Below are 57671 nucleotides of genomic sequence, written 5' to 3'. Positions count from 1 at the left end.
GTCGCATAAAAAACAGGTTTTCGGGCTTATCAACATGCTCACGCATTGAAACTATATTGAGTTGATGCTGGGCCAGTATAGCAGATATAGAAGCAACCAGGCCAACCTGGTCTTTACATTGAATAACAATAATCATGATTTAATGATACAAAGAATTTGGGTGTAATTTACAAACAGGTATCAGTAATGCAAATAGCCGCAGTTTTTTAAATTATTATTCAACACTGTATCAAAGCACACATCACCTGCGTAAAGGCCTATATATAAACCTTATAGTATGAAATATTTTGTTTTGATGGTAGCTGTACTTGCTTTGTGCGGTGTTAGCTCCTGCAATAAAGAAAAGCTGTCGCCTTCAACTTCAATTGTTGGCAAATGGCGCTGGGTAAAATCAGTTGGCGGCATAGGTGGCTTTACGCTTACCCCAAAAAGTGAAGGGATTTCTTTAAGAGAGGAATTTTACGCCGATAGCACATTTAAAACCTTTAGAAACGATTCGATAACAATGCAGGGTAAATTTTCTATCGTAAGAAACTATAAATATTCATCAACAGAAACCATTGATATTTTAAAAATGGGCACTCCAGTTAACGACTCATTCATCATAAGGAATGATACCCTGTATACCGATAATTATAGGTTCGTGAGTGATGGTTTTAGCGCTACATACGTAAGGATAAAATAACGTTAACTCACCGGTGGCTCATCGGGGATAAAGTTTATCTGGTTGTCGTGGTCAAATGTCACATAAACCCGGCGCCAGGGCTCATCATTAACAAGGCGCCATTTATGGGCAGTACCTGTTGTGTCCGTGGCAATCAATATTTCGCCCGGTTTTAAAATAAAAGTTTCGCCGGCGCGTGTTTCAAATTCAAGCACGCCCGCCAGGGTGATCACATATTGATCGGCAGGGGCGTTGTGCCAATCGAAAAACGAATGCGGCGGCGATTCCTGGAACCTGATAGATGATGCCTGGTTAAGCTGTCCTTCGGCTACGCTGCCGGTTTGCACATGCGAGTTACCGTCGGCACCTGTATATAATTTATAAGCTTTTATCATTTGTTTAGCATGTTGGCAATGCAGCTAAGCTAAGATATTTAAACAGTTCAAAGGAGCGGGCCGCATAATGGTATTGTAAATTAATAAAACAGCTTATCGCGGTACTTCCATCAAATTGCAGTTAAAGTAACGCAAATAACCGGCCGGTGATTGGGTTTAAAACTTACGGGCGTTTAATTGGTTCATTAAACTATGAGTTCAACTGCGTCAATCAAAAAATTTCAGTTTTTCCCATTTGTCATAAGTTTGTCGATCACGTTAGGTATAGGTTTTACAGCCGCACTTTTTACCCGGCCACAGATAGCCGGATGGTACAGTACTCTTAAAAAGCCATCGTTTAACCCGCCCCCACAGGCCTTTGCGCCGGTATGGACAGTTATTTATATACTGATAGCCACAGCAGCTTACCTGGTTTGGAAACACCGTAGCCATAAACCTGTTTATAAAGTTACGCGCGCCGTTTACTTTATACAATTGTTCTTAAACTTATTATGGTCGGCTGTGTTTTTTGGCATGCATCAAATAATGGGTGCTTTTTTTGTCATTATACTACTATGGATAAGTATAGATGTAACCATTAACTGGTTTAGTAAATTCAATAAAGTAGCCGGGTGGCTGCTTTGGCCTTATTTACTTTGGGTAACTTTTGCAGGGCTGCTAAATGCCAGTATATATTTCTTAAACAGATAGTGTTAAAAAATGCTATTTTTATTGCGTGTACAATGTATACGGCAATAGAACCGGTTTATAAAAAAATGAAGAAATTACTACTTGTATGCTGTTTTATTACAGCGGCTCACAACTTTGTTGTTGCTAAGTCAATAGCAATAGATCATTTTGTTGTTAAAGAAAATCCGTTCGCGGTTGATGAAGTGGCCATTGTAGCAACCGACACGGCTGGTGTGATACAGGAAAATGTAAATGGTTTGTTCACGTTTGTAATGAATGGCTTTCAGGAACAGCTGAAATTTGAAAAAGGAACTGCTTTTTACAGGCACAAGCTCGACCGTTCCAGCTTTTTGTATGCAAAACATATAAATGATACCGGTACCCACTCTATCCTGTACTATATTTATAAGCATGATAGTAAGCTAAGTCCTTTCCATATCAGCTGGGTGTTGCTAGTGGCTATACCGCTTGCCTTGGTATTGCTGGCCTATATGTTTAAGCGGTTTATCATTATTGCAGTAATTATATTCTGCATATTCCTATACTTTAATTACCATAATGGGTTAAGTATCCCCACTTTTTTTGAGAGCATTATTGATGGTTTAAAGGGAATGTTTTAACTCAAAAACTAAAAAGGTAACCCTATACCAAAGTTTAGCTGCATAAAATTGTAGGTGTCAAATTTGCCGGTGCCATAGCTGTTGTTCTGGCTGTAAGCCTTTTTGAAGGGGCCGTCGCTAAATAGCTCGCCGGCGTGTTTAATCAGTACCCATTGATCTGATCCGTTAAACTGCGGATCTTTAAATTTAAACGCGGCATCAAGCCTGAAAACAAAGAAGCTCAGATCAAAGCGCAGCCCGGTACCTATCCCTATAGCTGTTGACTGTAAAAAGTTATTGAGCCTGAATTCGCCGTTTGGATTATCCGCTTTTTTACCCAGGCGCCACACGTTGCCGGCATCAATAAATACCGCGCCTTTTAGCTTGGCGCCAAAAAAGTTATCTGCCAGTTTATACCGGTACTCGGCGTTGGCCACAATTTTTATTTCACCAAACTGATCAAGATACTTTAAACGGGCACGGTTAGTGGTATCAGAGCCGTAAAAGGTGCCCCGGTTAAATTGCCCGGGCCCCAGGGTGCGCGGCAGCCATGCCCTTATATCGTTAGCCCCGCCGGTATAAAAGTTTTTTTCAAAAATAAGCTGGTTGCTATTACCATAAGGTATGCCAATGCCCGGGTTGAGACGAAATACAAACTGCCGCTCGCCGCCCAAAGAACGATAAATGCGCCAGTCGAGTTCGGTTTTGGTGTATTGCGAAAAGGTATAACCAAAAATTTTACGCTGGCCAAGGGTGTCTTTAGGTGTATTAAAAATATTGCCCGCCAGGTTAAGGAAATTACCGCCTATATCTAAACTCCCCCTAAAATAGGTGAAGTTTTTATAAGAATTCAACTCAATTGCGTTGTATTGAAAGGTGTATTGACTACCAGTTGTAAACGTTGTACGGCCAATAAGATAAATATAGGAATATCTGTTTTGAGAAAGCAGGGTAGCTTTAGCCACCGGGTCAATAACACCTCTTGAAAACTCAATATCAATTGGCGTTACCGTATGCTGCTTGCGGCCGGTTTCAAAAAAATCATAGCTTATAGAGTTTATAAAACTTTCGCGTTTAACCAGTCCCTTTTGAAAGAACAGGGAGTAGTTGCTGGAAAAAGTAGTATGCGGAACACCAAACTTACCCAACAGCGGAAAATTAAAAGGTGTTATAATACGCGGATAAATAAGGTTTACCCCGGCCCTGAACTCCTGATTTTGGATACCCTCGCCGGTGCCGTTATCAAACAAAATACTCCAGTTGAGTTTAACCTGTAGTATGGCGGCTTGTTTAAATACATTCCGATTGGTAAAGGTGTTGCCCACATTATAACCATAGCGGCCGTTACTGAACAATACTTCGCCTTCAACCCGATCAGACATTTTTTTAAGCGGAACAATGTCAATTTTAGTGTTCAGTCGGTTACTGCTGTCGGGCAGTTTTTCATAAGTAGGGTTGGGAACGTTGCGGAATACATTTAATTCCGAAAGACGCGTAGTAGTTAGCGTTTGCTGGTCAACATTATATATCTGTCCTTTTTTCTGAAAAGTATAGTCGATCACAGCTCTCGGTTTAAACCTGCCCGAAAAATCAACAAACCTGAATTGCGAATCTACCTGAAGGGTATCGGCCTTGCCTGTCGTTCGCCCACTGCTGCGCGATATGGTTATCAGGGTGTTATTAATGGTATAAACAGGATGCTGGGTTTTATTAGGCGGATTGTCGATGATCATTTTAACATCAACCACACTGTTATTAAATGTGGAATCATAATTAAAATTGATGTACTGCCTGTAAAAATCAAAATAGCCATTGCGTTTCATCAACAGGTAAAGCTCATCCCGGTCATGTGCCAAACTATCCGTATCAAAACGGCCACCCGGCGAAATATGCGTTAATTTATTACGGTTTAAATCATACAGCTTTTTAATATTCTTATCGGCAATGCTGTCTTCAATTTTGCGTATGCGAAACATGGGCCCTTCCTGCGCGGTAAAAACCAATTCGGCCTTTTGTTTTTTTATGATGATACTATCGGTTATTTTGGCCTTCAGGTATCCGCGGTTTTGGATATATCTTTCCATCTGTACGCGGGAGTATTCAACCAGGTTGCTGTCCAGAATGGCAGGTGCTTCGCCAATGTTTTTTTTGCCGTTTTTGCTAAATGTATAGTAAAATTGCAGGTTGAGCCAGTTATTGGGCTGCTGCTCCTTATCTACATAATTAAGCGCGGCTTCGGCAAATTGCTCGTCTATCCCCTTGATAGTAATTTTGCGCACCAGGGCCTGGTCTTTTCTAATACCACGGGTAATACTACAGCCCGACCCTATAATGAGCAGCAAAATACTTAATATTGTAAGGCGGTAAACAGCAGGTATACTATATGCTTTCAAAATCACAGATCAGTTTATTAACATCCTTACAATATAAAAAGTTCCGCAGGGAACACGGTTTTTTTCTGGTTGAGGGTTATAAATCAGTTGTTGAATTTATAAACTCCGCATACCAGGTTGATACCGTTTATCATACCCCTGCAATTGCTCCAAAATTGCTGAAATTATCCCGAAAAATAAACTTTCAGGAGATTTCATTAAATGACCTTGAAAAGATCAGCACTTTGAAAACGCCGCAGGAGGTAATTGGTTTGGTTAAGATACCAGTATGGCCGGTATTAAATTATAATAACCTCAGAAAAAAGTTTTCACTGGTGCTTGACAGCGTACAGGATCCGGGCAATATGGGTACCATTATACGCACCGCCGATTGGTTTGGCATACATGATATTATTTGCTCAGAAGACACCGTTGATGTATATAATCCAAAAGTAGTACAGGCTACCATGGGCTCATTGGCACGGGTAAATGTACATTATACTGATCTTACAAAGGTGCTGCCCCAGGTTGACCTACCCATATTTGGTGCTATGCTTAATGGCGAAAATATGTACAACACTAATTTCGGCAGTGAGGGTTTGCTGGTAATGGGTAACGAGGGTAACGGAATAAGCCCGGCCATTGAACAGCTGATAACCAGTGTGGTAACTATTCCGCGGGTTGGAAATGCAGAGTCATTGAACGTAGCGATAGCTACTGCGATATTGTGTTCTGAGATAAAAAGAAATTCAATGAAATAATTGTTGGCTTTCCAATAAATAAATTACTATTTTTGCAGTCCTTAAAAAATGGTCGGGTGGCCGAGTGGCTAGGCAGAGGTCTGCAAAACCTTTTACAGCGGTTCGAATCCGCTCCCGACCTCAAGGGTTTAAAAAATTAAAAATATCAACACCATGGGCGTTACTCGTTTAAAAAGAAAAGATAGAAAAAACAAAACTACCTCACGTTTAGAAGTACAGTTTTTGAAACTGGCTACCAACCTGGAGTACGGAAGCCGTTCTGCTGAATCAAAACACAGCCAGATAGCAAAAAACAATGCAGCTTTAGACAAAGCTATCGCAGCAAAATAAATTTTTTCTGTTTTTGAGCGCTTATGCACTCAAAATGATCTTATAAATCCTGCTGGTTTAAGAAACCGGCAGGATTTTTTTATGTGATAAATTTCTCTGAACCGAAATTTTGGGGGTTAAAGATTTTCTTGATATCTATAAACCCAGAGGGTTCCTTGATCTGTTTAATTCCCGTTCAGACAAAAACTATTCAGATAATATCCGCTTATTGATCCTGCCTATCAATCCCGGCCCTTCATAAATAAAGCCGGTATACAATTGCACCAATGCCGCACCGGCCTTCAGTTTTTCTATAGCGTCATCAGCCGAATGTATGCCACCCACACCAATGATAGGGAATGAGCCGTTCGACTTTTTGTGCAGATAGCTGATTACTTCGGTAGAGCGTTTGGTAAGCGGTTTGCCGCTGAGGCCACCTGTTTCATTTTTTAAATTTTCGGACGTGGTCAAATTTTCACGGCTAATGGTTGTATTTGTGGCAATAATGCCTGCAATGCCGGTTTGCTGTACAATGTCAACAATGTCGTCAAGTTGCGAATCGGTAAGGTCGGGCGCTATTTTTAGCAAGATGGGCCTATTGATGCCACTTTTTGAATTTCGTTGCTGCAGCGTATTCAAAATGTGCATTAAAGGTTCTTTCTCCTGCAGGGCGCGCAACCCCGGTGTATTAGGCGAACTTACATTCACAACAAAATAATCAACCACGTCAAACAGGCGGTCAAAACATTTGATATAATCGTTAACGGCATCTTCATTGGGCGTAACTTTGTTTTTACCAATATTGCCCCCTATGATCAGGTCTTTTTGCGCCCCCTTTGCATTTTTGCGGAAAGCGGCTATACGCGCTGCTGCAACATCAACGCCAAGGTTATTAAAGCCCATGCGATTAATAAGCGCCCCGTCCTGAGGTAAGCGGAACATGCGTGGTTTGGGATTGCCGGGCTGGGGCAGGGGAGTTACCGTACCGATCTCCACAAAACCAAAGCCGATGTTGGCCATTTCGCCCATCAGTTCTGCATTTTTATCAAAACCGGCAGCCAGCCCCACCGGGTTTTTAAATTGCAGCCCGAAAACTTCTTTTTGCAATCGCGGATCATTTACGTCCCAAATAGCCCTGCTCAACGCAGCGCCGCCCGGAAAACGATTAAAGCGTTTGAGGTTACGGGTTACAAAATAATGTACTTTTTCAGGATCGAACTGGAAGAGGATGGGTTTTAATAAAAAATACATGCCGCGAAGTTAGCACATTACTTAATGTATGTAAACCAGAAATTTAGGAATTTATTGAAGTACCTGTTGTACCAATTGTACAATTGATGATACAAAGGTCAACAAAATTTAAAAAAATAAATTAAAAATGTAAATTCGACAATTCCGTTTCTATAAATTATAAACCTGTATAATGTTAAATAGATTTAAACCTTCCCGTCGTAATTTTATTAAAACAGCATCGGTAGGAACGCTGGCCGCTGTTGGAATTCCTCAAATTGTATCAGCAGCCCTTGCTGCCGAAAAAAATGCCCCCAGGTTGAGATTCAACACCGGTGACGTGATATTGTTCCAGGGCGATTCCATAACCGACTGGGGCCGCGACCGTAACAAAACGGAGCCCAATACTACCAGTACCTTAGGTTCTGGTTATGCTTTGATCACCGCGTCAAAGCTACTGCTTGATCATCCTGATAAAGACCTTAAAATATACAACAAAGGCATAAGCGGTAATAAGGTTTTTCAACTGGCCGACCGCTGGGATGATGACTGCCTGGCTTTAAAACCAAACATATTGAGCATCCACATAGGAGTAAATGATTTTTGGCATACCCTGAGCAGTGGTTATAAAGGCACTATTGAAACCTACATTGCCGATTATAAAAAGCTGCTTACCCGTACAAAAGCGGCCCTGCCCGATGTTAAACTGGTAATCTGCGAGCCATTTGCATCAAAAGACGTTAAAGCGGTTGATGATAAATGGTACCCAACTTTCCCGCAGTTTGGTAAAGCGGCCCGTGATATCGCCACAGAATTTGGGGCTATATTTGTACCTTACCAGGCAGCTTTTGACAAAGCTTTAGCATTGGCCCCGGCACCTTACTGGAGTCTTGACGGCGTACACCCGAGTGTTGCTGGCGAAGCCCTGATGGCTCAAACCTGGCTTAAGGCCGTGGTGGGGTAGTTTGTGGCAAAAGGCTAAAACACTTTTAATATCGAATAATGAATTTGAAATACTGGAATATAAAAACAGTATGAATAACCTTCACTATTTATCACTCTAAATTCGTTATTCGATATTATTTTCTATTTCTCTCCATTCTTTTGTCCATGCTCTTTGCTCCTTTATCATTTCGCTCCAAAAACGTATCTTTGCGCGCAAATGATTGCTATAAATAACCTTACGTTTGAGATTGGTGCGCGGGCCCTTTACGATGAAGCCAACTGGCATATAAAACCCGGTGAAAAAATTGGTTTAATAGGTGCCAATGGAACTGGGAAAACAACCCTCTTAAAAATTATTGTAGGCGACTATAAACCTACATCGGGCACCATATCAATGGCTAAGGACCTCACCATGGGTTACCTTAACCAGGATTTGCTGTCGTACTCATCAGATAAAACTATTGTGCATGTGGCTATGGAGGCTTTTGAGCGCCAGAACCAACTGCATGACGAGATAGAAAACTTGCTTAAAAAGCTGGAAACCGATTATACCGAAGATCTTTTGCACAAGCTTAGCGACAAACAACATGAGTTTGAACTGCTTGACGGTTATAATATTGAATATAAAGCCCGCGAAATATTAGCGGGTTTAGGTTTCAGTGATGATGATTGCCAGCGCAAATTGAGCACCTTTTCGGGAGGATGGCGCATGCGGGTTATGCTTGCCAAGATATTATTGCAGGCACCTGATATTTTATTACTGGATGAGCCTACCAACCACCTCGATTTACCGTCAATACAATGGCTGGAAGATTATTTGAAAGCTTTTAATGGTGCTATTATCATCGTATCGCATGACAGGTGGTTCCTGGACAAGGTGATCAACCGTACGGTAGAATCGCGCAAGGGCAAGCTTACTGTTTATGCAGGCAACTACACTTTTTACCTGGAAGAAAAAGCGCTGCGTGAAGAAATTCAGCGTGGCGAATTCAAAAACCAGCAATCAAAAATAAAACAGGAAGAACGTTTGATCGAGCGTTTCCGCGCCAAGGCATCCAAAGCAAAAATGGCGCAATCGCGCATTAAAATGCTTGATAAGCTGGAACGTGTTGATGATGTGGATGATGATAACCCAACGGTTAACTTCGCTTTCCGTTTCTCCAAACAATCAGGCAGGCATGTGGTAACTTTAGAGGATATTACAAAAAAATATCCAGCTATTGATATACTTGACCATACCGAAGCAGTAATTGAAAAAGGTGATAAAATAGCTTTGATAGGTGCTAACGGTAAGGGTAAATCAACCTTGTTACGTATCATTGCTTCGGCCGATAAAGACTTTGAAGGCAAGGTTACTACCGGGCATAATGTAAGCACTACATTTTTTGCCCAGCACCAGTTGGAATCATTACATCTGGAAAACCAGATACTACAGGAGTTACAGACGTTTGCCCCTAAACATACAGATACCGAACTGCGTACCATATTGGGTTCGTTTTTATTTACTGGCGACGATGTATTTAAAAAGATCAAGGTACTATCAGGAGGCGAAAAATCACGCGTGGCCCTGGCCAAGGCGCTTACAGCCGATGCTAATTTCCTGATACTGGATGAGCCTACCAACCACCTGGATATGCAATCGGTAAATATCCTGATCCAGGCCCTGGAGCAGTATGAAGGTACTTTTATCGTGGTATCGCATGATAGGTATTTCCTGGACAACGTAGCCAACAAGATCTGGTTTATTGAGGATCAGAAGATAAAAATTTATCCGGGCACTTATGCAGAGTATGACGAATGGGTATCAAAACGCAAGTTGGAGTCTAAAGCGGCTATACCCGCCCCTCAGCCAAAAAAGGAAGAGAAAAAGCCAGAACCGGTTAAACAGCAGCAAGGCGAAAATAAACACCAGCAGTTAAAAAAACTAAATCAGGACCTGGCAAAAATGGAAGAGCAAATTGCTGGTCTTGAAAAAAACATAAAACAACTGGAAACCCAACTGGCCGACGATAAAATTTATACTGACAGCGCAAAGCTAAAAGAAACCAATACGGCATACAGCCAGAAACAAACCGAGCTGAAACAAATTCAGCAAAAGTGGGAAGCACTTGCTGAGCAGATATTGGAGCTGGAGGCGTAAGAAAAAACAAGTTATTGCGAGGCTATGAGCAATAACCTGCTTTGGCGATGAAGGAATTAATTAGTTATTTAAAATGAAAAAGCTTTTTTATTTACTCATTTTTACCTTCATCACCCAACAAAGCTTAGCACAAACCCCTTACAATAACAACGTTTATAACTCCGCTATAAAAAGCGTGGAGTTTTATAATACCCAAAAGCAGGGCTCATTTCCGGTTATTGCTTTAGGTAGTGACGAAAAAGTGCTTTTAGGTTTTGACGACTTGCGCGGTGGCAGCCGTAATTATTATTATACCATTGAACATTGCGACACCCGCTGGAACTCATCAAGCCTGTCGACAGCCGAATACCTGCAAAGTTTTCAGGACGACCGCCTGTATGATTATAGCTACTCATCGGGTACTTTTCAAAAATACACGCATTACCAAATAAAACTGCCCAACAATAACATCGCCCCCAAAATTTCAGGCAATTATGTACTAAAGGTGTATGAGGATGGCGACCAAACAAAACTGGTGCTTACCCGCCGTTTTTATGTGCTGGGAAAAAGAGTATCAATTGCTGCCGATGTAGTTGCGTCGCCCAATACGCAAAGCAGGCAAACCAACCAAAAAATAAATTTTACCATTGATTACACAGGTTTGCCTGTGCAAAACCCATCAGCAGATGTGCGCGCCTTTGTGATGCAGAATGCCCGTACCGAAACCGGTATTTTAAATACTCAACCTACCTATGTCCGCGGATCGGCTTTGATCTATAATGATATTGCTATTAATGATTTTCCCGGGCGAAACGAGTTCAGGCTGTTTGATACCCGTACATTAAAGCTTAATTCGCAGCATATAGCCCGTATTATTAAAGACACGGCTAATAACGTGATCCTGCTGGCCGACCCGGTACGCAACAGCCCTGATTATATTTTGCTGTATGACAATAACGGTAAATTCTTTGTGCTTAACCAGGACGGCCGGGATCCGCGTACCGATGCCGATTATGCGCATATGTATTTCAGTTTGGCAGGGAGCACCCCCGGATCAACCGGTAGTCCTTATATAATTGGCAGCTTTAATGATTATAGGCTGGATGACCAAAGCAAACTTACCTTGGGCGACGACGGAAAATACCATGCCAGTCTGTTTTTAAAGCAAGGTGTTTATGATTACGAATATGTTTGGGTGGATAATAAAACCAACAAGGCCGACGACGTACCGCTGGAAGGCAGTCATTTTGAAACCGAGAACGACTATCAGATACTTGTTTACTACCGCCCGCCCGCTGCCCGCTGGGACGAACTGGTAGGTTTCAGGGAGTTGAATTCGGTAAAGAAGTAACAAGAGGGTATCCATCCTTATGGTTGCTTCGCTGACCGCCGCTCTCTGCAGGTTGGCCGCAAAGAAGGTGAAGAGTTTCAGCTTTGCAAGGATTTTAAACCCAATCAACAACTATTCTATTTGTGCCGCTGGTGCAGCGCGGCTGAGCCACCTGCATGTGCCCAAAATGCTTATCTTTGCACAAAAATCGCCCAAAATGACAGGAAAATCGCCCAAAGAATCATACACCATCATGAACGAATTGGTATTACCCAATGATACCAATACATTAAATAACCTGATGGGTGGGCGTTTGCTGCACTGGATGGATATTGCCGCCGCCATATCGGCACAAAAACATTGCAATCGTATTGTGGTTACCGCTTCGGTTGACAATGTATCTTTCCAATCGCCGATTAAACTGGGCGATGTGATCAGTATTGAAGCTAAAGTTACCCGCGCGTTCACTACCTCGGTTGAGGTTAGAATGGATGTATGGGCACAAAACATACCCTCGGGAACTAAAGTAAAAAGCAACGAAGCTTATTATACCTTTGTGGCCCTTGACGCCGACGGGCAAAAAACTCTGGTACCGGCATTATTGCCTGAAACCGACGAGGAGATCGCGCTGTTTGAAGGGGCGCTGCGCCGCCGGCAATTACGCCTCATCCTGAGTGGTAAGATGAAACCCGATGATGCTACCGAACTGAAGGCTCTTTTTATGGGCAGCCAGCTTCCGTTAGATCTGGGGGATTGATGGTACAGTAACAAAAAGGTAATTTGATGGTCTAATTAATATGATACGTTGTATCAGCTGATTTAAATTCAACAACCATGAGATACTTTTTATGTTTTTTACTGCCGCCACTGGCCATATTAACCACCGGCAGGATAGGGGCATTTATATTGAATATATTTTTAACCTTATTTTTCTGGATCCCGGGCGTTATTCATTCCATACTGGTAACCAATGATTATTATGAGGCCAAAAGGCACCGCCAATTAATGCGGGCCACCCGCAGGGCAAGGGCCTGGTAAAACCGGTACGCCCGGCAGTTATGGAATGTAATCAACGAAATCAGCATCACCATTAAAATCAACGATCAAAATTTACCATATTTGCTGCGGTTATGACGCAAAAAGGTAAGCTATTAATTATTGACGACGAAGATCGCCTGCGTAATCTGCTGGCCCGCATCCTGCAATTAGAGGGGCACGAAGTGCTCACGGCCGCAAATGCCAAAGAGGGTTTGCGCAAACTGCAGCAGGAAAGCATCCAGGTTGTATTGAGCGATGTTAAGCTCCCGGATATCGACGGCATCACCTTATCAGAAACCATCAAGAAAAACTACCCTGCTACCGAAATTATTGTGTTAACTGCCTATGGCACCATCAACGATGGGGTAAAGGCCATCAAAGCAGGCGCATTTGATTATATTACCAAAGGAGATGACAACGAAAAGATCATCCCGCTGGTAAGTAAGGCTATGGATAAGGCCCTGCTGCAGCAAACCGTTATAGAGCTGCAAAACAAACTGAATGATAAATTTGGTTTTGACAGGCTTATCGGTAAATCAAACGCCATCAGCGATGTTATTAAACTGGCTCAAAAAGTAGCGTTAACCGATACTACAGTTTTGCTGTTAGGCGAAACTGGTACGGGTAAGGAAATTTTTGCAGAGGCCATTCACCAGGCCAGTAATCGCAGTTCAAAATCATTTGTGGCGGTAAACTGCAGTGCGTTTACTAAAGAGTTGCTGGAGAGCGAACTGTTTGGCCATAAGGCCGGTTCATTTACCGGCGCGCTTAAAGACAAAAAAGGCCTGTTTGAAGAAGCCAATGGCGGCACCATATTTTTAGATGAAATAGGCGAGCTTGACCATGACCTGCAGGCCAAGCTGTTGCGGGTGTTAGAATCACAACAATTTCTTAAAATCGGCGATACTAAACCTACACAGGTTAATGTACGCATACTGGCTGCAACCAACCGTAACCTGCAAAATGAAATAAATGACGGACAGTTCCGGTCAGACCTGTTTTACCGTTTATCCGTTTTTCAGATCACATTGCCCGCCCTGCGCGAACGTAAAAAGGATATTAAACTGCTGGCAGAGTATTTTATGCAGCACTTTGCCCTAAAAGTTAAAAAACAGATAAATGAGCTCAGCAACGAGTTTGTTAATAAGCTGGAAGCTTATAGCTGGCCCGGTAACATCCGCGAACTAAAAAATATTATTGAACGAGCCGTAATACTGGCCGATAGCAATATACTTGACGAAAGCCTGCTGCCTTATGAAATTCAGCAGCAACAGGTAAAAGCAGGGGCGCCTATATCGGCATTTGATCTCTCGTCTGTTGAAAAACTGCATATTCAGCGCGTATTGAACCACACCCGCGGCAATCGTGCCGAAGCTGCCCACCTTTTAAATATTGGTGTAGCCACGCTTTACCGTAAACTGAAAGAATATGGGTTGGAGTGATTAAACACACCCAATCAAACGTATTCTCCACGTGTTATTGCGGGGAAGTCCCACCCAACCCTCTCCAAACGAGAGAACTTAAAAGTACTTTTAAGTCTCCCCTTTTTGAGGAGATTTAGAGGGGGCGTCTTAAGTTCGCGCAGGGTCACCTGAAGGGTACCCCGAGAATTACAGAAATATTATATTATGACAGTATTTAAATTTGCGTAATTTTACCCTAAATCATATATTTTTAATATAGATTTAGCTCATTGAGAACAATATTTTAAATAACTTAAAGCAGCATTATTAATTAAACACTTTTACTCAATAATTTCGAAACCTTTCCTTATCATGAATCCAAAATTCAAAGTCCTCCTTGTGATATTAACAGGGGTGGTACTCTTTTATGCAGCATGTAAAAAAGAGAACAAAGCTGTTCCTGTACCCATACCTGTTGTTGATACAATGGGTGCTATAGCCGGCCAAATAGCACAGAATTTAGCGCAAACATTATCCGGAACTTATGGCGGTGTTAATATCAGCAAAGGACTAATTTTACCAGAGTTTACAACCCGGTCCAATTCAAAGGTATCTGTGAACGGTCTGTTTGATCTTTGTACTTTTGTCCCGGATAGTATTGTTAATTATAGTACCAATGTGGGAGATACCATTAAATCTCAAGCCAGTGGACTTTTTAAGTTTTACTTCGGTTGCGATACCGTAAAAGGACCAAGAGTAAACGGGTATGTTACTTTTTCATTCCTAAATGGTTATGCTGCTTATGACTCTTTGGCAACAATAGGTTTAGCTCCGCGGGGTGCGTTTGTTTATAATGTCAAGGCTTTTTATGAGGTAAAGGTTTTGGATTCTTTGAACAAAAACCTTACTATAAACGGAAGCACTAATAAACTCATTTCTGTTAACGGAAGTATAAAGTCATTTATTGATACTACAGCAACCAAAAAAACAGTAATGTCGTCATCCGTTCATGCATATTATACTTTAACTGACGTAGTTGTTGATTTAACAAAAAAAGGAGATATGACACGAGGGACGGCAACTTTTGGAGCCATAGGAGATGTCAATAACATCAAATGGTATTATACCGGTACTATGAAGTTTTTAGGCAACCATCAAGTTAGTATTATAATCAAAAACAAAACCTATAATTATAATATGGATCTGCTTACCGGCAAGGCAACTACCATTTAATGTTTTAAATTAAGATCGGCTTACCGTAAGCAGTGAAAGGGCTTTAAGTCTGCCCAGGATCTCCCGAAAGGGACCCGGAATTGAGTGAGTTAACCTGCCTGCGATTCCCGCTTTGATAACCACCTATCAAAATGATAGACTTATTTTAATTATAAATCTATTTTTATTTTTTTAAATCCGATTAAATAGCTGTTTTACAGCGTTTTAATCGGATTTTTATTTTTCTGGCATCCGCTTGGTAAAACCCCTGTAAAAACTTAATACAATGGACGTTTTACAAGTTGTTATTTACGTGGTGGCCTTCATAGCCATCTTCTGGCTCTTTTTCAAATCAGTTAATTATTTCGAAAAAATTTAATCACCATGATCGCATTATTCATTGTGGCCGTAGCCGTGTTCATATACATGGTGTATGTGCTGCTTAAACCCGAAAAATTTTAATTATAAAACCATGAACTCTGAAATTACAGGTGTAGTATTTACCTACCTGCTTACGCTTGCACTGGCTATACCCTTGGGGCGTTATATAGCCCGTGTTTTTAAAGGCGAAAAAACATGGCTTGACTTTATGGCCCCGCTTGAACGGTTCATTTTTCGTTTTAGCGGTATTGATACCAGAAAAGAAATGAGCTGGAAACAACATTTGTATGCCCTGCTAACTATAAATAGCGTATGGCTGCTGTATGCCTTTGTTTGTTTGATGGCCCAGGGCCATTTGCCGCTTAACCCTGATGGCAACGCCGGTCAATCGGCCGATACCGCTTTTAATACCGCTATCAGCTTTTTGGTAAACTGTAACCTGCAACATTACTCAGGCGAAAGCGGCGCTACTTATTTTACGCAGCATTTTGTGTTTATGTTCCTGCATTTTGTTTCCGCAGCTACAGGTATTGCAGCACTTGTGGTATTGTTCAGGGCGTTAAAAGATAAGGTAACGGATAAGCTGGGCAATTTCTGGGATTATTTTGTAAAAACCATTACCCGTATATTATTGCCTGTATCCTTTGTAATAGCGGTTATCCTGGCCTTTAACGGCATGACAACCAGCTATGCCGGTAAAGATACTTTTATCAGCATGCAGGGCGATACCGTTCAAGTATCGCGTGGCCCGGCTGCGGCGCTGGTAGCCATTAAACATCTGGGTACCAACGGCGGCGGCTGGTTTGGCGCTAACTCCGCGCATCCCATTGAAAATCCCAACTATTTAACCAACACTACCGAGCTGGTAGCACAGGTATTGATTCCTATAGCATTGGTGTTCGCGCTGGGGTTTTATCTTAATAAGAAAAAACTTGCTTATGTTATATTCGGAGTAATGACACTGGGGATGCTGATGCTGCTTATACCAACCATGAATGCCGAATTACACGGTAACCCGGCCATTGCCAAAATGGGTATCAGCCAGCCAACCGGCGCTATGGAGGGTAAGGAAGTGCGGTTTGGTCCGGCCAGTTCGGCTTATTGGAGCATTGTTACTACTATTATATCAACCGGATCAGTAAACTCCATGCATGACAGCGCTATGCCTGTATCAGGCACCATGATGTTGCTGGGTATGATGGTTAACTGCTTTTACGGGGGCTGCGGTGTAGGCATACTTAATTTTTACATTTTCATCATCATTGCGGTATTTATATCAGGGCTGATGGTAGGTCGTACACCTGAATTTTTCGGACGAAAAATAGAGGCACGCGAAATGAAAATAGCATCGCTGATAGCCTTGTTGCACCCTTTTATCATATTAGTTGGTTTAGCCATATCATCATACGTACTGGTACATATGCCCGGCGCTGATTGGGCTGTAAAACCATCGGCATGGTTAAATAACCCGGGCAACCACGGGTTTTCTGAAATGCTGTATGAGTATACCTCGGCAGCTGCCAATAACGGCTCGGGGTTTGAAGGCCTGGGCGATGGTAACATATTCTGGAATGTCACTACAGGTATTGTGATGATACTGGGCAGGTTCCTGCCAATTATTGGTCCGCTGGCCATTGCCGGGTTGTTAGCCAATAAAAAGTATATCCCTGAATCTGCCGGTACATTAAAGAGCGATACATCCACTTTTGGGGTGATGATCTTTGCGGTGATCATGATCATTGCCGCGTTGTCATTCTTCCCGTCATTAGCATTAGGCCCAATTGCCGAACATTTTTCATTGAAATAAGCGGCTTATAAAAATAAATCATGAACTCAAATCAAAATACATTATTTCAGGGCGATCAGATGAAAGATGCTTTTAAGCAGTCGTTCATCAAACTAAACCCGCGCATCCTGTTTCGTAACCCGGTGATGTTCACTGTGGAGATAGGCACGTTTGTGATGCTTATTGTAAGCGTATACTCCTTTGCCAACAAAGGCCAAGGCAGTTTTACCTATAACTTTACGGTGTTCATCGTGTTATTGTTAACCGTATTGTTTGCCAATTTTGCCGAAGCTATTGCCGAGGCCCGCGGCAAGGCCCAGGCCGAAAGCCTGCGCAAAACCCGCGAAGAAACACCTGCCCGTTTGCTGGTTAACGGCAAAGAGCAAATGGTAATGTCGTCCCACTTAAAAAAAGGCGATGTATTTATCTGCGAAACCGGAGATAACATCCCTACCGACGGAGAGATCATTGAAGGTATAGCAACCATTGACGAATCGGCCATTACAGGTGAATCGGCCCCGGTAATCCGTGAGGCTGGCGGTGATAAATCATCAGTGACCGGCGGCACCAAAGTATTGTCCGACAGGATCAAGGTAATGGTAACCACCCAACCGGGCGAAAGCTTCCTGGATAAAATGATAGCCCTTGTAGAGGGCGCTTCACGCCAGAAAACGCCAAATGAAATAGCTTTAACTATTTTGCTGGCAGGCTTTACCCTCATATTTGTTATTGTTTGCGTTACCCTGAAACCCTTTGGCGATTATGCTAACACGCCTATTACCATAGCGGCTTTTATATCGCTGTTTGTATGTCTTATACCAACTACTATTGGTGGCTTGCTATCAGCCATTGGCATTGCCGGGATGGACAGGGCTTTGCGCGCCAATGTGATCACCAAATCGGGCAAGGCTGTTGAAACCGCCGGCGACCTTGATACTTTACTGCTGGATAAAACCGGCACCATTACTATAGGCAACCGTAAAGCAACCAATTTTTACCCGGCTGCAGGCGTTTCGCGCGAAAATTTTATCGCGGCCTGTACCTTAAGTTCGTTGGCTGATGAAACCCCCGAAGGTAAATCAATAGTTGAGCTGGCTGCTGAGGATAAAAGCGTACCTAAAGTGGTTGCCCCTAAAGGTGCCACATTTATCAAATTCACTGCCGAAACCCGTTCAAGCGGGTTAGATACCCCTGATGGTTTAAGGATACGCAAAGGCGCGTTTGACTCTATCCGCAATATAGCGCTCAAAGCTGGTCATCCATTCCCTGCCGAGGTTGAGGATAATGTAAAAAAGATCTCGTCCAACGGTGGTACACCATTGGTAGTATCACAAAACGAAGTGATAATGGGTGTTATTGAACTGCAGGATATTATTAAAACCGGTATCGCCGAGCGTTTTGAACGCCTGCGCAAAATGGGTGTTAAAACAGTAATGGTTACCGGTGATAACCCGCTGACTGCCAAATTTATTGCCGAAAAGGCCGGTGTAGATGACTTTATTGCCGAGGCTAAGCCTGAGGATAAAATGAACTACATAAAAAAAGAACAACAGGGCGGCAAGCTGGTAGCCATGATGGGCGACGGTACCAACGATGCGCCCGCCCTTGCCCAGGCTGATGTTGGCGTAGCTATGAACAGCGGTACGCAGGCTGCTAAAGAAGCAGGTAACATGGTTGACCTTGATAATGATCCCACCAAGCTGATTGAGATCGTGGAGATTGGTAAACAACTGCTGATGACCCGTGGTACACTCACCACGTTTTCAATAGCCAATGATGTTGCCAAGTACTTTGCCATTGTTCCGGCTTTGTTTATGGTGTCTATACCCTCGTTAAGGGCCCTAAACATTATGGCTCTGCACAGCCCGGAATCGGCCATATTATCGGCAGTTATATTTAATGCCATTGTTATACCCCTGCTTATTCCGCTGGCATTAAAAGGGGTGGAGTATAAACCAATAGGCGCCAGCGCCCTTTTGCGCCGTGACCTGTTGATTTACGGCCTCGGTGGTGTGCTTATCCCGTTTGTCGGCATTAAACTGATTGACCTTGCAGTAGGCTTATTCATATAGATATGATAGATATGAGTATTGAGATTTGAGACAAAAGCAAAATCATGAATTTCAAATCTCATATCTCAAATCTCATGTCTCGAATCTAATATCTCACATTTAAAATATATAAAAATGAAAACATATTTGTTGCCCTCATTAAAGTTAACGCTCATTTTGATCGTAATAACCGCAGGCATATATCCGTTGGCTGTTGCTGGCGTAGGTAAATTAACTCCCGGACGTGGCGATGGTGAAACCATAAAATATAAAGGCCGCACGATTGGCTATGCGCTCATTGGTCAAAAGTTTACCAAAGACGAGTACTTCTGGGGTCGTCCATCAGCAATTGATTATAATGCTGCCGGATCAGGCGGTTCAAACAAAGGTCCGTCAAATCCGGAATACCTGAAGCAGGTAGAGGGGCGTATCGAGGATTTTTTAAAACATAACCCGGGTGTAACGCGCGCGCAGATCCCGGCTGAATTGGTTACCGCGTCGGGCAGTGGCCTGGATCCTGATCTTTCGCCTGCTGGCGCACAGGTACAAGTGGCCCGTATAGCCAAAACCCGCGGCTTGCCGGCAGATCTGTTAACCCAACTGGTTAATGAACATACCGAAAAACCCTTACTGGGTGTATTTGGCCCGGCTAAGGTAAATGTGCTTAAACTGAATGTGGCACTTGATGAATTAAAAAAATAGACCAGGACGTAATGAAAACCTTAATAATAATATCTGCTATATTATTGATAACCAGCCTGACAGTTAAAGCCCAGGACAGTACCAAAACAGACCCACCGTTGGTAATAACGGGATCTGTTGACGCGTACTATAAATATGACTTTTCCAAGCACGCCAATATACCCACCAGCTTTGCAACGGACCATAACTCCATGTCGATAGGTATGGTAGACCTTGGGCTGAAGAAAAAGGTGGGCAAAGCAGCCTTTGTAGGCGAGCTGTCGTTTGGTCCCAGAGGGCAGTCGCAATCAATCCCTAACGCGGGTGATAACGGCGATTCGTTCCATATCCAGAACCTGTACATGTCATACGATGTGACCGATAAGTTTGTGCTGACCGGTGGTTACATGGCAACCTTTATTGGTTATGAAGTGATAAGCCCGGTAGGTAACTTTAACTACTCTACCTCGTACCTGTTCACCAATGGCCCGTTCCAGAACGCCGGTTTTAAAGCCACCTATACCTTCTCAGACAAGGTAAGCCTGATGGCGGGGATCTTTAACGACCAGTGGAATGCGTATAAGGCCAATACAGGCTTAAATAACTTTGGCGCCCAGCTGATGATAGCCCCGGTAAAAGGCTGGACAGCATACCTGAACGTGATAACCGGCGGAACAGCGGGTACCGAGTTTGACCTGACCACCGCTTACCAGATCACCGACGCGTTTAAACTGGGACTGAACGCTGCTGATTACAAAGCTACCAATGGCACCAAGGGCGGGTTTACCGGCGTGGCGCTGTACCCTCAGCTGGCCGTATCAAAAGATGTGACCCTGGGCTTAAGGGGTGAGTATTTTAAAACCAAGAGCGGCGACTTTGTGCTGGCAGGCCCAACACCTGGCGAGCATGTAACGGCGGTAACATTTACCGCCAACATCAAGGCTGGTCCGCTGTCATTGATCCCTGAGTTCAGGTTAGATAACAACTCGGCCGAAGCGTTTACCAAGAGCTCGGGCGAGCCTTCAAAAAATGCTTCACAGTTTGTTATAGCGGCTGTATATGCGTTTTAACAGGAAAGATAAGTATGGATGGTTTTATAATTAGTTTTTGGTTGTTAATTATAATTTTGGTTTGATAAGCATCCATATGATAAAAGGGGATTTTCAGGATCTCCTTTTATTAGTTTTAATACATTTATATAAATAGATAGCAAATGAATTTGAAATACAATTCAAAACATCATGAGCGAAGAAAATAAAGAGCGGTCGGTTGAGCATTTTCTGGAGCTGATAAAGCGGTCAAGAAGAGGTAAATTCAAGGTGTACATAGGCATGAGCGCGGGCGTTGGTAAAACCTATCGGATGTTGCTTGAAGCCCAGGCCCTGTTGCGTAATGGTATTGATGTTAAGATAGGGTATATTGAAACCCATAACCGCAAGGAAACACTGGCCCAACTGGAAGGCTTGCCGGTAATACCCCGTCGTAAATTGTTTTACAAAGGCAAGGAACTGGAAGAGATGGATCTTAAAGCCATCATCAGTCTGCGCCCCGAGGTGGTTATAGTAGATGAGCTTGCACATACCAATATAGAAGGCAGCAATAATGAAAAACGCTGGCAGGATGTAATGGAGATACTGAACGCCGGCATTAATGTGATCAGCGCGGTAAACATTCAGCATATGGAAAGCCTGAACGAGGAGGTGCAGCGCATAACCGGAACTGCTATTAACGAGCGCATACCTGATAAGGTTTTGCAGATGGCCGACGAAGTAGTGAACATTGACCTTACGGCCGATGAACTGATTGATCGTTTAAAGGAGGGTAAAATATATGATGAAAAAAAGGTTCCTTTGGCGTTAAATAATTTTTTTCAGTCTGAAAGGATATTGCAGCTGCGTGAACTGGCATTGCGCGAGGTGGCCAACCAGGTGGAACGTAAAATAGATACCGAGATACCCAAGAGCATTAAACTGCGGCCCGAACTTTTTTTGGCCTGCATCAGCACAAATGATTCGTCGGCAAAAATAATTATACGCAAAACTGCACGGCTGGCTTCCTATTACCGGTCAAAATGGTTTGTGTTGTATGTGCAAACATCAAAGGAAAGCGGCGATAAAATAAACCTGGCATCGCAGCGCCATCTTATTAATAATATGAAACTGGCTACACAGCTGGGCGGCCAGGTGTTAAAAGTAAAAGGCGACCAGATAGCCAAATGTATTTGGGAAACCGCCGAAAAATATGATATCACTACCATTTGCATAGGCAAACCGCGGTTTAAGTTTTACCAGCTGATCATGAAAACAGCAGTTTTTACCCAATTATTAAATAAAATGTCGGAAACTGATATTGACCTTGTAATACTATCATAACATGACCATTAAAAATAAACTCCGTACCGGCATTGGCTTTTTGTTTGTATTGGCCTTCATCTGCTGTGGATTATCAATATACTTTTTAAACCGCCTTTCGGCTGATGCCGGGGGTATTTTAAAAAACAACTATAAAACGCTGCAATACGGCCAAAAAATGCTGTCGGCAATTGACGCCGGCAGCGGGCCGTTAAATAAGGCACAAATGCAGGTTATCGACGATAACCTTAACCGGCAAAAACATAACATCACCGAACCAGGCGAGGGAAGGCTAACCGATTCCTTAAGTGCTGTTTATGAAAAAATTAAACTGCACCAGGTTGCAGATCAGCAAGCCGGGCTGCATGCGCAGGCAAGACAATTGATTTACAGCATCATGCAGCTTAATATGGCCGCTATTGATCATAAAAATGAGGTTGCCAAAGGTACTGCAAACCGGGCCACTATATTGGTTGCTTTTTGCGGTGCGTTTTTGTTTTTGGTTGCCTTTAGTTTCGCGGTAAATTTTCCGGGCTATATAGCCAATCCGCTTAAAGAGCTAACGGGTAAGATCAGGGAAATATCCAACCGTAACTATCACCAGCAAATTGATTTTAAATCAAACGACGAGTTTGGCGAGCTGGGGCGGGCGTTTAACGTAATGACCAAAAAGCTTGATGAGTTTGAGAACAGCAACCTGGCCAGCATCCTGTTTGAGAAACAGCGGATAGAAACCATCATCAATACCATGCATGATGCTATTGTTGGGCTTGACGAAAAGCTGTTTATCATATTTGCCAATGAGGTAGCTTGCTCGCTGATTGGCATGAGTGCCGAGCAGCTTAACGGCCAGTACGCGCCTGATATAGCCATGGAGAATGATTTGCTGCGCAACCTGCTGGTAACCGATCAACCCAAGCTGAAAATATTTGCTGATAACCGCGAAAGTTTTTACTCGCGCGAGTCGTTATCTGTAACCAGCAAGGGGAAGGTGATAGGCAAGGTGATCATCCTGAAAAATATAACTGAGTTTCAACAACTGGATGAAGCTAAAACCAATTTTATAGCTACCATATCGCATGAGCTTAAAACGCCTATATCTTCTATAAAAATGAGCCTGAAATTGCTTGAAGATGCCCGCATAGGCAGTGTGAACTCCGAGCAAAGGCAGCTGCTGGAAAATATTGACGACGACGCCCGCCGACTGCTGCAAATAACCGGCGAGCTGCTGGATATGGCCCAGGTTGAAACCGGCAAGCTGCAGCTTAACTTTGGCAGCACACACCCCAGGAATATTGTGGATTATGCGGTGAAGGCCATCAAGTTTACGGCCGATCAGAAACAGGTTGCAATAAATGTACAATGCGATGAAAGCCTGCCTTATGTACATGCCGACCTGGATAAAACTACCTGGGTGCTCATCAATTTATTATCAAACGCTATCAAATACAGCCACGAAAAATCGGTAGTGGAACTGGTTGTTAAAAAATACCATAGCGACGAAATCGAGTTTTCGGTACAGGATCATGGCAAAGGCATTGAAGAACAATACCTTTCGCGCCTGTTTGAACGCTATTTTAAGGTGCCAAATGCAACTGCCGAACAAAGCGGCACAGGCCTGGGCCTGGCCATAGCCAAGGATTTTATAGAAGCGCAATCCGGAAAAATAAGCGTAGACAGCGAACTGGGCGCGGGCAGCAGATTTGCCTTTACACTTAAAAGAGAGAGTTAGATACTACATATTGACGAGCTTAACCAGGTCATTGCGGGGGAAACGACAAAGTAATTGTGAGCAGCGCAAAATGCATATTTAATTCGTGAGCGTTATGCTACGCTGACAACGATTTTTATTTAAAAATTTTGCACTTTAAATATTAATCGTAATATTGCAATATACAATTAATCGTTATGAATAATCAGGAAGCAATAAACTGGATGTCATTTAAAGAGCAGTTGCTGGTGCATCCAACCCTTGATCTGCAGTTTCAATATGCCGAAAACAAATGGGTTGATACCTCATACCACATTACCGAAATTAAACAGGCCCCCATTGTGTCGGTTGATTGCGGCGGCAAAATGAACAGCTGGACCGAAATTATAGTTCAGTTATGGGAACCCGCTACACACCAGCAGGAGCGGGCAATGAAAGTAGGAAAAGCCCTGTCTATTATTGAGCTGGTTGAAAAAACATTGCCATTAAATCCACTGGCTACGGTTAAAATTGAGTTTGGAAATTCGGGGTTTGACACCCGGCAGATGTTCCCCGGTAAAATTACAGCCGATGGGGATAACCTGGTGGTTGACCTGCGCCCCGACTCGGTACAATGTAAAGCCATTGAAAGAGGAGGCAGCTGCGGCACCACCGCTACCGGCGAAGAATGCTGTGCGCCTGCCATTACAAAACCTAAAACGGAATTAAAGAATTTAGTGGTATCGGCCGAATGCTGCACCCCGGGCTCAGGCTGTTGTTAATAAATAAAGTATGCTGATAACAGGAGCTAATGAACACCGTGAAAGCGTTATTAAACTGCTTGATTCGGCAAAGCTGCCGGCCCAGGATCTGCCGGTATCGCTTGATAGTTTTTTTGTAGCAATTGAACATGATGAAGTGATTGGCGTTGCAGGCTTGGAAATATACGGAAATTATGGCCTGCTGCGTTCACTGGTGGTTTTGCCCGGGTACCAGAACCAGGGTATAGCTGGCCGGTTGGTGGCAAAAGTGGAGGATTTTGCAGGGCAAAACAATTTAAAAGCCGTTTACCTGCTTACAGAAACGGCATTTGGGTATTTTAACCGGAAAGGCTATGAAAAAATCATTCGTGAGGATGTACCGGTTCCGGTGCAGGCATCTACGGAGTTTAGCCATGTATGCCCTGTTTCGGCCATCGTAATGAAAAAAGAATTGATTTAAGACCATCATGAGCAGCTGTACACAAAAAGCAACGAATAATTACTCATGATAAATAGCATCCACAAATTACACTGATGAAAAAAATATTGGTACTATGTACAGGCAACAGCTGCCGCAGCCAGATAGCACACGGCTATCTGCAACAATTTGCAGGTGATAAGGCACAGGTATACAGCGCTGGGGTCGAGATTCATGGGGTAAATCCCAAAGCGGTAAAAATCATGGCCGATGATGGTATTGATATAAGCCATCATACTTCCAATAATGTGGATGAATACACGGATATTTCTTTTGATCACATAATTACCGTTTGTGATAATGCAAAAGAAAACTGCCCGTATTTTCCGTCAAAAGCTCAGCGTTTTCACCAAAACTTTCCCGATCCGGCTAAAGCTACAGGAACGGAGCAGGAAGTTATGGACGAGTTTAAAAGGGTTCGGGAGATGATCAAAGCATACACCGCCGATTTTGTAAAGCGGTATGTGTAAAATCAAAAATTGATTGTTAGCTGCTTTAATCGTAATATTGCTTGCAATGGGTTTAACTAAAACAGAAAACTTTACCGAAGCTCAAAATGAGCTGGCCAAAATGCTGAAGGCGTTGGCGCATCCGGCGCGTATTGCCATTATTGAGCATTTAATAAAGGCTAATGCCTGTATTGGTGGTGATTTGGTTGAGGTACTTGGCCTGGCGCAGCCTACTATTTCACAGCACCTGCGCGAACTAAAAGAAGCCGGCCTGATCAAAGGTACCATTGAAGGCACATCCATGAACTACTGCATTGACCAGGTGAAATGGAAACAATATGCCGATAAGTTAAACGCTTTTTTTGTGCCGGTAAACTTTCCCGAAAACTGCTGCTGATTTTTTTTGATCCATATTATTGTTTTATTGCAATATAAAAATACATGAGCGCTAACAATTGTAATCCCGTCCAACGCAAAAAACTGTCGTTTTTAGACAGGTATCTTACCTTGTGGATCTTTATGGCCATGGGGGCAGGTGTAGCGGCGGGTTATTTCATCCCGTCGGTCAAAAACGTCATCAATTCATTTCAATCAGGTACTACCAATGTGCCTATAGCCATAGGTTTAATGTTAATGATGTACCCACCTTTTGCCAAAGTAAGGTTTGAGGAGTTGGGGCGCGTATTCAGCAATGTGAAAATACTCTCCCTGTCATTGGTCATGAACTGGCTTATCGGCCCGGTACTCATGTTTTTACTGTCGGTTATTTTTTTACGGCATCATCCCGCCTATATGGTCGGGTTGATCATGATTGGCCTGGCGCGCTGTATAGCCATGGTGATTGTATGGAATGAACTGGCGGATGGTAATCGCGAATATGCGGCCGGACTGGTGGCTTTTAACAGTATTTTCCAGGTGCTTTTTTACAGTTTGTTCGCCTGGATATTTGTTACCGTGTTGCCGCCATATTTTGGCCTCACTGGGTTACAGGTAAACATCAGTATAGGGCAAATAGCGCAAAGTGTGCTTATTTATTTGGGTATACCTTTTTTTGCCGGTTTTTTAACCCGTTATATATTGCGAAAAATAAAGGGCGATATATGGTATACTAACCATTTCATCCCTAAAATAAGTCCGGTAACCCTTATTGCCTTGTTATTTACTATCCTGGTTATGTTTAGTCTTAAAGGCGATTTAATTGTGGAGATACCTTTGGATGTGATCAGGATAGCTATTCCGCTGGTTATTTATTTTGCCATCATGTTCCTGGTTACCTTTATGGCCGGCAAATGGCTCGGTGCCGACTACGCTCAAAACGCGGCGCTTTCTTTTACCGCCGCAGGTAATAATTTTGAACTGGCTATAGCGGTATCCATTGGGGTGTTTGGTATCAATAGCGGCCAGGCCTTTGCCGGGGTGATTGGCCCCCTGGTTGAAGTGCCCGCCTTAATAGGTTTAGTTAATGTGACCTTTTGGTTGAGGAAAAAGTATTATGCATCCCGTTAATTTGTGCCTTATTTATCAGCAACTACCATGGTAAACTTATTTGAGCATCCCACAAAAAAAACATACCTCAGGTGGTACACTTTGCCCATGGGATGCAGAAACAAGTTCGGCATAATTGTATGATCAATTCACCTCAATAATTTTCATACCCCAGGGGGCCAGTTGCAGGGATGATTTTGCAGCTATGCTATTGCCCGATAATAGCTCCTTGCCATTGGCATAAGGGTAGCTTATAGTAGTTTCATTGCCTGAATAATTGAAATAATAATGCACCGTTTTTCCGCTTTTGTTAACGCCAGATTTGGTGATGACCGGAAAAGCAATCTCCTGATCAGCTCCCCATAGTCCGGCTTTTTTAATCGCGTCGGCCAGTATCTTATCGGTTACCGCGCTGGTGGGAAGGCAACCTATATAGGTTGCCAGGCCCTTACCATAACTGTTCTCGGTAATGGCCGCGTATTTGCCCCAAACCGGGTGATCGTAATAGGCCAGCACTTTGGCTGTTGTCGGGGTGATCAGTTCCATCCAGATATTTATTTTCTTATCCTCAGGTTTTAAATTAAAATCATCACCTTTTAAACCCACATTTTCGGGCACGGTGAACTGGTTATAGTAAATTCCGCAGGCTTCATCAATAATTCCGGGCTGGTGGCTGGTACGCACTTTTACGTTCTCGTCGCTAAAGCCGCTTTTAAGGGTATAAATGATATGGCCGCCGTTTTTTACAAAGCGGTTTAAGCGCTGTAACAAACTATCGGGCGCGGCGTACAGCAGCGGCACTATCAGCACTTTATAATTTTCAATGTTTTGGCTGGTGGGGTCAACAAAATCACAGTTTACGTTCATGTGGTAAAGGCCATCATAAAACTGGCGCAGCACTTCATTATAGCCGGTGCGCACACCCCAGCCAAAACCAAAGGCTTTAAAGCCGCTCAGGGCCTCGTTGCTGAACAATATGGCTACATCACTTTTCTTTTTAAGGTTAATGAGCTGCGGGCTCAGTCTGGCAAAGTCCTTGCCAATGGTTTTTGCCTCGTTGTAAACCGGGTTTGGTTCAAAATCATGGCTCAGCAAACCTTTCCAGTAAGTTTCGGCCGAGTTGTGGATGGAATGCCAGGGCCAGTACTCAACCATATTTGCACCCGAAGCCAAATGGCTGAAAGCCTGTAACCGGAGCTGACCGGGATAGGGTGTCCATTGCGGAAAGCCCTGAGCTTCGGTTTCCATCACCAGGTAGTTCCTGTTGCCTTTCATTGACCGGGTAACATCGCCGCCAAAGGAAATTTCGGCACCGGTTAGCTTATCCTGGCTGGGGTGATAAATATCAACACCCGCAATATCCAGCGCTTTTGCAGCTGCAAAATGGTCAACATCGGGCTGTATGCCAAAGGAATAGCCCCGCCATTCAAAATCAAAGTTGTGGGTAATGAACTGGTCGGGCCGTTTATATTCGCGCACAATAGCGACTTGCCAAGCAAGGTAATCTGTAACCAGTTGCCGTTGAAATTTAGCAAACTCCGATGCCAGGCTGGCATTAATGGTGCCGTTCATTGACGGAAAATCGTTCCAGTTGTTGATACGGTTGCTCCAGTAATCAAGCCCAAATATCTTGTTGATGTTATCAAGCGTTTTATATTTGGCCTGCATGTATTTCACAAACAGGGCCTGCACGTTTGGCCCGGAGGTGCCGTATGATTTGGTTTCATTATCAACCTGGTACCCAATAACAGCAGGGTTATCTTTTACGTGCTCCATCATTTTCCTGATCACCCGGTTGGCATAAAACCGGTAATTGGTATTGGTGATATCCATGTTTTGGCGCATGCCATATTGGTTTTGGCCAGATGGGGTAATGGCCAGTATTTCGGGATGTTTCTTCACCATCCAGGTAGGTACGGCATAAGTTGGTGTACCAATGATCACGCTGATGCCACCTTTGTGCATCGCGCTCAGCACCCGGTCAATGTGGGAAAAATCAAATACTCCGTCCTGTGGCTCAACTGTGCTCCAGGTCGATTCCGCAATGCGCACTACATTTATCCCGCAATCCTTCATCATCTGCACGTCTTTGTCCAGCCTTTCATAGGGCATATATTCATCATAATATGCCACGCCGTACAATAGCTTGTCCATTTTAGGATATTGGGCAAACAGGTAGCCACTAAAAAATAATTGTACCAATAACAATATATAAATCTTCTTCATAGATGGTAATTTGCAGGTTAAGTTGGTTTATATAATGAAGGTACAAATTAATTGTGTATTTAACACACAACGAAATGATATGTGCGTTAACATTAAAATAAATCGCTTTTGTGAAATGAATGTAGTAGTCCCAGACGTTTTATTAAATATAATAAAAACAGATATTAGCCTTTTGTTGTACCATATAAACTGCTTATGAAACTATGAGGATATTTACCCGCATTTGGTTATTGCTGTTGTTTTGCCTTTGCATGTTTCAGGCAAAGGCGCAAAACAAAAGGCTTACGTATTGTAACCCGCTTAATCTTGATTACGGTTATACACCGTTTCCTAATTTTGCGGAGTGGGGTAAGCATAGGGCCACTGCCGATCCTACCATGACGCTGTTTAAGGGCAAATACTATTTGTTTAGCACCAACCAGTTTGGTTATTGGTGGAGTAACGACTTGCTGAACTGGCATTTTGTATCCCGTAAATTTGTACGACCCTATAACGAGGTGAAAGGCGATGAGCTTTGTGCGCCGGCAACATTGGTTTTGGGCGATACGCTGCTGGTAATAGGATCAACTTATAATAAAGACTTTACCCTGTGGATGAGCACTAACCCTACCAGGGATGACTGGAAGGCCGCTAAAGATTATTTTAAAGTAGGTGCCTGGGACCCAGGCATGTTTGCTGATGACGATGGCCGCGTTTACATTTACCATGGCTCGAGTAATACCCTGCCCCTTTACGGGCAGGAAATTGACCGTAAAACCTTTGACCCTATTGGTCCAAAAAAGGAGCTGGTAAAGCTAAATCCCGAAATACATGGCTGGGAGCGCTTTGGCGAGCATAATGACAATGTTTTTCTGCTGCCTTTTATTGAAGGTGCCTGGATGAACAAGCACAATGGAAAATATTACCTGCAGTTTGGTGCGCCCGGTACCGAACAAAGCGGCTACGCCGATGGTGTTTTTACAGCTGATAAACCACTTGGCCCATTTACTTACCAAAAGCATAATCCGTTTTCGTATAAACCGGGCGGCTTTGCAAAAGGGGCGGGTCATGGGGCCACCTGGCAGGACAAGTATGGCAATTACTGGCATATCTCTACCATGGGCATCTCGGTAAAAAACAATTTTGAGCGCCGTATAGGTTTTTGGCCCGCAGGGTTTGATAACGATGGGGTATTGTACTGTAACACGGCTTATGGCGATTATCCGCAATACCTTTCAACCGGCCCGGAAGACCATCTGAAAAGTAATTTTACCGGCTGGATGATACTGAACTATAACAAACCGGTTGAGGTTTCGTCAACACTGGGTGCTTATGAGCCAAATAACGCTGTTGATGAAGATATTAAAACCTACTGGAGCGCTAAAACGGCTGGCAAAGGCGAGTGGTTTAAAACCGACCTGGGCGACATCAGTACAGTGAACGCTATCCAGATTAACTATGCCGATCAGGATGCTGCTTTTATGGGCAAGTCATTAGGCGTTTTTCATCAATATATGATCTATTCGTCGCTCAATGGAAAAACGTGGAAGCTCCTGGTTGATAAAAGCAAAAACAAAACCGATGTGCCGCATGATTATGTGGAGTTGAACAAACCGGCAAAAGCGCGTTACCTTAAAATGGTGAACCTGCATATGCCAACCGGAAAGTTCGCATTGTCGGGTTTTAGGGTATTTGGCAGGGGAGCGGGCGTAAAACCAGATAGTGTTCACAATTTCATCGTTCTGCGGGGCGATAGTGAGCTGCGCAATTCATGGCTTAAGTGGAAGCCTGTTGATAATGCCACCGGTTATACTATTTACATGGGTATAGCTCCCGATAAGTTGTATAACAACATGATGGTGTATGGCAAAAATGAATTTTATTTTAATGGCATGGATAAAAATTTGCCATACTATTTTCAAATTGAAGCGTTTAATGAAAATGGTATTTCACAGCGCACAAAAGTGTTAAAAGTAGAATAAAACGATAAATTTAACGTCGTTTTTAACACTTTATAGCGAAAAAAATACCCTTTTTTTGTTAAAATAACCCTATGATAAAATTTGTACCTGTTTTTATAACAACCTTGTTTTTTTATGGCGGCCTGCACGCTCAGCAGCCGGATAGCACCCTGAAGAAATCGCCGGTAAAGACATTGAGCGACAAACAGTATAATGCCTTATTAAAAGGCGAAGACTTGTATGGTATGCCCCTGGTAGCCGAGCTTAATCATTATCCCATGCCTGATAAGGCCATAAAGTTTAAAAAGGAGCTTGGGCTGAGTCCAAACCAGGTTACTAAAATAGCGGCCATTGCCACCGAGCTTCACCGCAAAAGGGTAGAGATGGGCGCATTTATTATTACTAATGAAGAAACCCTTGATAACCTTTTTCGTAAACAGAGATTAAACAACGGAGATGTGATATTTTATGCCACACGCTCGGGTTTATACTATGGCGAGCTCAGGAACGCTATTTTACAGGCATGTTTAAGTACGGGCGACCTGTTGGCGCCCCAGCAAATTAAAAAGCTGGAAACTTTGCAAAACGGCAATTGATGATTTACCGTTTGATTTACTTAATTTAGCAGCCCCAAATAAATAATATGAAGATCACTTTTGATTTTGAAAAGCCGCTGGCTGAACTGATGCAACAGATTGAAAAGGTGAAGCAGGTTGAGGATAAGAACAAGCTGGACATGTCTGCAACGGTGGCAGAACTGGAAGCAAAATTGGAAGCCTCCAAAAAAGAAATATACAATAACCTTACCGGCTGGCAAAAGGTTCAGATATCACGCCATCCCGAAAGACCATATACCCTGCAATATATTGAGTTAATGTGCGATGATTTTATTGAATTGCACGGCGACAGAACGGTTGGGGATGATAAAGCCATCATTGGTGGTTTTGGAACACTAAACGGTCAAACGGTGATGTTTATTGGTCACCAGAAAGGGCGTAATACCAAGGAACGCCAATACCGTAATTTTGGCATGGCCAACCCCGAAGGCTACCGCAAAGCATTAAGGCTGATGAAAATGGCCGAAAAATTTAATAAACCTGTTGTTACCCTGATAGATACCCCCGGAGCATTCCCCGGACTGGAAGCCGAAGAGCGCGGTCAAGGCGAGGCTATTGCCCGCAATCTGCTGGAAATGTCGATACTTAAAGTCCCGGTGATTTGTGTTATCATAGGCGAGGGTGCATCGGGTGGTGCGTTGGGCATAGGTATTGGCGATAAGGTATTGATGCTGGATAACTCCTGGTATTCGGTAATATCACCTGAGAACTGCTCAACCATACTTTGGAAAACCTGGGAAAATAAAGAACGGGCTGCCGAAGTATTAAAACTTACTTCAACAGAAATGCTGAAGAACCATCTTATTGATGGTGTTATTAAAGAACCTCTTGGCGGTGCGCACCAGGATCCTGTGGCTATGGCAACTATTTTGAAAAAGCAATTACTTAAAGATCTCAAATCGCTTGGTGAGCGTGATATCAACGAGCTTGTTGCAGAGCGTATTGAAAAGTTCTGTTCAATGGGTGTAGTTATTGAAGGTTAAAAGTGTATTCTATATAACAAAAAGGAGCTGCCTGATAAAGACAGCTCTTTTTTGTTTCTGGTCCTGGTTTAAAAAAATACACAACATTGCGAGGACTTCCCCACGCTCATTGCTGTAGAGGTACGAAGCAAGCTCTAAGCTGTACCGGGCGAATAGCCTGTCGTAGAGCGCTCAATTGCCGCTGTGGCTGTTACTTTGTCTTGATACAAAGTAACCAAAAATCAAGTCACCAGAAATGCTTCTTTGCTGCACATGGCCTTTGCCCTGCAAACCAGGTAGAACCACGGGCTGCTAAATTTTACCGCTACTGCGTTCGCGCACTACCCCGCGCTTCAGGCAAAATTGCTAATGCCCTTCCAGCCGCACCAGGCCACTATGTTCTGCCCGCTTTCACCCGAAGCTGTTCTGCTGACGGGAGGAAAAAGGACAGCGTTTTCTTCAAATGTCATTGCGAGCGTAGCGTGGCAACCGCATGCTATACAGAGCGAATATAGTAAGCTCTTCACGTGCTATGCCGAAGAAAGAAGCACCAACTCTGCGTGTTATACTGAGGAACTAATAATCTCCGTGCTATTGAGTGAATACGAGTAACCTCTCCGCGCGTCATTGCGAATCACTTCCCCACGCGTTATTGCGAGGTACGAAGCAATCTCTATGCATTACAAGAACAACAAGCACATCTCTCCACGCGTCATTGCGAGGTACGAAGCAATCTCTAAACAATACAGAGAAAAAGCAGGGTCTTCAGTCATCTTTTAGTTCGTCGTAAAGATCCTTCCAATCAGGATTTAACGAACTTATTAATTGCTTTTTATATACTCTGCCGCCTCCCTTAATTAGTTTTTAGGCAGCAATAGCTTCCTCAATGTGGGTATAGAATAAGTAATAAACTAGCTTATCACAATTGTATTTTGAAGTAAAGCTATTGGGGTATATTTTGTTTTTATGTTCCCATATACGGCTAACTATATCAGCAGTAACTCCGGTGTATAATACTTTATTTAACTTATTAGTTAGGATGTAAACACAACCACCTCTTTGAAATACCATATAATAAGATTATAGCCAAAGTTAAGCCTTTCTGTTGTCTCTGTATTGTTTAGAGATTGCTTCGTACCTCGCAATGACGCGAGTTTTTTTGGATATTAATGAGCTCTCTGCGGTTGGTTGTCTTCGTGCCTCGCAATTGGCGCGTGGAGAGGTGCCTCGCAATTGGCACGCTGAGAGGCGTGTTTGCTGTCTCTGTACATCTTAGAAATGCTTCGTACCGCGCAATGAGGCGTGAAGAAGTGTCCCGTAATAAACACGCCTCTAATAAAAGAGGCTGTCCCTTTCGAAACAGCCTCTTTATATATTGATCTTCGCAATAATGTCTTATTGTTTTGGCAAGGTTCCGAATTTGCTTTCAAAACCTTTCAGTTGCGTACTGAATTTAGTATTCAAAGCTGTTTGTTTAAAATCTTTGGTAAAGCCCACCAAACCACTTAATATCTGCATAGAATATTGTACATCGCGGTTATCCAAACTGGTTTCGTTACGCTGCAGTAAAGCATAATTGTAATTAAGTTGATTGTTTACATAATCATCAACCTGCGATGCCAGTTTATTGGCCAAAGCAATGTCGCCCATGCGGTAAGCGCTTTCAACCATATAGTATTTACGTACGGCAACTTCTGTTGAATTGATAATACCGGGCATTACTTCGTCATATTTTTGCAGCGCGGTTTTGGCCTGGTCAACATGGCCCTCTTTCATCAGGTTGTCGGACAAGGTTGAATACAGCCTGGTAATCAAAGGATAAAACATGGTCATGGATTCATGGTCGAGGTAGCTCGCGTTCTTCATGTTGCCCCATTTGAACTTGGTCATCATGTTATTATACATGGTTTGCGTGTTGCTGGTTTCCAGCGGATTGGCGGCTGTATCTGGCTTAAGAGGCAGCAAACGGTAAGCAAAGCCCTCATTATATAAGTACTTATCAAGCCCTATCATGTTTTCATTAGGCACGGTTACCGAAAAGTATATCGGCCGTTTCCAGTTATTGTGCGATAGTATGTCCATCATAGCTAACACATCCTTGGTAACATATCTGCCACCATAGGTCCAGTCCATTTCAGGTACTATCTTATCTTTTTCGGCAGCCGGTACCGTTCCTGTTTGCACCACCTCGTCGGGGTTCACGGTAAGCTTAAAGCTTTTGGTAGGCAGGTAATTGGCTACATCGCCATTGTTATACTCCACCATGGCAGCTTTGTCATCTGACGTAATAAAATCAAAAACCTCTTTAAGTTCTGTAGCACCGGCAACTTTTTGATCGTTAAAATAAATAACATCACGAACCCCTGGTTTAAACTTATCATTAGGCATACTGATAGGTAACGGCTCCGACTCGTTCATCTTATTTTTCATGCCACGGATGTACCAGTCTGTCCCCAGTAAACTCAAATTTACAATACGCACATCAGGGCGTACATTTTCAACCTCCTGTATATACCAAAGCGGGTAAGTATCATTATCACCATAAGTAAACAAAATGGCGTTTGGCGCGCAGGAGTTAAGATAGTTATAAGCCATATCATGAGGCGTAAGCTTGGTTGAGCGGTTATGATCATCCCACTCCTGATTGGCCATTAATACAGGCGCGGCCAGCAGGCAAACCAGCGTAGCTATTATAGCGCTCGTTTTGGCATTTATCTTTTTGCTCAAAAAATCGGCAATGGCCAATACGCCTATACCAATCCATATAGCAAAGGCATAAAAAGAGCCCGCATAAGCATAGTCACGTTCGCGGGGCTGCAAAGGATCCTGGTTTAAGTAAAGCACAATGGCAAGGCCTGTAAAAAAGAACAGCACACCAACAACGCCCGCATTTCGCTGATCGCGATAAAAATGAAAGAATAACCCAAATAAACCGATAACAAGCGGCAGATAAAATAAGCGGTTATAACTTTTGCTTTCGGTAACAGAATAAGGCAGCGGCTTACTAAAATTCCAGCCGCTTATCCAATTGCCATCAATGCCGCCATTGCTGGTTTGGCCGTCTAGGTCATTGGTGCGGCCCACAAAGTTCCACAAAAAGTAGCGGGTATACATTTGGTTAACCTGCCAGCTGCCAAAAAAGCCCAGGTTGGTGGCAAAGGTTGGATGTTCAGTTTCGCCCAGTTTGGACCATGCCCGGTAAAACTCAGGATGACCGCCCTTGTCGCTAAACATGCGGGGGAAAATGGTATTGCGGTCATAAATAGTAGTTAGTTTTTTACCGGCAATTTCATATTTGGTTTGGCCGCGACGATAAATATTAGCACCCTCGGTTTGTTCGGTAGGTGTGGAGTCAAAAAACTGGCCGTAAAGTAATGGAGTATCGCCATATTGGTCGCGGTTCAGATACCCATTAAGTGCAAAAGCATTTTCGGGATCGCTGTTATTTAAATTAGGGTTTGCCTTGGCCCTTACCACTATCATTACAAAAGAACTGTAACCAAACAGGATAAACAGCAGGCAAATTAAAAAAGTATTGAGGGCAAAACGCCTTTCGCGTATTTTAACCACATATTCAAGCAAGGCCAGTACAGCCACGCCAACTACTACGCCAATGATACCCGCGCTGATGCCCAGCACCAGTATAAAGCATGCCGCTGATACGATGATGGCCGCTTTTAAAGGTTTAACAGTGTAGTATATACCTGATACGATGGTGGCTATCAATAAAACAAAAAACATAAGCGCCCCGCTGCCGAAACCCATACCCAGGGTATTCACAAAAAGCAGATCGGAAAAGGCCGCGCCTTTTACCGTATATTGAATAACACCCCAAAGCACAAACGCTACCGCGACAATGCCCGCAAAAAATGCCCAGAAAGTGCCTTTTGTAGTAATGTTTTTTGCCCTGCGGAAATAAATTACCAGCGCTATAGCCGGTATTACCAGCAGGTTTAGCAGGTGTATGCCTATGGAGAGGCCCATTACATAGGCAATAAATACAATCCATTTATCGGCATGCTGCTCATCGGCATGGGCATCCCATTTTAATATGGCCCAAAATACAATAGCGGTACATAATGATGATTGAGCATAAACTTCAGACTCCACCGCCGAAAACCAAAACGTATCAGACCAGGCGTAGGCCAGCGCGCCTACCAGGCCCGAGCCTATAATAAGTATCAGGTTAGCGGTGTTTATCTCTTCGCCCTTCTTAATTAATAATTTTTTTGCCAGTGCGGTAATTGTCCAAAACAGGAACAGGATAGTTGCACCGCTGGCCAGTGCCGAAGCCATATTGGCCCAGTAAGCTACTTTGGTAACATCACCGAATGACAACAGGGTAAACACCTTGCCAATAATGGTAAACAAAGGCGCGCCGGGCTGGTGGGCCACCTGTAAGCGGTAAATACAGGCAATAAACTCGCCGCAATCCCAAAAACTTGAGGATGGCTCCAGGGTTAAAATATAGGTTAGCGAAGCAATGATAAAGGCTACCCAGCCGAATATATTGTTGATCTTATTGTAGCTCATGTCTGAATTTTACGATAGAAAAAACGGTTTAATGCAGCCCGAAATTACTAAAAGTATTAAGATGTAGAAATCAAAACCTTTGTATTAACACTTTTTAGCCCATATTTGGCGCTAAAATGCAATGAAAAATACTTTTTTTAAATTCTGTTTTGAGAACAAAAAAATCGTCTTATATTTGCATTCCTTTTCGGGGAGTAAAACACAAACCAAAGGAGATTGCCTGATAGTATAATGGTAGTACGACGGTTTTTGGTACCGTTTGTCTAGGTTCGAATCCTGGTCGGGCAACAAGATTTCAATTTCGGATTTTGGATTTTCAATTTCGGATTTAATCCGGTTTAAAAATCAAATCCGAAATTGTTTTTTACAGGCTTTATGTGCAAAGGGGTCAACGGTTACGGATAATAATGTTCCGGGATCGAACATCCGAAATCCGAAATCAAAAGATGCCATTACAATTTAATCCCGTTAAGTTATTTGCAGGATCAGGCTCAACAGAGCTGGCAAAAAAAATTGCTGATGCTTATGGCCGCGAGTTAGGCGACTCATCGCTTTCGCGCTTCAGTGATGGCGAATTTCAGCCCCACTTTAATGAATCGGTAAGAGGATGCGATGTGTTTTTAATACAAAGCACTCACCAGCCCAATGATAACCTGATAGAATTACTAATGATGATTGATGCCGCCCGCCGTGCATCAGCACATTATGTAAACGCTGTGATCCCATATTTTGGATTGGCCCGCCAGGACAGGAAAGATAAGCCGCGTGTGGCCATCAGTGCAAAGCTGGTAGCCAATTTGCTGGTTGCGGCTGGTATTAACCGTATCATGACCATGGATTTGCACGCTGCGCAGATACAGGGCTTTTTTGATATCCCGGTTGATCACCTTGATGCCTCCATCATTTTTGTGCCTTACATCAAAAGCCTGGGTTTAGAAAACCTTACCATAGCTTCACCGGATATGGGCGGCTCATACAGGGCACGGAGCTTTGCCAAGTTTTTTAATGCCGAGGTGGTAATTTGCGATAAACGCCGTAAACGCGCCAACGAAATTGAAGCTATGACGCTTATTGGCGATGTTACCGACCAGGACATTGTACTGATTGATGATATATGTGATACGGCAGGTACTTTGGCAAAAGCCGCTGGTTTAATTATGGAGCGCGGGGCGCGTAGCGTACGTGCGGTTTGTACACACCCTGTATTATCAGGCAAGGCTTATGAAACTATTGAAAACTCGGCATTGGCCGAACTGATAGTGACCGATACCATACCATTAAAGCATCAGAGCTCTAAAATAAAGGTGTTGTCAACTGCTGAATTGTTTGCAAAGGCTATCAGCAATGTAAATGAGCATGGGTCAATAAGTCAGTTGTTTAAGGTGGATTAAAGAGCCTCACCTAAATCCTCTTCAAAGGAGAGGACTTGAAAAAACTCTTTGAAAGCAGAATAAAAACATCCTTATCAAGCCCGCTCTTTTGGCGGGTTGGAATGAGGCTTAACAATAAATAAATACAAATAATGAAATCAATTGCTATTAGCGGTTCTCCAAGAGAGAACGTAGGGAAAAGAGACGCTAAAGAACTGCGTTATCAGGGCCTTGTGCCTGCAGTACTTTATGGTGGGCCTACACAAACCCACTTTGCAGTGTCCGCAGCTGATTTGAGAGCCGTAGTTTATACTCCGGTTGTTCATTTCATCGATCTTGAAGTTGCCGGCGTTAAATCACAGGCTATAATTAAAGATATTCAGTTTCACCCTTTAACTGAACAAATTATCCATGTTGACTTTTTATTGCTTGACGAGAAAAAGCCAATCACTATCGAGATCCCTGTTAAATTAACCGGAACTTCTCCAGGTGTTAAAGTGGGTGGTAAATTAGTTCAAAAACTAAGGAAACTGCGTATCAAAGCATTACCTAAAGATCATTTAGATGCTATTGAAGTAAGCATTGAAAGCCTTGAGGTTGGTAAATCAGTAAAGGTATCTGACATTAAATTAGATAACCTGATTATCACCAATGCTATTGAAGATACCATTGTATCGGTAACTACTTCACGTGCATTACGTCAGGCTGAGCAGGAAGCTGCTTCAGGTAAAAAGTAATTTCTTCCTGATAGAAAGAAAAGCGCCGGCATTTGCCCGGCGCTTTTTTTTTGACCATAGGACTATAGGACTTAGTCAAAAAGTCCCATAATCCCATAGTCTAAATATCCTTGCTCATTCCTATCTTTGCTCCGCAAAATGAAATATCTAATAGTTGGTTTAGGAAATATAGGGCCGGAGTATGCTGATACGCGGCATAACATTGGTTTCATGATTTTGGACGAATTGGCCAAACAGGAAGGGGCGAAGTTTTATAACATGCGCCTGGCCTATTATACCGAGGTTTCATTTAAAGGCCGCAGCCTGCACCTTATTAAGCCAACTACCTATATGAATTTAAGCGGCAAAGCCCTAAACCATTGGATGAAGGATCTCAAGATCCCCATTGAAAATGTACTGGTGCTTGTTGATGATATTGCCCTTCCACTGGGTACTTTGCGGTTAAAACCCAAAGGCAGCGCCGCGGGCCATAACGGACTAAAACATATTGAAGCTACTTTGGGTAACAATAACTACGCCCGCCTGCGTTTTGGCGTAGGCGACAACTACCCCAAAGGCCGTCAGATCGATTATGTATTAAGCGGCTTTGACGACGATGAAAAACCCGAACTTCCCGCCCTTATAGATCGCTCCATTGAGATGATAAAAAGCTTCGCCACTATTGGGACCGAGCTGACTATGACCCGTTACAACAAGTAAAATATGCCGCGATCACCAAAAACTAAGTAATTAGTTAAAAAGTGTTAAATAGTTTCTGGTTCGTGCAACAGTTAGGTATCTTGAAGCGTCTTATCCACCAAATGTCTTATGAAACAAATTTTACTGATCCTGCTTTGCTGTTATTTTTCTGCGTTTGCCACGGCACAAACGCAAAATGTTCCAACTAACATAACAGTAAAAGGGGCAGTAATAGATTCGGCCCTAAATAAACCTTTAGGGTATGTTACCGTGGCCCTGCAAGACGCCGCTACCCACGCACCGGTAAAAAGCACCCTTGCCAAAGATGACGGCAGCTTTGAAATTAAAGCGCCCGAAGGTAAAACCTATCAGCTTGTAATTGCTTTTGTTGGGTATGCTACCAAAGTGTTGCCGATAAAACTTACCGGTAATGAATATAACGCGGGCAAAATTCTATTGTCGGCGTCAAGCAAGGAATTGAAAGAAGTAACCGTAACAGCCGTAAGACCGGTTATGAAACAGGAGGTTGACCGCCTTACCTATGATGTGCAGGCCGATCCTGAAAGCAAGGCAGTATCGGCACTGGATATGATGCGTAAAGTACCGCTTTTATCAGTCGATGGAGATGACAAGATAAGGCTCAAGGGCAGTGGGAACTATAAGATACTGATCAATGGCAAGGAGTCGGCACTGATGGCCAAAAATCCATCGGATGTATTGAAATCCATGCCGGCTACCAATATTGAAAAGATAGAAGTGATCACTACGCCGCCTGCCAAGTATGACGCTGAGGGCTTATCGGGCATCATCAATATCATCACCAAAAAAAATGCCGACCAGGGCTACAATGGCAGTGTTAATATACGCTATAATAGCGTTTGGGGACCTGGGTATAACCTTAATGCAACGGTAAAACAAGGCAAGTTCGGGCTTTCGGGTTATGCGGGCTTTGGTACCCAGAAAAAGGTAACCGCCGCAACCCATAATAACCAAACACAATTTGCTGATCAACAGGTATCAAGCATACTGAACCAAAACGGCGCCAATACCTTTGGGGGTAAATACAAATATGCCAATGCCGAACTAAGTTATGAGATTGATAGCCTTGACCTGCTTACGGGCTCATTTGAGATTTTTCAGGGGCATTTTGATCAGAATGGCCTTTTGCAATCAAACCGGGTGAACAGTGCCGGGGTTCTGGATCAGGCCTACCGGAACACAGTTAGCAACAACAGTAAAGATAAGGGCACCGATATTGCCATTAATTACCAGCGAAGCTTTAAAAATCACAAGGATGAGTTATTAACCATGTCTTATAAATACAGCTACTCGCCAAGTGACCAAACAAACGCGAACGAGTTTACCAACAGGTTTAATTACAACGAGGACGATAATCCTGATTTCAGGCAACGTAACAACGCGGGGAACAAGGAGCATACTATTCAGCTTGATTATGTATACCCGCTTAAAAAAATAAACATCGAAGCGGGAGCCAAAGCAATTTTGCGTAATAATTTCAGCGATTTTAAACGGGACAATTTTGACCCCGCTACTAATGAATATGTACCGGATGAGGATCAAACCAATACTTTTGACTACCACCAGGATGTTACCAGTTTTTATAATTCGTACCAGTTAAAATTAAGCAAATGGACAGCAAAAGGCGGTTTGCGTATTGAGCATACCCAGATCAGGGCCGATTTTATGGGCGCACCGCTTGACAGGGGATACAATAATCTTATCCCTTCAATTTCTATACAGCGCAGTTTAAAAAGCAGCAGCATCAATTTAGGTTTTACACAGCGTATACAGCGCCCGGGCATTTACCAGCTTAACCCGTTTATTGATCGCTCAAATCCTAAATTCATCAATACCGGTAATCCAAACCTTCGTCCCGAGCTTAATAATACCTTTGAGCTTACGTATAGCAACTTTAAAAAAGCGTCAGTTACAGTTGGCCTGAGCTATGCGTTCTCAAACAATTCCATTCAAAATGTAAGCCGTTTGCAGGTTGATAATACATCATTAGATACCGTAACCTATACCACTTATCAAAACCTGGGCAGCAATCGTACCTTAGGCCTTAACATCAACACCAATTTCTCTATCATCAAACCCTTTACCGTAAGTTTAAACGGGCAGGTTTCACATGTTTGGTTAAAAGGTACTTACAACGGCTCGTTCTTTAAAAACGATGGGTATATCGGCAACGCGTTTGCCAGCCTAACCTATAAACTGGGCGATACCTACCGCTTAGGTTACAATGCGGGGTTCTTTAGCGGCGATGTAAGCTTGCAGGGCAAAACAAGTAACTTTATATATAACTCGTATACAGTGGCCAAGGAGTTTCTTAATAAAAAACTTACAGTAACATTGGTTGCCAACAATCCTTACAGTAAGTACAGGGCGTATACCAATTCATCGCGCACGCCTGATTTTATTCAAAGTACAAGTACCGATAACCCTTACCGCCATTTTGCCGTCAGGCTTAATTATAAATTTGGCAAACTTAACGGCGACATTAAAAAGAATCAGCGTAGCATAAATAACGACGATACCAAAAACAGCGGTAAAAGTAGTGGTGCAAATCAATAAATTTGCAGCATGAAAGTTTACGGAATTACCAATTGCAATACGGTTAAAAAAGCGCTTGACTGGTTAAAGGAAAATAAGATAGATTATAATTTTCAGGATTTTAAAAAACTGGGCGTAAGCGCCGAAAAGCTACAGGAGTGGGACAGTAAAGCCGGTTACGAGAAATTTTTGAACAAGCAGGGCCTTACCTGGAAACAGCTTGACGCGCAGGTAAAGGAAAGCGTAAAAACAAATACTGATGCCCTTGCCCTTTTGCAGCAAAAAACCAGCATGATAAAAAGACCGGTAATTGAGGATGGCGATTTCCTGTTTTTTGGCTTTGATGAAAAAGTTTATGAAAGTCATTTTTTGAACAGATAATATCGTACAATAGCTCTTGTTTATAAAAAGCCTGTAAATCTTGTATATCTACCTGATTTATAGGCTTTACTTTAAAGCGGTAAATGACTTAATTTTATAGTAACAATCATTTTACCAGTACCTACAAGAGTTTTTTTTATAGTATACTTGCCGCAAATACACAAAAAAAATTGAAATGGATTTAAAACTGATGGCCGGTTTAAGCATGGCCTTTATGTTGGCGGTAAGTGTAGTTGATGCGCAGCAAGCGGCTCCTGCAGGCACGCCTTCATCTGACTACAATTACCACGAAACTTTTGGGCCTTTATTTTACACAAAAAACGGAACAGAATATCGCGCGGCAAGCGGCGAGCCTGGGCCTAAATATTGGCAAAACCGGGCCGATTATCAGCTGGCAGCTAAGTTAAACGATCAAACCAATGAAATTACCGGTTCTGAGGTTTTAACCTATACCAATAACAGTCCTCAAAATCTTGGTTTTTTATGGATGCAGCTTGATCAAAACCTTTTTAAGTTAGATTCAAGAGGAACAGCCATCGTGCCACCGGCGGGCAGCCGCAACTGGGGCCGCGGTGAAGCGTTTGATGCCGGCTATAAAATAAAATCAGTAAAATATGCAAGCGGTAAAGGCGAGTTTGTTGATGCCAAATTCATCATTAACGATACCCGTATGCAGGTTTTTTTACCTAAAGAGGTAGCTGCAAACGGCGGGCAGGCAAAACTTAAGATTGAGTATTCATTTGTATCGCCAAACTATGGGTCAGACCGTATGGGGTACCTGAATACCAAAAATGGCAAAGTGTATACCGTGGCCCAATGGTACCCACGCATGTGCGTGTATGATGATGTAATGGGATGGAATACCCTGCCCTATACCGGTCCGGGTGAATTTTACCTGGAATATGGTGATTTTGATTTGAGTATTACCGCGCCGGCTAACCATATTGTGGTAGCATCGGGCGAGCTGCAGAATCCGCAGGATGTATATACCCCCGAACAGCAAAAACGCTGGGCCGAGGCTGCTCAAAGCGAAAAAACGGTAATGATACGCACAGCAGATGAGGTTAAAAACCCGGCATCGCGCCCGGCGGGTAAAACAGAGCTTACCTGGCACTTTAAAATAAAGAACGCGCGTGATGCGTCATGGGCATCGTCAGCGGCATTTATTGTTGATGCTGCCAAAATGGATCTGCCAAGCGGAAAAAAATCAATAGCCATATCGGCCTACCCGGTTGAGAGCGATGGCAACAACGCCTGGGGACGGTCAACCGAATACGTTAAAAAATCAATTGAATATAATTCATCAAAATGGTTTGAGTTCCCTTATCCAGCGGCTACGGCGGTTGCCGGGGTTGTAGGCGGAATGGAATACCCTGGTATTGTTTTTTGCGGATATAAAGCGCAAAAAGACAGGCTTTGGGGTGTAAATGACCATGAATTTGGCCATACCTGGTTCCCCATGATCGTGGGTTCAAACGAACGTTTATACGGATGGATGGACGAGGGTTTTAACACCTTTATCAACACGCTATCAACTGCCGATTTTAATAATGGCGAATACAAAAAAGGCGCGACAGATATGCATCGCATAGGTGATGTTTTTACCAAACCCGAGCTGGAGCCCATGATGAGCCAGCCTGCTAATCTTAAAGAAAAAAATACCGGTATTCTGCTTTACTTAAAACCAGGCGCAGGCCTTGTTTTACTGCGCGAGCAGATATTGGGCCCCGAGCGTTTTGATTTTGCCTTTAAAACTTATATTAACAGGTGGGCATTTAAGCACCCAACACCAGATGACTTTTTCCGTACGATGGAAAATGCCTCGGGCGAAAGCCTGCAATGGTTTTGGAGAGGCTGGTTCATGAACGACTGGCGCCTGGACGTTGCTGTGAGCGATGTTAAATATGTAGATGGCAATGCTTCAAAAGGCGCGTTGATCACCCTGGATAACCTCGGAAAAATGGCTATGCCGGTTACTTTGGAGATAAAAACCAAAAGCGGTAAAACCGAACGCATTAAACTACCGGTTGAGATTTGGGAGCGCTATGCTTCATGGACATTTAAATATCCATCAACCGAAGAAATTGAATCAGTCACCTACGACCCTGACAATGTATTTCCTGATTACAACCCAGACAATAACGTTTGGAAAAAATAATAACAAAAAAACCGGCCAGGGCCGGTTTTTTTGTTAAAAAAGAAAATACACCATTGACCGGGTGCGAGAAATCTGTATACTAATCTATCATCCTTCGCTGCGTCACCCTTGAGATATTTGTGAGTAAGACCGCCATTGCTGTAGAGGTACGAAGCAATCTATACATAGTACCGACCTTTTAAACCTCTCTATACAGTTTACAGATTGCTTCGTACCTCACAATGACGCGGGAATGAAACTTCGGCTTCGATGAACGGGTGTGTCACTTCTCTTCCAGGGTTTCGCGAAATTTTAATACTCAGGATGATAAACCCTTTTCGTCATCTTTCCTATTCCTTCACGCCCTCTAATTATACGTTTATCATACCATTCAAGCCGCCTATAGCAAATCCTTCAAGTGTTTATAGTTTGACTTTACCGTGTCCAGCACTTCATCCATATGGCCGTTGAGCATTAACTTGGTCATGGATACAGCCATTCCCTTTACCTGCTCAAATTCAATTTTAGGCGGCATGGCCAGCGCGTTAGGATCCGTAAATATGTTCACTAATGCAGGTCCGTCAAAAGCCAGGGCTTCTGCAATAGCCTCTTTTACATTTTCCGGGTATTTAACGTTGATGCCCTTCATCCCCATAGCCTGGGCAACCTGACCAAAGTCGGGGTTGTACATATCTGTTTGCCAGTCGGGCAGGCCGGCTACTTCCATTTCCAGCTTTACCATCCCCAATGAGCTGTTATTAAAAACAATTATCTTAACCGGCAGCTTATATTGCACAATTGTGGCCAGGTCGCCCAGCAACATGGATAAGCCCCCATCCCCGCAAAGTGCTATCACCTGCTGGCCGGGGCGCGCCAGTGCAGCGCCAATTGCCTGCGGCATAGCGTTGGCCATGGAGCCATGGTTAAAAGAACCTATCATTTTTCGCCCGCCTGTGGCGTTGATATAACGCGAGCCCCACACGCATGACATGCCCGTATCTACCGTAAATATGGCATCGTCGGCAGCAAGTTTATCCAGCACACTGGCAACAAACTCAGGGTGTATCTTGTTCTTTTCTCCGCTGTCGTTAATATAAGTTTGCATCTTATCTTTTACATCAGCGTACACTTTTAACTGCGCGTTTAAAAAGCTGTCGTCCGATTTTTGAGCAACCAGCGGCAACAGGGCGGCAAGGGTATCTTTTATAGCTCCATGCAGCCCCATATCAACCTTTGCACGCCTGCCAATACGCTCAGGCTTAATGTCTATTTGCACAATCTTACAGTTTGTGGGCATAAATGGCGTGTAAGGGAAGTCAGTACCCAGCAAAATGAGCAGGTCGCTTTCATGCATGCTATGATAAGCCGACGGTAAACCTAAAAGGCCGGTCATGCCTACCTCGTTCGGGTTATTGTATTGTATATCCATTTTGGCCCTGAACGAATACGCCACTGTAGCTTGCAGCTTTTGCGATAATTCTACCACCTGGTCATGTGCGCCGGCCGCGCCTATACCGCAAAAAATAGTTATTTTATGATGCTGATCAATTAGCCTGGCCAATTGCTTTAAATCATCGTCCGACGGTTTGATCACCGGGACGGGACGGTAGTTTTGAGTAGATGTGTTTATCTCTTCGGCGTCCATGCTGGTAACATCGCCGGGCAAACCAATTACAGCCACCCCTTTTTGGTGCAGCGCGCTCTGAATGCCTGCCTGAAGCATCCGCGGCAATTGTTTGGGCGTGGTAGCTATCTGATTATAATAACTGCAGTCATCAAATAACTTAATGGTATTGGTTTCCTGAAAATATTCGGTACCAAACTCAAAGCTGGCTACGGTTGATGCAATGGCAATAACCGGCGCGCCCGAGCGGTGTGCATCATACAAGCCATTGATCAGGTGCACGTGCCCGGGACCGCTGCTCCCCGCGCAGCAGGCGAGCCCGTTTAATTGTGCTTCGGCGCCGGCGGCATAGGCGCCGGCCTCCTCATGCCTTACGTGTACCCATTGTATAGTGCCTTCGCGCCTTACCGCATCATTTACCTCGTTCAGGCTGTCGCCTGTAACGGCGTATACTCTTTTAATACCGGCATTCACCAGCATTTCAACCAATTGGTCTGCAACGTTTTTTGCCATTTGTTTTTATGATTATATAATCCAAACTCCATAAATCGGTAACAGTTTTTAAAATTATCAATTGCTTCATCAAATCATCACCATAACAAAGGCATGCATGCTATTGATGGTTTTCAGGTAAACTGTGAAAACACAACGGGGGCATGCGTTACGAAGCCAGCCTTTTAATTATTTTAAGGTTTTGGAAGTTGTAAATACCTAGGATCAGGAGAACACACTTTTATTAGCCGAACTTTTATAGGTGTAAATAAAAGTGTATAAAAATGTAAAGTATCTATACAGGTGGGTTACAAATACGTTGCAAAACGATTTGCGTATGGAATTAGTGCAATTATAAAAGCTAATTTTAATTGTACTGAATGGTGTTGAACCGTAGCACCTACATCAAATAAATCAACATAAAAACCATGCTTTTTAATTCAATCAGCTTCGCTATTTTTTTGCCGGTTGTTTTTATACTTTACTGGTTTGTTGCCAATAAAAGCCTGAAGCAACAAAACTTTTTACTGCTTTGTGCAAGCTACTATTTTTATGCCTGCTGGGACTGGCGTTTTCTGTTCTTACTCATCTTTTCAACCCTGCTTGATTATTTTACCGGGCTTAAAATGAGCGAAACCGAAAATCAAAATAAAAGAAGGTTTTGGTTTTGGCTAAGTGTTTTGGTAAATGTTGGTTTTTTGGGAGTGTTTAAATATTATAACTTTTTTGCGGCATCTTTTGCCGACGCGGCATCGAATTTTGGCGTACATGTAAACCCCTGGACCCTAAAGGTTATTTTGCCGGTGGGTATATCCTTTTACACTTTTCATGGCCTGTCATATGTTATTGATATTTATAAAAGGAAAATAAGCGCTGAGAAAAATTTTATTGATTATTCTTTCTTCGTTAGTTTTTTTCCTCTTTTGGTGGCGGGTCCCATCGAACGGGCAACCCATCTTTTACCACAGATAAAAAAGGAAAGAAAGTTTGATTATTTAAATGCCGTTAACGGTTTACGGCAGATATTATGGGGTTTTTTTAAGAAGGCAGTAATTGCCGATCAATGTTCGGAATATGCCAACATGATATTTGCCAATTCATCAACCTACCCGGGCAGTACGCTCATATTTGGCGCTATTTTCTTTGCTTTCCAAATTTATTGCGACTTTTCGGGTTACTCAGACATGGCTATAGGCATAGCAAGGCTTTTTGGAATAGAGCTGTTACGAAACTTTGCCTTTCCTTATTTTTCAAGGGATATAGCCGAGTTTTGGCGTCGCTGGCATATCTCTTTGTCGAGTTGGTTCCGCGATTACTTGTACATACCGCTGGGCGGCAGCAAAGGCGGAACCTGGGTGAAGGTAAGGAACACTATAATTATTTTTCTGGTAAGCGGCTTTTGGCATGGCGCCAACTGGACTTTTATTATTTGGGGCCTTTTAAATGCCTTATTTATTATGCCTTCCATTATTTTTAACACCAACCGCAACAACCTTGAAATTGTGGCCAAGGGCCGTAACCTGCCAACCATAAAAGAGTTTTTGCAAATGCTGCTAACTTTTTCATTGGTTGTTTTTGCATGGATATTTTTCAGGGCGGCCGATTTAAATCATGCCCTGAGCTATATAGGCGGAATATTTTCCATGTCGACGTTTTCCGTCCCCAGATTTGATGCCAGCGGGTTTGACATATTGAACACTATTATTTTGATTATAATTTTCCTGGTAATTGAATGGAACGGGCGCGAAAACCAATACGCCATTGCAACATTAGGCAGCTTAAAAAGAAGGAGTTTCAGGTTGGCGTTTTACTTTACCCTAATCCTCACCATCTATTTGTTTATGGGCCGCGAACAACAATTCATCTACTTTCAATTTTAAATCATGGACAAGTTTTTAAAAAACACCGGTTTGTTTATTGCAGTAACGGCCTCCCTGCTTTTCCTGATCGTGTTTGTTCCTAATTATATTGTAGATAAAAAATCAAGGTTCAGCATTCAGCATAATAATAAAATTGTATTGTTTGGACATTCGCACCCCGAATGCGCTTTTAATGACTCATTGATCCCCAATTTTAAAAACCTCTCGCATTCTGCCGAGCCTTATTTTTATACCTATCAAAAAGTTAAAAAGATAATATCACAAAACCCGCAAATAGAAACGGTTTTGATAGAGTTTTCAAATAACCAGATCAATGAAAAGATGAACGACTGGACATGGGGGTACAAATACATGTCGAGCATGTTCCCGCAATATTCCTCGTTTATGGATAAATCAGACATAGACCTGTTGATAAAAAACAACCCCAAAGATTTTATGAATTGCATGTCAATCTCCACCAGGAAGAATTTGGTGCGGCTTTTAACCTGGAACTATAATTTTTCTGACGCTATAGGTGGGTATTTACGTGTTGAAAGTCATCAGAGCAATGCTGGTTCGGGTGTATTAACAAATGAAACCGCGGTTAACAACGCTAATCTGTCGACTGTTAATATTGATTATCTGGAGAAAATAATTGCATACTGCCACGCCTGCCATAAAAAGGTTTACCTGGTGCGTAGTCCGCAGCATAAAAACTATGAATATTTAAAGAACGAGAAAGATTTTATGAGGATAAAGAAGGAAAGATTTGCAGACATTGACTTTTTGGATTTCAATAACTTTCCTTTAAATGACGATGATTTTTTAGATTATGGTCACCTTAACTATAAAGGCGCTGCAAAGTTCTCCAAATGGTTTAACAAGATGTTGAATTCAGGATTATTAGTGAACAAAAACAAGCAGGCTTTAATCGATCACAACATAAGCAGGGCAGCAAGTATGTAAAGCGCGAACAGCTAACAGGCGAGCATATAAAAACAAAAGAGACAGATTTGTATAAAGTCTGTCTCTTTTTTGATGTATTGATATATAGCGAAGCCTTTTTAAGGCTGTTAATTTCACGTATTGGTTGCAGAACTGATGTTCACGAAACCAATACCATCTGGTATTATATATGATGGAATTTACAATGATCGGTGATCACCTGTAAATGACTGTTAAAATTTGATAGGTTTCCCAGTAGATCTGGAGGAGCCTGCCTTTTAATAAGTTGATGTTTGCTTTTTTCATGTCCGTTATTTCTTATTGACACAACAAAGATACTGCGGGCATTAAGGCGTATCAATGTCAATAAATCGGTTTTAAGAACCAATTTTTCCGGTAGGTTATTCATACCGTCAGGCAATAGTCATGAAGGGTTGGAGAGGCAGTAAAAGAACGTTATTGCATCAGTTTAAACTCAGAAGGGTTATAACCTGCAAAACGTTTAAAAAAACGACTGAAGTGTGAGCTATTATCAAAGTTAAGCCTGTCGGCAATTTCTTTTACACTAAGCCCCGATGACGATAAAAGGTACTGCGCCTCCAGAAATATGCGATTGTGGATTACATGCAGCGCATTCTGCCCGGTTTCATTCTTTACAATTTCGGTTAAATACTTTGCAGATATAAATAGCTCATCGGCGTATTGCTGCACAGTTTTAAGTGTTAAAAATTGCTCTTCCACCAGCTTCTTAAATTTATACACCAGTTGGTATTGTTTGCTCAGGTGCCGGGTAGAGTGGAGCAAACAACTTTCGCAGGCCCGGTTCATTTCATATAAAAGGTCCGTTGCCAGCAAACGTAAAATTTGAAGATGAAAAGCGCCTTGCTCCCTGCTTTCGTCACTGATCTTTTCATACAATGCCTTTAATGACGCGACACCTTTTTTCGACAGGCCATAAATGGGCGGATAATCGGGGTTTACTTCAAGCAGATTGTCAAGAACGTTTTCTTTAAGAAAATTATGGGTTAAAAACTCCTTTTTAAATAATACCTGGTATAAAAGCAAATCGTCAGAAGCATCTTCAAAGGAGGTAATATGCACGGGTGACACCAAATGAACAGAATTGGGGTAAACCTCAAAAACAAAATGACCTATTGTTTTTTTGCAAGAGCCGCTAAGGCACAATATAACTGAGTAATAATCAGTTTTAACGGGCAAGCCACGTTTTATGCCCGGCTCATTGCTTAAAACCGCAAAGTTATCCTGGCTCCAGTCGCTGTTGGTGATGCCAAAGTCGGGATATGGATGAGCCTGCGTAATGTGCCGTTTAAGTGTGGAGGGGATATCTAAAACAGTTATTTTATTACTCATAAGTAAATCAGTACAAATTCAAAGATAAGGTAAAATTACAGTTAGAGGCCATTAGTCATAACCATATCAATATTCAATCGTGAAAGGCAGCTTAGGTTAGTCGAGTTGCAAACGCTCGGCTTTTAATTTTTTTTGAACATCCTGTTTGTAATTGCGGCCTATGGGTAGTTCGTGCCCAGCCACTTCAATGCTATAGGAGTAAAAGGAATCAATTTTGGATAGCGCCACTATAAAAGAGCGGTGTATCCTTACAAACTTGCTTTCCGGAAGCATCTCTTCCAGTATGCTGATCTTTTGCCGGGTAATATGTGTATGTTCTTTTGTTACCACCTTCACATAATCGCGCAGGCTCTCAACCCATAAAATTTCGTTTACATTTATCTTAATGGTTTTACGGTCAACCTTAAGATAAATAAAAGCCTCATGATCGCTTACAGGTGCTTCGTATGTAATTAGCGATCTTGCCTTATTTTCGCTTAACTGGTAAATTTTATCAACAGCCCGTAAAAAACGCTCGAACGAAATGGGCTTTAGTAAATAGTCAACAGCATTCAGTTCAAAGCCTTCCAGGGCATATTCGCTATGCGCGGTTGTAAAAATTACTTTGGGCGGGTTTTTGAGGCTCCTCAACAGGTCGGTACCTTTAATGCCCGGCATCTTGATGTCCAGAAACATAAGATCGACCGGCTTTTGCTGCAGCAGCTGAAAGGCCTGGATAGCATCAGCGCACTTACCCACTAATTCCATCTGGCTAAATTGCGACAGGTATTTTTCAATTACCGCAATTGCATGGGGTTCATCATCAACTATTATTGTGCGGATCTTCATGCGTTTTCCAATTGCTTTAAAGGGCGTTCAACCATCAGGTCCATATCAAGTACAATGAGGAAGGTTTCGTCCTCATTCATTATTTTAAGCTTTGAAGTAGCAGGATACAGCAGATCAAGCCGTTTTATAACGTTTTTTAAACCAATGTGGCCCCGGCCGGCAAGCTTGTCCTCATCAGGCTGCCTTTCGGGATTATTATTGGCAACCTTTAATTTAAAGTGATTGTCGGTAACATTCATATCAATATTGATCCATACCTGTCCCGTTTTTTCGCTGGTGCCATGCTTAAATGCATTCTCAATAAAGGGAAGTATGAGCAAAGGAGCTATCAGCTTATGTTTAAGATCGCCTGTGATGGTGAAATTAATATCAATACGGTCTTCATAGCGCAGCTTTTCCAGTTTTACATATTGCTGCATCATAAATACTTCCCGTTCAAGCGGCACTGTATCTGCATTGCATTCGTAAAGCATGTAGCGCAATATGTCTGACAGGCCTAATATCAATTGTGGTGATTTAAGCGACTGGTCCAGGCTCAGGGCATACAGGTTATTTAATGTATTGAACAAAAAGTGCGGGTGTACCTGGGCTTTTAAAGCGCTCAATTCAGCCTCCAGGGCAGCTTGTTTGCGTTCATACCACATTTTAAACAGCTTAATGGCAAGCACAAAACCAATAATAAGGTTTACGCCTTTAAACGCGTTCACCAGGCTTTCCATATCAAATAGCTTTACAAAAAATGGACGATGATTGTACGCGATATAGCCTTGATCTGTAATGGGCATTACCCTGATGAGGTACGGGTTTACAAACGTTAAACCCACAGCCCTGGTGGCCAGTGTAGAAATAATAACCAGCAATATCAACAACAGCGTGAATACAAAATACCGGTTAACAAATAAATAACGTGGAATTACCCAGTAAGCAATGGCATAATAGTAGGCAATTTGAACCGGCATAAAGAATAGGTTATTCCGAAGCGATACTACAAAATTAGTTTGTACTGAATACATACTTGCCACCAGGAAATAAACCGCCAGCCAAAACAACAGGTGCTGGTATATCCTTGGCACCCTGATGTTTTGCAGCCTGATATCGATCCTGTTGTTCATATTGCTAATTTACCTGATATAGGACAAAAGGCGCGCAATATTTTAGGTAAATGCGATAAACCGCATGATTTTGTCGACATACAGCAATAAAATATTTAATCAGGGTAATTATTTTTGATAAATGCTGATAACGGGCAATTAAACGCTGTTTGTATGCATTTGACGGTTGAGTAACGTCACTGTTTTTTAGTTGTGGATGAACGAGGTAATTTGATTTATGAATTAAAAAACAGAGGTTATGAAAACATTAATGATAACAGCTTTGATCCTGATAAGCGCTGTATGCAGCCAGGCTCAAAACAAAGCACAGGTTAACAGTGGTTTTTGGGTAGTGGAGAGTAATATCAATAAACCCGAAGTGCAAACGATAAGGTTTTACAGTGATGGTTCCAAATTGCTTTACGAGGAAACCATCAATGCCAAATTAAATTTAAAGCGTAAAAAAGTGCAGCTGGCTTTAAACCAACTATGCAGCAAACTAAACGCGAGCAGCGAATATATAGAGAGCAAAAAGCTTATTGCTCTTGCGTTTAACCTAAAACGCTAACGATCTTTTTTAATTATACTTTGAACAAGGGCTGGCGCGAGGCCGGCCCTGTTCTGTTTTATGAGAGGTTAAGCCTGTTCCTGCTCTACCCAGTTGCCGTCATCTTTAATAATGTTGATCAATTCGTCGAGAGCGTTTGCTGAGCTGATGTTTTTCTTTACAGCTTCTTTGCCACGGTAAAGTGTTACTTTGTCGGTTCCAGAGCCTACATAACCATAATCGGCATCGGCCATTTCGCCGGGGCCATTTACAATGCAGCCCATAATACCAATTTTTAAGCCTTTAAGGTGACTTGTGCGGCTACGGATCATTTGCGTAGTTACCATCAAATCAAACAAGGTACGGCCACAGCTTGGGCAAGATATGTACTCTGTTTTGGAAATTCTGGAGCGGGTGGCCTGCAAAATGCCAAAAGCTGTTGAAGTGATCACGCTGGCTGGCAGCTCCGGAGCGTTTATCCAGATGCCGTCGCCAAAACCATCAACCAACAAAGCGCCAAGATCGGTTGCGGCGTAAAGTTGTAGTTTGGTTGTGAGCTGTGAATTGTGAGTGGTGAGGTCATTTGGTTCATGAACTTTTGGACCTTCTAAGTCGTTGTCCATTGCCCCAAATTCATAGTCCCTTTTTACTATCACAGGTATCTCCAATCCCAGTTCTTCCAGCTTAAAGAAAAAACCACGCTGGTCGGCCATGCCATGCAGGGCTGTGGTTTCCAATACAAACACCAGCGAGTTGTCAAAAGGGATCGAGCCAAACTGGTCTGAGTCAATATCGGCAGGTTGTATTCTTACCAGGTTTAATTTGGATGAGCGATCGGTTGCTTCAATATATTCCTGTAACGAAAACACTGGGTGGCAATTGGTTTTATCAGCCAGTTTTTGCCAGGTTTTATAGTTATAAAGCTGTTTTAAATTGCTTGGAAATACAAACGATGGCAAAGCATCGGCCAGGTAAACAAAATCAACCGATTGCTCGGCCATATTATATTTATCAAGCAGTGGCGAGTACAGGTAACCAGCGTCCTTTAAAATAGAGGCGTCCTTTAAATTGCTCTTTGACAGATCAATAACCACACGGGGTACCATGTGGCCGCCAATAAAAGCATTGGCCTCATAAGTATGGCGTTTTTTGTATTCGTAGGGACTATGTGCAGATGAAAGGTTGAAGGTTAAAGGTGAGAGGTTTTTTTCCTCAGCGGCCTCATTGCCTTTTGCCTTTAAGCTCTCGCCTTTCGCCCTTAAAGAATATCGCTTTACCAGCTCAATAGCAACAGGCGCTTCGGCTTCAGGTTCTTCGGTCAGGGAAACACGAACGGTATCGCCAAGGCCATCGTCCAGCAAGGTGCCAATACCAACTGCAGATTTGATACGGCCGTCCTCTCCATCGCCCGCTTCGGTTACACCCAGGTGCAGCGGGTAGTTCATGCCTTCGGCCACCATGGTTTCAACCAGTAAACGGTATGCTTGCACCATTACCTGCGGATTGCTCGATTTCATAGAGATCACAAGGTTATAAAAGTTCAGCGTTTCGCACATCCGCATAAATTCCATCGCCGACTCCACCATACCCTGCGGAGTATCGCCATAGCGGCTCATGATGCGGTCGCTCAACGAACCGTGATTGGTGCCAATGCGCATAGCTGTACCATACTCCTTGCATATTTTTACAAGCGGTGCAAATTTTTGGTAAATACGTTCCAGTTCGCCCTGGTATTGCAGGTCGGTATAGTCTATCTGATCAAATTTCTTTTTATCGGCGTAATTACCGGGGTTCACGCGTACTTTTTCAACAATACGTGCCGCAACTTCGGCGGCGTTGGGAGTAAAGTGAATATCGGCAACCAGCGGTACATTATATCCACGCAGGCGAAGCTGTTTCTTGATCTCGGCCAGGTTTTGCGCCTCTTTGATGCTTGGTGCTGTAATGCGCACATATTCACAACCGGCATCAACCATACGGATGGATTGTTCCACCGTACCAATGGTATCCAGGGTATCAGTAGTGGTCATGCTCTGTATCCTGATAGGGTTATTGCCTCCCATGGGCACATCGCCAATGGCAACTTCACGGGTTACAAAACGCGAATATTCGGTTAGTGAATTGCAATAACGGCCTTGCAGTAATTTAACAGCATCAGTATTCATGCAGCGGATATTTAATAAGATGCAAATTTAAGAATTATGTTGTGGATTAGTTGGTCAATTGTATGTGGTATAATTAATATGGCATTAATGCATGGCGCAGTAATAATGTTTATTTTAGCACTCACATGGCTTGTTTTTGTGCTCGTCGTACTTAAATATCAATTAGTAAAGGAAAAATAATAATCAAAACAACCTGTCCTTAATTACCAATGTGCCGGCCATCATGTCATGCAGGCATTGTTGTTTTTTATTGAAAAACGCTAGCAGATAGCCGACAAAAAACGTAGCCACTGAAAATATTTTGCATAGGTTACGGCTTATGGCTTTACCTGTGCTGATGCGGTTACCCTGCATATCAACCACTTTAATTTTTAGCATTTGCTTGCCATGCGTGGCCTGTTGTGCCGAACTTTCCATTATAATATGGTAAATGATCTTGGCAAATGGTATTGCACCTAAAAAAGAAAAGGATGCTACTATGCGTTGTTCTTTATTGTGAATAAACATTAGCACCACAATAAATGCAATAATGATAAATACACCTAAAAGCATAAACCAGTCAAGCACGGAGGCCAGCAACCGTTGATCAAAACTGCCAAAATATTGCATTAGCAAAGCGGGTTTTTTAAAGCCCAATATCTCTCTTAATTCAGCAATTTCCTGTGCCTCTTTGTAATCATCCATTTCAGGGGTTTTTACAAAGTCGCCGGGCCTTATGTTTCGGGCCTTTAATTCCTCCACGCTAAAAGGGCCTTCTGGTTTACCTTTAATTACTAAAATATAGGTTGGGGCCATTATTCAGTTTGCTTTTAAATTGGAGCGATTACTGCACAAAATGTTACACTAATACGATCCATTAAAGGTACGTCTTTATGACAATGATTTATCATTCTCAGGACTGACGATCTTTCGCGGAACATGCATACAGCAGAATAGGTACATCACAATGCGACGACATATATTCCCCGGGAGGTTGTTTATAAAATTACAAATATGGTTTCCACCAATTGGAATTGTACGCGCCTGTAACTTCAGTTGGTTCACCTGGCTGGGGCACAAATAAATCTATGTTTTTTTCATTAGCCAAAGTTGTCAGCCGTTCAATGGGTTCGTACCAGGCATGTGGCGCCAGGTTAAAAGTGCCGTAGTGGATGGGCATCATTAGTTTACCCTTTAGGGCCAGGTGCGCGTTTGAGGCATGGTCCGGGCCCATGTGTATATCGGGCCAAAATTTGCCATAAGCGCCAACTTCCAGCATGGTAAGGTCAAACGGGCCAAACGCTTCGCCGATGGCTTCAAAACTGGGCGACCAGCCTGAGTCGGCGCCGAAATAAATATTATGCTTTGGTCCCTTTATTACGAACGACGACCATAAGGTTTCATTGCGATTAACCACCCCGCGACCTGAAAAATGCCTTGAAGGGGCGGCCGTTAC

The 57671-nt window shown here is 42.9% G+C and carries 50 protein-coding genes and 2 tRNA genes (2 of these 52 running past the window's edge); 38 read left to right on the top strand and 14 right to left on the bottom strand.

The window, feature by feature from the left end; translation table 11 throughout:
• A protein-coding gene (gene purU, locus J2W55_RS24860) for a formyltetrahydrofolate deformylase (RefSeq protein WP_310102914.1) crosses the window boundary here: on the bottom strand, positions 1-136 show its beginning. It extends 689 nt beyond the left edge of the window; only the first 136 of its 825 coding nucleotides appear in the window; it begins with the start codon at positions 134-136; the stop codon falls past the left edge of the window.
• Between the two features lie 141 nt (positions 137-277).
• Here purU and J2W55_RS24855 point away from each other — a divergent pair, with 141 nt between their 5' ends.
• The gene (locus J2W55_RS24855) at positions 278-685 is read left to right on the top strand and encodes a hypothetical protein (RefSeq protein WP_310102911.1); all 408 of its coding nucleotides are present in this window, start codon (positions 278-280) and stop codon (positions 683-685) included.
• A 2-nt stretch (positions 686-687) separates the two neighbouring features.
• Here the strand turns inward: J2W55_RS24855 and J2W55_RS24850 are convergent, their stop codons facing one another.
• On the bottom strand, positions 688-1059 hold the full coding sequence (locus tag J2W55_RS24850) for a cupin domain-containing protein (protein WP_310102908.1): 372 nt from the start codon (positions 1057-1059) through the stop codon (positions 688-690).
• Between the two features lie 192 nt (positions 1060-1251).
• On the opposite strand from J2W55_RS24850, the gene J2W55_RS24845 reads away from it, so the two are divergent.
• Both J2W55_RS24845 and J2W55_RS24840 read left to right on the top strand, forming a co-directional pair.
• On the top strand, positions 1252-1749 hold the full coding sequence (locus J2W55_RS24845) for a TspO/MBR family protein (RefSeq protein ID WP_310102906.1): 498 nt from the start codon (positions 1252-1254) through the stop codon (positions 1747-1749).
• A gap of 65 nt (positions 1750-1814) precedes the next feature.
• A complete protein-coding gene (locus J2W55_RS24840; protein ID WP_310102903.1) occupies positions 1815-2348 on the top strand; it encodes a hypothetical protein in 534 nt (177 codons plus the stop codon).
• Positions 2349-2356: 8 nt separating this feature from the next.
• Here the strand turns inward: J2W55_RS24840 and tamL are convergent, their stop codons facing one another.
• Positions 2357-4720, bottom strand: coding sequence for a translocation and assembly module lipoprotein TamL (gene tamL, locus J2W55_RS24835; RefSeq protein WP_310102902.1), 2364 nt, complete (start codon positions 4718-4720; stop codon positions 2357-2359).
• Between tamL and J2W55_RS24830 the strand changes: the two genes are divergently transcribed.
• From J2W55_RS24830 to J2W55_RS24820, 3 genes are all read left to right on the top strand, one after another.
• A complete protein-coding gene (locus tag J2W55_RS24830; RefSeq protein WP_310102900.1) occupies positions 4711-5460 on the top strand; it encodes a TrmH family RNA methyltransferase in 750 nt (249 codons plus the stop codon). The genes tamL and J2W55_RS24830 overlap by 10 nt on opposite strands.
• A 50-nt stretch (positions 5461-5510) precedes the next feature.
• Positions 5511-5581, top strand: a tRNA-Cys gene (locus tag J2W55_RS24825).
• Between the two features lie 32 nt (positions 5582-5613).
• Entirely contained in the window at positions 5614-5790 is a 177-nt protein-coding gene (locus tag J2W55_RS24820; protein ID WP_310102897.1) for a spore protein, read from the top strand.
• 186 nt (positions 5791-5976) lie between these two features.
• Here the strand turns inward: J2W55_RS24820 and J2W55_RS24815 are convergent, their stop codons facing one another.
• Positions 5977-7020, bottom strand: coding sequence for a quinone-dependent dihydroorotate dehydrogenase (locus J2W55_RS24815; protein ID WP_310102894.1), 1044 nt, complete (start codon positions 7018-7020; stop codon positions 5977-5979).
• A 172-nt stretch (positions 7021-7192) separates the two neighbouring features.
• Between J2W55_RS24815 and J2W55_RS24810 the strand changes: the two genes are divergently transcribed.
• From J2W55_RS24810 to arsB, 19 genes are all read left to right on the top strand, one after another.
• Entirely contained in the window at positions 7193-7963 is a 771-nt protein-coding gene (locus tag J2W55_RS24810; protein ID WP_310102891.1) for an SGNH/GDSL hydrolase family protein, read from the top strand.
• A gap of 198 nt (positions 7964-8161) precedes the next feature.
• Positions 8162-10084, top strand: a complete 1923-nt coding sequence (abc-f, locus tag J2W55_RS24805) for a ribosomal protection-like ABC-F family protein (RefSeq protein WP_310102888.1) — start codon at positions 8162-8164, stop codon at positions 10082-10084.
• 73 nt (positions 10085-10157) lie between these two features.
• On the top strand, positions 10158-11414 hold the full coding sequence (locus J2W55_RS24800) for a type IX secretion system plug protein (RefSeq protein WP_310102887.1): 1257 nt from the start codon (positions 10158-10160) through the stop codon (positions 11412-11414).
• 196 nt (positions 11415-11610) lie between these two features.
• The gene (locus J2W55_RS24795; RefSeq protein WP_310103044.1) at positions 11611-12150 is read left to right on the top strand and encodes an acyl-CoA thioesterase; all 540 of its coding nucleotides are present in this window, start codon (positions 11611-11613) and stop codon (positions 12148-12150) included.
• Positions 12151-12227: 77 nt separating this feature from the next.
• Complete coding sequence (locus J2W55_RS24790) at positions 12228-12431, top strand: YqaE/Pmp3 family membrane protein (RefSeq protein ID WP_310102883.1); 204 nt, start codon at positions 12228-12230, stop codon at positions 12429-12431.
• Between the two features lie 92 nt (positions 12432-12523).
• Positions 12524-13873, top strand: a complete 1350-nt coding sequence (locus J2W55_RS24785; RefSeq protein WP_310102881.1) for a sigma-54-dependent transcriptional regulator — start codon at positions 12524-12526, stop codon at positions 13871-13873.
• Between the two features lie 333 nt (positions 13874-14206).
• Positions 14207-15067, top strand: a complete 861-nt coding sequence (locus J2W55_RS24780) for a hypothetical protein (protein ID WP_310102879.1) — start codon at positions 14207-14209, stop codon at positions 15065-15067.
• A 363-nt stretch (positions 15068-15430) separates the two neighbouring features.
• Positions 15431-15508, top strand: a complete 78-nt coding sequence (gene kdpF, locus J2W55_RS25840) for a K(+)-transporting ATPase subunit F (RefSeq protein WP_374726384.1) — start codon at positions 15431-15433, stop codon at positions 15506-15508.
• 10 nt (positions 15509-15518) lie between these two features.
• Entirely contained in the window at positions 15519-17234 is a 1716-nt protein-coding gene (kdpA, locus tag J2W55_RS24775; protein ID WP_310102877.1) for a potassium-transporting ATPase subunit KdpA, read from the top strand.
• Positions 17235-17254: 20 nt separating this feature from the next.
• A complete protein-coding gene (kdpB, locus tag J2W55_RS24770) occupies positions 17255-19285 on the top strand; it encodes a potassium-transporting ATPase subunit KdpB (RefSeq protein ID WP_310102872.1) in 2031 nt (676 codons plus the stop codon).
• A 114-nt stretch (positions 19286-19399) separates the two neighbouring features.
• Positions 19400-19966 carry a K(+)-transporting ATPase subunit C gene (locus J2W55_RS24765; RefSeq protein WP_310102869.1) on the top strand — a complete coding sequence of 189 codons (567 nt, stop codon included), beginning with the start codon at positions 19400-19402 and terminating at the stop codon, positions 19964-19966.
• A gap of 11 nt (positions 19967-19977) precedes the next feature.
• Entirely contained in the window at positions 19978-21015 is a 1038-nt protein-coding gene (locus J2W55_RS24760) for an outer membrane beta-barrel protein (RefSeq protein WP_310102867.1), read from the top strand.
• A 171-nt stretch (positions 21016-21186) separates the two neighbouring features.
• Positions 21187-22317 carry a sensor protein KdpD gene (locus tag J2W55_RS24755; protein WP_310102864.1) on the top strand — a complete coding sequence of 377 codons (1131 nt, stop codon included), beginning with the start codon at positions 21187-21189 and terminating at the stop codon, positions 22315-22317.
• A 1-nt stretch (position 22318) separates the two neighbouring features.
• Positions 22319-24028 carry a HAMP domain-containing sensor histidine kinase gene (locus J2W55_RS24750; RefSeq protein ID WP_310102862.1) on the top strand — a complete coding sequence of 570 codons (1710 nt, stop codon included), beginning with the start codon at positions 22319-22321 and terminating at the stop codon, positions 24026-24028.
• A 176-nt stretch (positions 24029-24204) separates the two neighbouring features.
• Complete coding sequence (locus J2W55_RS24745; protein ID WP_310102859.1) at positions 24205-24768, top strand: DUF6428 family protein; 564 nt, start codon at positions 24205-24207, stop codon at positions 24766-24768.
• Between the two features lie 10 nt (positions 24769-24778).
• A complete protein-coding gene (gene arsN2 / locus J2W55_RS24740; protein WP_310102856.1) occupies positions 24779-25207 on the top strand; it encodes an arsenic resistance N-acetyltransferase ArsN2 in 429 nt (142 codons plus the stop codon).
• A gap of 74 nt (positions 25208-25281) precedes the next feature.
• Positions 25282-25695, top strand: a complete 414-nt coding sequence (locus J2W55_RS24735; RefSeq protein WP_310102853.1) for an arsenate reductase ArsC — start codon at positions 25282-25284, stop codon at positions 25693-25695.
• Between the two features lie 46 nt (positions 25696-25741).
• Positions 25742-26071 (top strand): ArsR/SmtB family transcription factor, encoded by a 330-nt coding sequence (locus tag J2W55_RS24730; protein ID WP_310102850.1) that lies wholly within the window; start codon positions 25742-25744, stop codon positions 26069-26071.
• A 44-nt stretch (positions 26072-26115) separates the two neighbouring features.
• Entirely contained in the window at positions 26116-27180 is a 1065-nt protein-coding gene (gene arsB, locus J2W55_RS24725; RefSeq protein WP_310102847.1) for an ACR3 family arsenite efflux transporter, read from the top strand.
• A 123-nt stretch (positions 27181-27303) separates the two neighbouring features.
• Here the strand turns inward: arsB and J2W55_RS24720 are convergent, their stop codons facing one another.
• Positions 27304-29385, bottom strand: a complete 2082-nt coding sequence (locus J2W55_RS24720) for a beta-galactosidase (RefSeq protein ID WP_310102844.1) — start codon at positions 29383-29385, stop codon at positions 27304-27306.
• 203 nt (positions 29386-29588) lie between these two features.
• Between J2W55_RS24720 and J2W55_RS24715 the strand changes: the two genes are divergently transcribed.
• From J2W55_RS24715 to J2W55_RS24705, 3 genes are all read left to right on the top strand, one after another.
• Positions 29589-31346, top strand: coding sequence for a family 43 glycosylhydrolase (locus J2W55_RS24715; protein WP_310102841.1), 1758 nt, complete (start codon positions 29589-29591; stop codon positions 31344-31346).
• Positions 31347-31417: 71 nt separating this feature from the next.
• The gene (locus J2W55_RS24710; RefSeq protein ID WP_310102838.1) at positions 31418-31921 is read left to right on the top strand and encodes a hypothetical protein; all 504 of its coding nucleotides are present in this window, start codon (positions 31418-31420) and stop codon (positions 31919-31921) included.
• Between the two features lie 47 nt (positions 31922-31968).
• Positions 31969-32925 (top strand): acetyl-CoA carboxylase carboxyltransferase subunit alpha, encoded by a 957-nt coding sequence (locus J2W55_RS24705; protein WP_310102835.1) that lies wholly within the window; start codon positions 31969-31971, stop codon positions 32923-32925.
• A gap of 843 nt (positions 32926-33768) precedes the next feature.
• On the opposite strand, the gene J2W55_RS24700 is transcribed toward J2W55_RS24705, so the two are convergent.
• Together J2W55_RS24700 and J2W55_RS24695 are read right to left on the bottom strand one after the other, a co-directional pair.
• Entirely contained in the window at positions 33769-33975 is a 207-nt protein-coding gene (locus J2W55_RS24700; protein ID WP_310102832.1) for a GIY-YIG nuclease family protein, read from the bottom strand.
• 324 nt (positions 33976-34299) lie between these two features.
• Positions 34300-37437: a glycosyltransferase family 117 protein gene (locus tag J2W55_RS24695; protein WP_310102829.1), complete on the bottom strand. Its 3138-nt coding sequence runs from the start codon at positions 37435-37437 to the stop codon at positions 34300-34302.
• Positions 37438-37654: 217 nt separating this feature from the next.
• Here J2W55_RS24695 and J2W55_RS24690 point away from each other — a divergent pair.
• The 7 genes from J2W55_RS24690 to J2W55_RS24660 all read left to right on the top strand — a co-directional run bounded on the left by J2W55_RS24690 (position 37655) and on the right by J2W55_RS24660 (position 45335).
• Positions 37655-37725 (top strand) — tRNA-Gln (locus tag J2W55_RS24690).
• 158 nt (positions 37726-37883) lie between these two features.
• Positions 37884-38828, top strand: a complete 945-nt coding sequence (locus J2W55_RS24685; RefSeq protein WP_310102827.1) for a ribose-phosphate pyrophosphokinase — start codon at positions 37884-37886, stop codon at positions 38826-38828.
• A gap of 131 nt (positions 38829-38959) precedes the next feature.
• Positions 38960-39544, top strand: a complete 585-nt coding sequence (locus J2W55_RS24680) for a 50S ribosomal protein L25/general stress protein Ctc (protein ID WP_310102824.1) — start codon at positions 38960-38962, stop codon at positions 39542-39544.
• Positions 39545-39682: 138 nt separating this feature from the next.
• Complete coding sequence (gene pth / locus J2W55_RS24675; protein ID WP_310102819.1) at positions 39683-40243, top strand: aminoacyl-tRNA hydrolase; 561 nt, start codon at positions 39683-39685, stop codon at positions 40241-40243.
• 108 nt (positions 40244-40351) lie between these two features.
• Positions 40352-42817, top strand: coding sequence for a TonB-dependent receptor (locus J2W55_RS24670; RefSeq protein ID WP_310102817.1), 2466 nt, complete (start codon positions 40352-40354; stop codon positions 42815-42817).
• A 9-nt stretch (positions 42818-42826) separates the two neighbouring features.
• Positions 42827-43177 carry a Spx/MgsR family RNA polymerase-binding regulatory protein gene (locus tag J2W55_RS24665; protein WP_310102814.1) on the top strand — a complete coding sequence of 117 codons (351 nt, stop codon included), beginning with the start codon at positions 42827-42829 and terminating at the stop codon, positions 43175-43177.
• A 175-nt stretch (positions 43178-43352) separates the two neighbouring features.
• Positions 43353-45335, top strand: a complete 1983-nt coding sequence (locus J2W55_RS24660) for a M1 family metallopeptidase (RefSeq protein WP_310102811.1) — start codon at positions 43353-43355, stop codon at positions 45333-45335.
• Between the two features lie 379 nt (positions 45336-45714).
• On the opposite strand, the gene J2W55_RS24655 is transcribed toward J2W55_RS24660, so the two are convergent.
• Positions 45715-47451, bottom strand: a complete 1737-nt coding sequence (locus J2W55_RS24655; protein WP_310102808.1) for a thiamine pyrophosphate-dependent enzyme — start codon at positions 47449-47451, stop codon at positions 45715-45717.
• A 407-nt stretch (positions 47452-47858) separates the two neighbouring features.
• Between J2W55_RS24655 and J2W55_RS24650 the strand changes: the two genes are divergently transcribed.
• Positions 47859-49310: an MBOAT family O-acyltransferase gene (locus J2W55_RS24650; protein ID WP_310102805.1), complete on the top strand. Its 1452-nt coding sequence runs from the start codon at positions 47859-47861 to the stop codon at positions 49308-49310.
• A gap of 3 nt (positions 49311-49313) precedes the next feature.
• Positions 49314-50255 (top strand): LB_356 family protein, encoded by a 942-nt coding sequence (locus J2W55_RS24645; RefSeq protein ID WP_310102802.1) that lies wholly within the window; start codon positions 49314-49316, stop codon positions 50253-50255.
• A 435-nt stretch (positions 50256-50690) separates the two neighbouring features.
• On the opposite strand, the gene J2W55_RS24640 is transcribed toward J2W55_RS24645, so the two are convergent.
• The 3 genes from J2W55_RS24640 to J2W55_RS24630 form a co-directional block, all read right to left on the bottom strand.
• The gene (locus J2W55_RS24640; protein WP_310102798.1) at positions 50691-51605 is read right to left on the bottom strand and encodes a helix-turn-helix domain-containing protein; all 915 of its coding nucleotides are present in this window, start codon (positions 51603-51605) and stop codon (positions 50691-50693) included.
• A 96-nt stretch (positions 51606-51701) separates the two neighbouring features.
• Positions 51702-52433, bottom strand: coding sequence for a LytR/AlgR family response regulator transcription factor (locus tag J2W55_RS24635; RefSeq protein WP_310102795.1), 732 nt, complete (start codon positions 52431-52433; stop codon positions 51702-51704).
• The gene (locus tag J2W55_RS24630) at positions 52430-53545 is read right to left on the bottom strand and encodes a sensor histidine kinase (RefSeq protein WP_310102792.1); all 1116 of its coding nucleotides are present in this window, start codon (positions 53543-53545) and stop codon (positions 52430-52432) included. Before J2W55_RS24630 ends, J2W55_RS24635 begins: the two co-directional genes overlap by 4 nt.
• 238 nt (positions 53546-53783) lie before the next feature.
• On the opposite strand from J2W55_RS24630, the gene J2W55_RS24625 reads away from it, so the two are divergent.
• Positions 53784-54092 carry a hypothetical protein gene (locus tag J2W55_RS24625; RefSeq protein ID WP_310102789.1) on the top strand — a complete coding sequence of 103 codons (309 nt, stop codon included), beginning with the start codon at positions 53784-53786 and terminating at the stop codon, positions 54090-54092.
• Positions 54093-54160: 68 nt separating this feature from the next.
• On the opposite strand, the gene ispG is transcribed toward J2W55_RS24625, so the two are convergent.
• From ispG to J2W55_RS24610, 3 genes are all read right to left on the bottom strand, one after another.
• Positions 54161-56236, bottom strand: coding sequence for a (E)-4-hydroxy-3-methylbut-2-enyl-diphosphate synthase (gene ispG / locus J2W55_RS24620; protein ID WP_310102786.1), 2076 nt, complete (start codon positions 56234-56236; stop codon positions 54161-54163).
• A gap of 183 nt (positions 56237-56419) precedes the next feature.
• On the bottom strand, positions 56420-57031 hold the full coding sequence (locus J2W55_RS24615) for an RDD family protein (RefSeq protein WP_310102783.1): 612 nt from the start codon (positions 57029-57031) through the stop codon (positions 56420-56422).
• Positions 57032-57221: 190 nt separating this feature from the next.
• A protein-coding gene (locus tag J2W55_RS24610; protein WP_310102780.1) for an MBL fold metallo-hydrolase crosses the window boundary here: on the bottom strand, positions 57222-57671 show its end. It continues 546 nt past the right edge of the window; only the last 450 of its 996 coding nucleotides appear in the window; its start codon lies beyond the right edge, outside the window — the gene reads right to left on this strand; it ends in the stop codon at positions 57222-57224.

This window comes from Mucilaginibacter pocheonensis (assembly GCF_031456535.1).
GTDB lineage: Bacteria > Bacteroidota > Bacteroidia > Sphingobacteriales > Sphingobacteriaceae > Mucilaginibacter > Mucilaginibacter pocheonensis.
This window is presented reverse-complemented; position numbering and strand designations above follow the sequence as displayed.

Bases quoted from the DNA above. Each gene is read 5' to 3' on its own strand.
- J2W55_RS24855 (WP_310102911.1), top strand. From the start codon at position 278: ATGAAATATTTTGTTTTGATGGTAGCTGTACTTGCTTTGTGCGGTGTT.
- J2W55_RS24850 (WP_310102908.1), bottom strand. From the start codon at position 1,059: ATGATAAAAGCTTATAAATTATATACAGGTGCCGACGGTAACTCGCAT.
- J2W55_RS24845 (WP_310102906.1), top strand. From the start codon at position 1,252: ATGAGTTCAACTGCGTCAATCAAAAAATTTCAGTTTTTCCCATTTGTC.
- J2W55_RS24840 (WP_310102903.1), top strand. From the start codon at position 1,815: ATGAAGAAATTACTACTTGTATGCTGTTTTATTACAGCGGCTCACAAC.
- J2W55_RS24830 (WP_310102900.1), top strand. From the start codon at position 4,711: ATGCTTTCAAAATCACAGATCAGTTTATTAACATCCTTACAATATAAA.
- J2W55_RS24820 (WP_310102897.1), top strand. From the start codon at position 5,614: ATGGGCGTTACTCGTTTAAAAAGAAAAGATAGAAAAAACAAAACTACC.
- J2W55_RS24815 (WP_310102894.1), bottom strand. From the start codon at position 7,020: ATGTATTTTTTATTAAAACCCATCCTCTTCCAGTTCGATCCTGAAAAA.
- J2W55_RS24810 (WP_310102891.1), top strand. From the start codon at position 7,193: ATGTTAAATAGATTTAAACCTTCCCGTCGTAATTTTATTAAAACAGCA.
- abc-f (WP_310102888.1), top strand. From the start codon at position 8,162: ATGATTGCTATAAATAACCTTACGTTTGAGATTGGTGCGCGGGCCCTT.
- J2W55_RS24800 (WP_310102887.1), top strand. From the start codon at position 10,158: ATGAAAAAGCTTTTTTATTTACTCATTTTTACCTTCATCACCCAACAA.
- J2W55_RS24795 (WP_310103044.1), top strand. From the start codon at position 11,611: ATGACAGGAAAATCGCCCAAAGAATCATACACCATCATGAACGAATTG.
- J2W55_RS24790 (WP_310102883.1), top strand. From the start codon at position 12,228: ATGAGATACTTTTTATGTTTTTTACTGCCGCCACTGGCCATATTAACC.
- J2W55_RS24785 (WP_310102881.1), top strand. From the start codon at position 12,524: ATGACGCAAAAAGGTAAGCTATTAATTATTGACGACGAAGATCGCCTG.
- J2W55_RS24780 (WP_310102879.1), top strand. From the start codon at position 14,207: ATGAATCCAAAATTCAAAGTCCTCCTTGTGATATTAACAGGGGTGGTA.
- kdpF (WP_374726384.1), top strand. From the start codon at position 15,431: ATGATCGCATTATTCATTGTGGCCGTAGCCGTGTTCATATACATGGTG.
- kdpA (WP_310102877.1), top strand. From the start codon at position 15,519: ATGAACTCTGAAATTACAGGTGTAGTATTTACCTACCTGCTTACGCTT.
- kdpB (WP_310102872.1), top strand. From the start codon at position 17,255: ATGAACTCAAATCAAAATACATTATTTCAGGGCGATCAGATGAAAGAT.
- J2W55_RS24765 (WP_310102869.1), top strand. From the start codon at position 19,400: ATGAAAACATATTTGTTGCCCTCATTAAAGTTAACGCTCATTTTGATC.
- J2W55_RS24760 (WP_310102867.1), top strand. From the start codon at position 19,978: ATGAAAACCTTAATAATAATATCTGCTATATTATTGATAACCAGCCTG.
- J2W55_RS24755 (WP_310102864.1), top strand. From the start codon at position 21,187: ATGAGCGAAGAAAATAAAGAGCGGTCGGTTGAGCATTTTCTGGAGCTG.
- J2W55_RS24750 (WP_310102862.1), top strand. From the start codon at position 22,319: ATGACCATTAAAAATAAACTCCGTACCGGCATTGGCTTTTTGTTTGTA.
- J2W55_RS24745 (WP_310102859.1), top strand. From the start codon at position 24,205: ATGAATAATCAGGAAGCAATAAACTGGATGTCATTTAAAGAGCAGTTG.
- arsN2 (WP_310102856.1), top strand. From the start codon at position 24,779: ATGCTGATAACAGGAGCTAATGAACACCGTGAAAGCGTTATTAAACTG.
- J2W55_RS24735 (WP_310102853.1), top strand. From the start codon at position 25,282: ATGAAAAAAATATTGGTACTATGTACAGGCAACAGCTGCCGCAGCCAG.
- J2W55_RS24730 (WP_310102850.1), top strand. From the start codon at position 25,742: ATGGGTTTAACTAAAACAGAAAACTTTACCGAAGCTCAAAATGAGCTG.
- arsB (WP_310102847.1), top strand. From the start codon at position 26,116: ATGAGCGCTAACAATTGTAATCCCGTCCAACGCAAAAAACTGTCGTTT.
- J2W55_RS24720 (WP_310102844.1), bottom strand. From the start codon at position 29,385: ATGAAGAAGATTTATATATTGTTATTGGTACAATTATTTTTTAGTGGC.
- J2W55_RS24715 (WP_310102841.1), top strand. From the start codon at position 29,589: ATGAGGATATTTACCCGCATTTGGTTATTGCTGTTGTTTTGCCTTTGC.
- J2W55_RS24710 (WP_310102838.1), top strand. From the start codon at position 31,418: ATGATAAAATTTGTACCTGTTTTTATAACAACCTTGTTTTTTTATGGC.
- J2W55_RS24705 (WP_310102835.1), top strand. From the start codon at position 31,969: ATGAAGATCACTTTTGATTTTGAAAAGCCGCTGGCTGAACTGATGCAA.
- J2W55_RS24700 (WP_310102832.1), bottom strand. From the start codon at position 33,975: ATGGTATTTCAAAGAGGTGGTTGTGTTTACATCCTAACTAATAAGTTA.
- J2W55_RS24695 (WP_310102829.1), bottom strand. From the start codon at position 37,437: ATGAGCTACAATAAGATCAACAATATATTCGGCTGGGTAGCCTTTATC.
- J2W55_RS24685 (WP_310102827.1), top strand. From the start codon at position 37,884: ATGCCATTACAATTTAATCCCGTTAAGTTATTTGCAGGATCAGGCTCA.
- J2W55_RS24680 (WP_310102824.1), top strand. From the start codon at position 38,960: ATGAAATCAATTGCTATTAGCGGTTCTCCAAGAGAGAACGTAGGGAAA.
- pth (WP_310102819.1), top strand. From the start codon at position 39,683: ATGAAATATCTAATAGTTGGTTTAGGAAATATAGGGCCGGAGTATGCT.
- J2W55_RS24670 (WP_310102817.1), top strand. From the start codon at position 40,352: ATGAAACAAATTTTACTGATCCTGCTTTGCTGTTATTTTTCTGCGTTT.
- J2W55_RS24665 (WP_310102814.1), top strand. From the start codon at position 42,827: ATGAAAGTTTACGGAATTACCAATTGCAATACGGTTAAAAAAGCGCTT.
- J2W55_RS24660 (WP_310102811.1), top strand. From the start codon at position 43,353: ATGGATTTAAAACTGATGGCCGGTTTAAGCATGGCCTTTATGTTGGCG.
- J2W55_RS24655 (WP_310102808.1), bottom strand. From the start codon at position 47,451: ATGGCAAAAAACGTTGCAGACCAATTGGTTGAAATGCTGGTGAATGCC.
- J2W55_RS24650 (WP_310102805.1), top strand. From the start codon at position 47,859: ATGCTTTTTAATTCAATCAGCTTCGCTATTTTTTTGCCGGTTGTTTTT.
- J2W55_RS24645 (WP_310102802.1), top strand. From the start codon at position 49,314: ATGGACAAGTTTTTAAAAAACACCGGTTTGTTTATTGCAGTAACGGCC.
- J2W55_RS24640 (WP_310102798.1), bottom strand. From the start codon at position 51,605: ATGAGTAATAAAATAACTGTTTTAGATATCCCCTCCACACTTAAACGG.
- J2W55_RS24635 (WP_310102795.1), bottom strand. From the start codon at position 52,433: ATGAAGATCCGCACAATAATAGTTGATGATGAACCCCATGCAATTGCG.
- J2W55_RS24630 (WP_310102792.1), bottom strand. From the start codon at position 53,545: ATGAACAACAGGATCGATATCAGGCTGCAAAACATCAGGGTGCCAAGG.
- J2W55_RS24625 (WP_310102789.1), top strand. From the start codon at position 53,784: ATGAAAACATTAATGATAACAGCTTTGATCCTGATAAGCGCTGTATGC.
- ispG (WP_310102786.1), bottom strand. From the start codon at position 56,236: ATGAATACTGATGCTGTTAAATTACTGCAAGGCCGTTATTGCAATTCA.
- J2W55_RS24615 (WP_310102783.1), bottom strand. From the start codon at position 57,031: ATGGCCCCAACCTATATTTTAGTAATTAAAGGTAAACCAGAAGGCCCT.